This is a genomic window from Cyclobacterium sp. L-R (assembly GCF_056859355.1).
Window position 1 is genome coordinate 1 of the sequence record NZ_JBSXOH010000058.1, and the last position, 57,671, is coordinate 57,671.

37 protein-coding genes (1 of these 37 running past the window's edge) are annotated in these 57,671 nt (G+C 38.8%); 27 read left to right on the plus strand and 10 right to left on the minus strand.

The features are described 5' to 3' along the window. Positions 1-584: 584 nt before the first annotated feature. Both nhaC and AC13EX_RS07485 read left to right on the plus strand, forming a co-directional pair. On the plus strand, positions 585-2,075 hold the full coding sequence (gene nhaC, locus AC13EX_RS07480; protein WP_482892180.1) for a Na+/H+ antiporter NhaC: 1,491 nt from the start codon (positions 585-587) through the stop codon (positions 2,073-2,075). Further along, entirely contained in the window at positions 2,072-2,674 is a 603-nt protein-coding gene (locus AC13EX_RS07485; protein ID WP_048640389.1) for a 3'-5' exonuclease, read from the plus strand. Before nhaC ends, AC13EX_RS07485 begins: the two co-directional genes overlap by 4 nt. Here the strand turns inward: AC13EX_RS07485 and AC13EX_RS07490 are convergent. Further along, positions 2,671-3,264, minus strand: a complete 594-nt coding sequence (locus AC13EX_RS07490) for a YigZ family protein (protein ID WP_482892181.1) — start codon at positions 3,262-3,264, stop codon at positions 2,671-2,673. The two genes, AC13EX_RS07485 and AC13EX_RS07490, sit on opposite strands and share 4 nt — an antisense overlap. Before the next feature lie 88 nt (positions 3,265-3,352). Between AC13EX_RS07490 and AC13EX_RS07495 the strand changes: the two genes are divergently transcribed. Then, positions 3,353-4,324: a glycosyltransferase family 2 protein gene (locus AC13EX_RS07495; protein WP_482892182.1), complete on the plus strand. Its 972-nt coding sequence runs from the start codon at positions 3,353-3,355 to the stop codon at positions 4,322-4,324. A 10-nt stretch (positions 4,325-4,334) separates the two neighbouring features. On the opposite strand, the gene AC13EX_RS07500 is transcribed toward AC13EX_RS07495, so the two are convergent. The 5 genes from AC13EX_RS07500 to AC13EX_RS07520 are packed head-to-tail and all read right to left on the minus strand — an operon-like array spanning position 4,335 to position 11,418. After that, positions 4,335-5,612, minus strand: a complete 1,278-nt coding sequence (locus AC13EX_RS07500; protein ID WP_482892183.1) for a M16 family metallopeptidase — start codon at positions 5,610-5,612, stop codon at positions 4,335-4,337. Continuing rightward, entirely contained in the window at positions 5,609-6,823 is a 1,215-nt protein-coding gene (porV, locus tag AC13EX_RS07505; RefSeq protein ID WP_048640385.1) for a type IX secretion system outer membrane channel protein PorV, read from the minus strand. Before porV ends, AC13EX_RS07500 begins: the two co-directional genes overlap by 4 nt. Continuing rightward, the gene (gene porU / locus AC13EX_RS07510; protein ID WP_482892184.1) at positions 6,820-10,080 is read right to left on the minus strand and encodes a type IX secretion system sortase PorU; all 3,261 of its coding nucleotides are present in this window, start codon (positions 10,078-10,080) and stop codon (positions 6,820-6,822) included. The genes porV and porU overlap by 4 nt, the downstream gene beginning before the upstream one ends. Further along, entirely contained in the window at positions 10,064-10,768 is a 705-nt protein-coding gene (pssA, locus tag AC13EX_RS07515; protein WP_482892185.1) for a CDP-diacylglycerol--serine O-phosphatidyltransferase, read from the minus strand. The genes porU and pssA overlap by 17 nt, the downstream gene beginning before the upstream one ends. Then, positions 10,765-11,418 (minus strand): MBL fold metallo-hydrolase, encoded by a 654-nt coding sequence (locus AC13EX_RS07520; protein ID WP_339710828.1) that lies wholly within the window; start codon positions 11,416-11,418, stop codon positions 10,765-10,767. Before AC13EX_RS07520 ends, pssA begins: the two co-directional genes overlap by 4 nt. 56 nt (positions 11,419-11,474) lie before the next feature. Between AC13EX_RS07520 and AC13EX_RS07525 the strand changes: the two genes are divergently transcribed. The 3 genes from AC13EX_RS07525 to AC13EX_RS07535 are packed head-to-tail and all read left to right on the plus strand — an operon-like array spanning position 11,475 to position 16,894. Then, the gene (locus AC13EX_RS07525; RefSeq protein WP_482892186.1) at positions 11,475-12,530 is read left to right on the plus strand and encodes an NAD(P)/FAD-dependent oxidoreductase; all 1,056 of its coding nucleotides are present in this window, start codon (positions 11,475-11,477) and stop codon (positions 12,528-12,530) included. A gap of 30 nt (positions 12,531-12,560) precedes the next feature. Then, positions 12,561-15,998: a biopolymer transporter Tol gene (locus tag AC13EX_RS07530; protein WP_482892187.1), complete on the plus strand. Its 3,438-nt coding sequence runs from the start codon at positions 12,561-12,563 to the stop codon at positions 15,996-15,998. A gap of 17 nt (positions 15,999-16,015) precedes the next feature. After that, entirely contained in the window at positions 16,016-16,894 is an 879-nt protein-coding gene (locus AC13EX_RS07535; RefSeq protein ID WP_482892188.1) for a YicC/YloC family endoribonuclease, read from the plus strand. A 73-nt stretch (positions 16,895-16,967) separates the two neighbouring features. On the opposite strand, the gene AC13EX_RS07540 is transcribed toward AC13EX_RS07535, so the two are convergent. From AC13EX_RS07540 to AC13EX_RS07550, 3 genes are all read right to left on the minus strand, one after another. Next, positions 16,968-18,338 (minus strand): aldehyde dehydrogenase, encoded by a 1,371-nt coding sequence (locus tag AC13EX_RS07540; RefSeq protein WP_482892190.1) that lies wholly within the window; start codon positions 18,336-18,338, stop codon positions 16,968-16,970. Positions 18,339-18,443: 105 nt separating this feature from the next. Next, on the minus strand, positions 18,444-20,924 hold the full coding sequence (locus AC13EX_RS07545) for a DUF5686 and carboxypeptidase-like regulatory domain-containing protein (protein ID WP_482892191.1): 2,481 nt from the start codon (positions 20,922-20,924) through the stop codon (positions 18,444-18,446). Between the two features lie 611 nt (positions 20,925-21,535). Continuing rightward, positions 21,536-22,213 (minus strand): helix-turn-helix domain-containing protein, encoded by a 678-nt coding sequence (locus tag AC13EX_RS07550; RefSeq protein ID WP_482892192.1) that lies wholly within the window; start codon positions 22,211-22,213, stop codon positions 21,536-21,538. A 687-nt stretch (positions 22,214-22,900) separates the two neighbouring features. Between AC13EX_RS07550 and AC13EX_RS07555 the strand changes: the two genes are divergently transcribed. From AC13EX_RS07555 to AC13EX_RS07565, 3 genes are all read left to right on the plus strand, one after another. After that, positions 22,901-25,468: an NB-ARC domain-containing protein gene (locus AC13EX_RS07555; RefSeq protein WP_482892193.1), complete on the plus strand. Its 2,568-nt coding sequence runs from the start codon at positions 22,901-22,903 to the stop codon at positions 25,466-25,468. 659 nt (positions 25,469-26,127) lie between these two features. Then, positions 26,128-26,274 carry a hypothetical protein gene (locus AC13EX_RS07560; protein WP_482892194.1) on the plus strand — a complete coding sequence of 49 codons (147 nt, stop codon included), beginning with the start codon at positions 26,128-26,130 and terminating at the stop codon, positions 26,272-26,274. Between the two features lie 119 nt (positions 26,275-26,393). After that, a complete protein-coding gene (locus tag AC13EX_RS07565; protein ID WP_482892195.1) occupies positions 26,394-28,244 on the plus strand; it encodes an ATP-binding protein in 1,851 nt (616 codons plus the stop codon). Positions 28,245-28,366: 122 nt separating this feature from the next. Here the strand turns inward: AC13EX_RS07565 and AC13EX_RS07570 are convergent, their stop codons facing one another. Then, a complete protein-coding gene (locus AC13EX_RS07570) occupies positions 28,367-28,948 on the minus strand; it encodes a DUF6252 domain-containing protein (RefSeq protein WP_482892196.1) in 582 nt (193 codons plus the stop codon). 600 nt (positions 28,949-29,548) lie between these two features. Here AC13EX_RS07570 and AC13EX_RS07575 point away from each other — a divergent pair. The 18 genes from AC13EX_RS07575 to AC13EX_RS07660 form a co-directional block, all read left to right on the plus strand. Then, positions 29,549-29,707, plus strand: coding sequence for a hypothetical protein (locus tag AC13EX_RS07575; protein WP_482892197.1), 159 nt, complete (start codon positions 29,549-29,551; stop codon positions 29,705-29,707). A 12-nt stretch (positions 29,708-29,719) separates the two neighbouring features. After that, on the plus strand, positions 29,720-30,352 hold the full coding sequence (locus AC13EX_RS07580) for a response regulator (RefSeq protein ID WP_482892198.1): 633 nt from the start codon (positions 29,720-29,722) through the stop codon (positions 30,350-30,352). Positions 30,353-31,146: 794 nt separating this feature from the next. Next, positions 31,147-31,869 carry a hypothetical protein gene (locus AC13EX_RS07585; protein WP_482892199.1) on the plus strand — a complete coding sequence of 241 codons (723 nt, stop codon included), beginning with the start codon at positions 31,147-31,149 and terminating at the stop codon, positions 31,867-31,869. Positions 31,870-31,986: 117 nt separating this feature from the next. Beyond that, positions 31,987-33,612 carry a hypothetical protein gene (locus tag AC13EX_RS07590; protein WP_482892200.1) on the plus strand — a complete coding sequence of 542 codons (1,626 nt, stop codon included), beginning with the start codon at positions 31,987-31,989 and terminating at the stop codon, positions 33,610-33,612. A gap of 334 nt (positions 33,613-33,946) precedes the next feature. After that, positions 33,947-34,588 carry a GntR family transcriptional regulator gene (locus AC13EX_RS07595; RefSeq protein WP_482892201.1) on the plus strand — a complete coding sequence of 214 codons (642 nt, stop codon included), beginning with the start codon at positions 33,947-33,949 and terminating at the stop codon, positions 34,586-34,588. 616 nt (positions 34,589-35,204) lie between these two features. Further along, positions 35,205-38,393: a SusC/RagA family TonB-linked outer membrane protein gene (locus tag AC13EX_RS07600; RefSeq protein ID WP_482892202.1), complete on the plus strand. Its 3,189-nt coding sequence runs from the start codon at positions 35,205-35,207 to the stop codon at positions 38,391-38,393. 33 nt (positions 38,394-38,426) lie between these two features. Beyond that, positions 38,427-40,220 (plus strand): RagB/SusD family nutrient uptake outer membrane protein, encoded by a 1,794-nt coding sequence (locus AC13EX_RS07605; protein WP_482892203.1) that lies wholly within the window; start codon positions 38,427-38,429, stop codon positions 40,218-40,220. An 86-nt stretch (positions 40,221-40,306) separates the two neighbouring features. Continuing rightward, positions 40,307-41,533: a Gfo/Idh/MocA family protein gene (locus tag AC13EX_RS07610; RefSeq protein ID WP_482892204.1), complete on the plus strand. Its 1,227-nt coding sequence runs from the start codon at positions 40,307-40,309 to the stop codon at positions 41,531-41,533. 45 nt (positions 41,534-41,578) lie between these two features. Further along, complete coding sequence (locus tag AC13EX_RS07615; RefSeq protein WP_482892205.1) at positions 41,579-42,910, plus strand: aspartate aminotransferase family protein; 1,332 nt, start codon at positions 41,579-41,581, stop codon at positions 42,908-42,910. A gap of 66 nt (positions 42,911-42,976) precedes the next feature. Then, entirely contained in the window at positions 42,977-43,750 is a 774-nt protein-coding gene (locus tag AC13EX_RS07620) for an SDR family NAD(P)-dependent oxidoreductase (protein ID WP_482892206.1), read from the plus strand. 12 nt (positions 43,751-43,762) lie between these two features. After that, positions 43,763-45,145 carry a hypothetical protein gene (locus AC13EX_RS07625; RefSeq protein WP_482892207.1) on the plus strand — a complete coding sequence of 461 codons (1,383 nt, stop codon included), beginning with the start codon at positions 43,763-43,765 and terminating at the stop codon, positions 45,143-45,145. Between the two features lie 16 nt (positions 45,146-45,161). Beyond that, on the plus strand, positions 45,162-46,736 hold the full coding sequence (locus AC13EX_RS07630; protein WP_339710797.1) for an SLC5 family protein: 1,575 nt from the start codon (positions 45,162-45,164) through the stop codon (positions 46,734-46,736). Between the two features lie 537 nt (positions 46,737-47,273). Continuing rightward, complete coding sequence (locus tag AC13EX_RS07635) at positions 47,274-47,813, plus strand: RNA polymerase sigma factor (protein WP_482892216.1); 540 nt, start codon at positions 47,274-47,276, stop codon at positions 47,811-47,813. Positions 47,814-48,099: 286 nt separating this feature from the next. Further along, entirely contained in the window at positions 48,100-49,092 is a 993-nt protein-coding gene (locus AC13EX_RS07640; RefSeq protein WP_482892208.1) for a FecR family protein, read from the plus strand. A 149-nt stretch (positions 49,093-49,241) separates the two neighbouring features. After that, on the plus strand, positions 49,242-52,592 hold the full coding sequence (locus tag AC13EX_RS07645; protein WP_482892209.1) for a SusC/RagA family TonB-linked outer membrane protein: 3,351 nt from the start codon (positions 49,242-49,244) through the stop codon (positions 52,590-52,592). A gap of 62 nt (positions 52,593-52,654) precedes the next feature. Then, on the plus strand, positions 52,655-54,238 hold the full coding sequence (locus AC13EX_RS07650; protein ID WP_482892210.1) for a SusD/RagB family nutrient-binding outer membrane lipoprotein: 1,584 nt from the start codon (positions 52,655-52,657) through the stop codon (positions 54,236-54,238). Positions 54,239-54,255: 17 nt separating this feature from the next. Then, entirely contained in the window at positions 54,256-57,309 is a 3,054-nt protein-coding gene (locus AC13EX_RS07655; protein WP_482892211.1) for a PVC-type heme-binding CxxCH protein, read from the plus strand. Between the two features lie 47 nt (positions 57,310-57,356). After that, positions 57,357-57,671, plus strand: partial view of a hypothetical protein gene (locus tag AC13EX_RS07660; RefSeq protein WP_482892212.1) — the start only. 1,065 nt of this gene lie beyond the right edge of the window; 315 of the gene's 1,380 nt are visible here — the first part of the coding sequence; the start codon lies at positions 57,357-57,359; the stop codon falls past the right edge of the window.

Genomic DNA, 57,671 nt, shown 5'->3' on the forward strand with positions numbered 1-57,671 from the left:
AACCCGAAATATGTAATAGACATTCTATTACGTGCTGAAATCGCTTTAAAATCAGCCACTTCGTTGCTGTTTGAAGATTTTACCATAGCGGTGCTATGCTAAAATCTTCAAACAGCCTGATTTTCTTGCGATTGCAACACTCCCTGAGAAAGTTCAGGACAGGCATCACCCCTGACCATTGTCAGGGCGGAGAAATTCTATTACATAATCCGGGTTAAATTAGCTATTAATTTGTAAAGAGAACTTCACTTGCAAGCCAAAAACACATAAATTTTTATAACTTTAAACTGGATTAATGGCTATGATTAATTAAAAATCCCCAAAACAACCTTGGATTTTTGCCGTTGATTGGTAAATAGTAATAAAATCGAAGTAAAAATGCGTGGAATCGGGGATGAGATTAGAATTTCCCCAAGGAGTGCTTTAATTTTAAAATGATCCATTTTGCCGCTAGCAAAATCCAAGAAAGACTGTGGTAAGTCCGAATGGATTGCAGTCTATAGGCTTAAAATATTTTTAACAAGACATTGGTAAATCTGTGCGAAACTCAAGTAGGACTTTAATGTTGATAATAACGAAAACTCATGGTTAAAACTTCCAAAAGACCTTCTATTTCGGAAGCATTATTTCCAATTGTTTTCTTGATAGTTCTATTGGCGATCAATATAAAAGTATTTGGAACAGATGGTTTGTCTGGATCGAATCAATTGGTGCTTATTGTATCGGCAGCAGTGGCGGGCTTAATTGCTTCTATCCGCTTGAATGTAAAGTGGGAGAAGATTCAAGAGGGAATGATCAATAGCATTTCTTCTGCTATGTCCTCAATACTTATTTTATTGCTGATCGGAGCCCTTGCAGGAACATGGATGCTTAGTGGGATTGTTCCTGCCATGATATATTATGGATTGAAGGTTTTAAATCCTACTGTGTTTTTGGTCGCTGCATGTGTGGTTTGTGGGGTTGTTTCTATTGCTACAGGAAGCAGTTGGACCACAGTCGCTACCGTTGGGGTGGCCTTGCTTGGCATTGGGAAAGCATTGGGTTTTAGTGAAGGTTTAGTAGGTGGAGCGATCATTTCCGGAGCTTATTTTGGGGACAAAATGTCTCCACTTTCAGATACCACTAATCTTGCACCAGCTATGGCAGGGACGGATTTGTTTACCCATATCAAGCACATGATGAAAACCACTGTGCCTTCGATTATAATTACCCTAATTATCTTTGCAGCGATTGGGTTTATAGGTAACCGTGAAGGAACAGTCGGCCAAGTTGAAGAAATATCTAGGGTTATATCCAGTACCTTTTCCATCAATGGTTGGTTATTTCTTGTTCCGGTGATTGTTTTTATTTTGATTGTCAAAAAAGTACCTGCGATCCCGGTGCTTTTAGCAGGCGCTATTTTGGGAGCTATATTTGCAGTGCTTTTTCAGCAGGAAGTAATTCGCGATCTGGCAAGTATTTCAAGCATAGAGGGTAGCCTCTCACTTCAGTCTTTTAAAATAGTAATGAAGGCACTTTATGGAGATACAGCTATACTTACTTCCAATGAGATTGTGAATGAATTATTGGTAACAGGCGGGATGTCAGGAATGCTTTATACCGTATGGTTGATTATCTGCGCCATGGCTTTTGGAGGCATTATGGAGGTAAGTGGTATGTTGAAAGTAATCGCAGAAGCTGTTATTAGTAAAGTTAATTCTGTAGGATCGCTAATCGCTGCTACAGCAGGCACGGGTTTGTTTTTTAATATTACCACATCAGATCAATACCTGGCCATTTTGGTTCCTGGCAGAATGTATGCAGACATTTATCGTAAGCGTGGATTGAAAGGCGAAAACTTGAGTCGAACATTGGAAGACAGTGCAACTGTGACTTCGGTGTTGATACCTTGGAACACTTGCGGAGCAACTCAGGCTTCTGTTTTGGGAGTAGCGACACTGGCCTATGCTCCTTATTGTTTTTTTAATATTATAAGTCCATTTATGACCATATTGTTTGGTTATTTTAACTGGGGAATCAACTATTATTCAAAAAAAGAAATGAAAACCATCAACGAAGAAGAAATCGGGGCATGATACCATTAAAAATAAGTAAAGAAGAAGTTAATGCATTGGACTTGGGAGCTTTTCCAGGAAAGATAATATTGGTTGAAGATGAAGAGGGCCTTCGTGAAATGGAGAAGGATTTGAATGCCAGCCGGATCATAGGTTTTGATACAGAAACAAGACCGGCATTTAGAAAAGGGGTAAGTTATGAGGTGGCATTATTGCAGCTTTCCACCACCAAAAATGCTTACCTGATTCGGCTGAATAATACAGGTTTTCCACCTAGTGCCAAAGCAATTTTGGAAAACCCTCGCATTGTAAAAGTAGGTGCGGCAGTAAGGGATGATTTGAAAGCATTGAAAAAAATCTCTCCTAAATTTAATCCAGATTCATTTTTTGATTTGAATGAAGAATTAAAAAGAGTAGGATTCCTTAACGTAGGTGTTAGAAACCTTAGTGCGATGGTATTGGGGATCCGAATTTCAAAATCTGAACAGGTATCCAATTGGGAAGCGCCAGTGCTGACCAACAAGCAAATGCTGTATGCAGCCACAGATGCCTGGGCTTGTTTGGAGATTTTTCTGAAGCTACAAAAAGAAGGCTATTTGGATGAGATTTTTTCTACTTAAATAAGCTTTGAAGAAGGTATATCGGTTAATACTTCTACCACTTCATCCATTAATCCTTCTCGGCATTCCAGTTTTATAAGGCAGTTGTTGTCAAATTCCTGAGCGATTATTTTTAGGTCATACCTCTTAATGGTCCTCATTATTTCATCCATTGACAAATAATCAAAAGTAATGGAAAAGGGTACCATTACAGTCCTTATAATGGTGTTTGCGGAAGAAATAGCTTCAGCTGCGGCTGTTTTATAGGCACGTATGAGTCCACCAACGCCTAATTTGGTACCGCCAAAGTACCTAACGACCACAATCAATATATGGGACAACTCGTTGGATCTAATTTGGCCTAAAATGGGGTCTCCAGCGCTGTGGTTGGGTTCCCCGTCATCATTTGCTCTGTAGGTATCCATGTCCTTGCCCAGTACATAGGCATAGCAATGGTGCCGTGCGTCATAATACTGCTTTTTGAGTTGATGGATTAATTCCTGAATTTCCTCTTCGTTATCTACTGGATAAGCAAAGGATAAAAATTTACTTCCTTTCTCTTTATAAATACCTGTCGAAGGTTTGTCAATACTGCGATAAGTATCCTCCATTATTATTGGCTTTGTTTAATAATCTCCACTTTCATTTGCTAATTTAGTCATTTGAATTAAGCTGATGAAGTAATCAAGCAATAGGTCTGTGAAACTAAAAGAAGAAAAACACTTGGTGACAGTGATCTGCACATGTTATAACCAGGGGGATTATGTTGTCCAAGCACTGAATAGTGTCTTGGAGCAGACCCATAGACCTATTGAACTCTTTATTGTTGACAATGGCAGTACTGACCATTCAAGGCTTGAAATTAATTTGTGGTTGGATGCCAATGCTGAAAAGATCCCAACAAAATCCTTCTATCACGAAAAACCAATGAACTACTGTAAGGCATTTAATCAGGCCTTCGCTAAATCAAAGGGTTGTTTCTTGGTGGATTTAGCCGCGGATGATTTTTTAGATTCAAGGCATTTAGAATTGGCCTTAGCCCACCTACAACAAAGTAATGCCAAGGTGTATTTCAGTAATGCTTTGGAGCATTTTCCTAATGGAAAGGTGCAATATTTTTACCCCACAGATAAAGAGGGAAAGGCAAAAGTCCCAATTGTAGAAGGCGATGTTTTTGGAACGGTAATCAAGAGGTATGCCGTCAGTTCTCCCACCTTAGTGATGGAGGCAAATGCTTTTAGATCGGTTGGAGCTTATGATGAAAATTTAAGCTACGAAGATTTTGATATTCTAGTGAGAATGGCGGCTAAGTATTCTTTTGTTTATGGGGATTATCTAACTGTAAACAAAAGAATTATAAAGGATTCTTTGTCACAACAGCAGTACAAGTCTAGAAACTCTCAATTATTACCTTCTACTTTAATTGTTTGTGAAAAAATAGCAGGGATGGTCAAGAGCCGTAGGGAGAAGGAAGCCCTTCGGTTAAGGCTACTTCATGAAATAAAGCATGCAACAGTATCTGCTAATTTTGATATAGCCTTGAAGATGTTGAAACTTTATAAAGCCTTATATCCTATAAATTTATGGTTTTTGCTTTATTATTCTTGGTCCAAAATAAAGTGGGATCTTTCTGCTAGTTATGAAAAATGGAGGCAAAGATCCTTTGATTAGAGTAGGAGCTTTATCCGGCACCTACGACTACTTCAAGCATGTCTTCTTGATCAAAATACTTGTTGGCCATGGTCATGATATCCGCTCCATCAAAATGTTTGATGTATTCCAAATGGCGAGTAAAGTAATCAAAATTCATCCCCTGAAAATGTACCTGTTGGAAATGGCTCATTTGATCAAATGGGTTGCTGAAGTTTGACAATAAACTTCCTGCCAGGTAATTTTTGATGATTTCCAGTTCAGATGCTGGGACAGGTTCAGTTTTAAGACGTTCAATTTCTTTGTAGACCTCCTGAATTACGGCATCTCCATAGCCTCCTTTTACATCCGCTACGGTCATCCAATATTCATTTCCATTCAATTCACCAAGGAAGCTATTGATACCATAAGTGTAGCCTTTTTCTTCTCTGATGTTTTTAATAAGCCTACTTCCGAAGTACCCACCAAGTAGGGTGTTGAGAACCGATAATGCTGGATAATCCGGATGTGATTTTGGAACCATCCATTTGGCGATTCTTATGCTGGATTGTAAAGCTTCTGATTTGTTTTCAGTTTGTCTTCTAGGCTGAATTTGACCAGTTTCCTGAAAAACAGTTTTTACATTTGATATAGGTAAATCGCTGAAAGTAGCCTCAATTGCCTTCATCTCTTCATCGGACAATTGTCCTGTTAAAAAAATCTGAGGAGCGATTAAAAAACTATTGTTGTAATAGTTTTGAAGGTCACTGTGATTGATGTCGTCTACATCCTGCTCAATGATTTGATGGCCGAATGGATGGCCTTTTTCAAAGAGGCTTCCCCGTATCAGTTGATTGGCACGAGCAGAGGTTTGTTCTTTTTTAATACTGATACTTAATTTTTTCTGCGATTTTCTCTTTTTAAGTTCTTTCTCAGGAAAAGTTGCATCAGTGAAAAGGGACCTGAATACAGGCAAAACTTCCAATAAGTGTTGCTTGGTACTCAGTAGGCTTAATCCTTGTCTTTCATAGCCGGAAATGATATCGACTTCCGAGGCGTTAAAATCAAAAAAATCATCCAGTTTTTCCGAGCTAAGCATTTTCGTGCCTTCCAGTATCATGTGTAAGGTGAAGAAAGGTAGTAAAGGTTTATACGGATTACTTTCGGTATTTTTAAGCGGAAAAATGACCTCAATTTTTACCGCATCAATATTCGGAAAAGGAATATAATACAAGGGTATTCCATTGGCTAAAAACCTTAGTTCAGGAGGATTGAGATGAATCTTTTCAGGGATACTATATGGAGGTGCAAGACTTCGGTCTATACTCATTTCTGAACGTTGTATTGCAGACTGAATCTAAGTGTTTCTGCCAAAGGATGGTTTTGAACCTGTGGTACAAGGTAGGAGAAATCAAACCCAAGTCTATTGTATTTGAAACCTACTCCCATCGTGAAGTATCTTCGTCCGCCCTTATCAGCATTTTCGTGGAAATAACCAGCTCTAAGCGCAAATTTGTCATCATAGGAATATTCTGTACCAAAAGAAATCATCACCTCTTGAAGTTCCTCGCTGAAGCCATCCGGGGCATCAGTAAAAGATCCGAACATGCCACTTATTAAAGCTCTTGAAGGATCTTTTCCAGATTCAATTTCTTTATTACCTGTATTGGGATCAATGACAAACTGCCCATTTTCATCAACCTTATAAACTGGTGGACTTGGTACCATTAATTTGTTTAGATCAAGCGCAAAGGTGATTTTATTCCGCTCATCCATAGGAATGGTTAATGCTGTTCCAATTCTAAAATTCGTGGGTAGATAATCTAGGTCATCTGCACTGTTATAAGTGATTTTAGGGCCTATATTGGAAAGGCTAATTCCCCAGGATAGTACACCTACTTTGTCAGACATTAGTATTTCTGAGGTATGATAGATTCCAACATCGGTACCTACTGAAACACCCGGGCGACTCTCGTTGCCTCCTGAAGAACTGATATTTCCGGACAAATTGGAATGTATAAATCTGGCACTAATACCTAAAGACAAATTGTCTGAAAGTTTTCTGGAATAAGTACCACCAATGGCGATGTCTCTAGGACTAAAATCTCCTAAGGAATTACCCCGGCCATCCGTTAAAACAATATCCCCCATATTGAAATACCTAAGGTCAATACCAAAAGCCGATACATCATCAATTTTCTTGTATCCTGTTAGGTAGTTTAGGGACATGTCTGGAACCAGTCTTCCTAGCCATGGCGAATAAGAAAGGGAAAAGCCCATGTCGTCCTCAATGAAAGCAAGTTTCCCTGCATTCCAATGAGCTGAGTTGGCATCGGCTGAAGTAGCCACTCCAGCATCACCCATTGCAGAATGTCGACTGTCAGGGGCGAAGTTTAGAAAGGGAACTGCTGTAATGATTACCCTTCTGGTCCCATCTTGCCTGGTAAGTTCTAAAGAGTTTTGGGCTTTAGTTTCAACCTGAAAGGAGCTAAAGACCAATAAAAAAATAAAAATTGGGCAAATGTTTTTAATTGCTTTCATTGAATAATGATTTTACCTGCTATTATATCTGAAGTTGCATCCTCCTCAGAATATAGATTTAAATTGTAAAGATAAGTTCCTTTTATTAGATTTTGGGAATTACTGTTTAAAAATATCCACTGGATGTCTATTATTGACCGCTCAGCTTTTGGAAAACGTCCCTTGTAAGAAAATATTTCAGTTCCTTGTAAAGAAAATAAATTTAAACTTAAATTAATGGTTTCACCTTGGCGATTGTGTACTATTTTAAAATTAACTTCATCTGTGGCCGGATTGGGGTAAACCAAAATGTTTTCTATTTTTAGCTGATTACTTCCCCTTACTTCCACAATTTCAGTATGTTGGGTGCTATTTCCCAATTGATCATAAATGGTGAAGGAAAGTTCGTTTATTCCTTCTATTAAATCGTTTGCCCACACTTTGATTTTTCCAGATTTATAACTTCCGTTTAGGGCATAGTATTCGTTGGTTAAGGATAGGGCTGGATTTTCATTTACCTGAAGAGTGATACCTGAAGGTTCATCTATTTTTATGCCCGATTCATCTGCAAGGTGGAGCCAAACGGGAGTATTTCTAAAAGAAATCTGAGACTTACTTTGTAAGCTGTCGGCGATCCATACGTCTATGGTCGGACTGTTTGTTTCTGGGTTAATGTCAGGTTCTTTTGGGTTGATTGTAATTTTATTAGCCCCATATGCTTCTCTATTTAAATCGTTATGGATCGCAAATAAACTTACTTGAATTTCATCATTGGAATAGCCCTCTAATTTAGGGAGTAAAATTTCTCCTGTAAAACTTCCTTTCTCTACTTTCCCTGTCCCCCTATACAAGGTTTGGGAATAATCGGTGTAATAGGTTTTTGAACTTTCATCTCCTAGGGTTTCTATTTGACTTGGAGGTGCATTAATCGTTATTTCATAGTTGCCGTCAAAATGAGTGACACTTGCTCCAGTCAAGGGGTCTTCTACCTTACCTTTGTATTCCAAACGATTGAGTCCGCTTAGTTGATCTGTAGTTATTTGCGTGTCTATTTCCATCCATTCTTCGACTTCGGCTTGGTATATGGGCAGGTCAAGTCTTAAGGAAGGATCCCCAAGCAGGGAGAAATTTCTATTCAGAGGGCCATTGAGGCTATTGTTTTTTGTGTCTCTAAATATTTCCCCCAAGGTCAATGCTTCACCTTGTTTAAAAGCCGCTTCTATAAACGCTTTGTTTAGGGAATAATTAATGCTGCTAAAAACAGGTCGACCAGTAGTAAGAATAGCGATAGCTCCTTTTTGTTCGGCCAGTAGAAGTTCTTCGGCCCCAGATCTAATAAAAGGACTGTCATGCCTTCCAAATTCACATGTTGCTGTCACAATTACCGGATAACGGTTGGTGACGGGCCAATCTTGAATATCGCTTACACTAAACAGTCCTTCAGCGGTCAGGTTTAGCTCATTGCCGTGACCAATATAGTTGAGTAATAATAGGCCTTCTTTAATGTTCTTAATTAAGGCTTCCCTGGCTTTTATAGCAGTTTGTAGGTTATCAGTCATCTCCTGAGGGAAATTGTCCAGGTATAGTTTTTTTAGCTCAAACTCGGGAGAATATTCGTGTAAGTAAGCTGTATGCTTCTCAGAATCATTAAGGTGAATATTATTGTCCCCATCATCAGCCACAAATAAAAGTTTCTTTTTCCATTTTCCTAGATTACCAGTTTGGTAAGTGATTATTTTGTCTACCGCAATCTTTGCTTCTCTGGAGTTGATGGCTGGGATTCTTCCTATGCCGATGGATAGATGATGATCTCCTTCCGGAGATTCCAACCATTCACCTTCTCCCATGTTTAAAAAGCCAAAATAATCGTCCGACCCATAAGTGGTCAACGGATTTAGACTTACTCTGGAACTATAAGTTGGCACTAAGTTCGGCCTGCCACCTAACTTATGTTTGTAATCAAAACTGCCTTTACCAAAGAACAAAACATTTTTTAGTCGGCCAGTTGTTTGCCAATACGCAGCTAAAAAATTTCTAATACTACTGATGTCAGGATTGCCATAGCCGTAGCTATTATAAATATCTTCTACTAAAACCACTTCAGTAGGCAATCCCATTGAATTTTTAAAATCTGAAAGTCGTTTTGCTTGGCTGAATAGAGAGGCAGAAGTAATGATAATGAATTCCGGCTGTCCGTTTAGAATTTCATTTCTTCCTATTACTTGCTCAAGGTTTTTAATTTCAGAGGAACTTTCTGGGTCAAAAACTACAATCTTTTTCGCCTTGCTTGTTGGAAGGTTGTCGGTTTTTATATCCTTTACCTGATAAAAATCACTGACATCCCAAATGCCTTGATGTGAAGTTTCAATAGAATAAGTACTGTTGTCAGGAGAATAATAGACCCCTTCTGGGAGTTGGGAGGATAAAAAGGGATACCCCAAAAGCATGTTCTTCAAATAACCAGTGCCATTTGGATTGAGAGTGGAAAAAGTAAGAACGATGTTTTGTGGCTTATTGCCCTCAGGTTTAGGGAAATTGGAGGCAAAGCTTGTTTCTCGCCCCTTAATCGCATACCTACTGTTAGGGATAGAAGGAATGCTAACCTGACCTATGACTTGGTTGTTTGCGGCTAAGGTAAATTTGCTTTCTTCAAAAGACTGGGCCATAAATTGAGCCCAAATAGCAACAGGACCAACTGAGTTGGGAGCGGCCTGGTCAATTGTGATGATCTGGCTGCCACCATTAAAAGTTCTATAGCCGTACCATTCCCTTCCTGAGCTTAAAAGATTTTCTTCTTCCAGTTTATGAATAGAAAGCTGAAAAAGATTTTTAGGTGGAGCAAGACTGTTTTCTGTTTCGTTATGTTCCTCTGTTTTTGTGATTTTACTTCTTGGTATGCTTCCTGTTTGGAGTAAATAAAAAAGGGTGTCTGTATAATGATGCTTATTTAGATGGGCTATTCCATCTTCAAGAAGAGCTTGGTCAGCTCCTTCCAGAAAAAAATAGAGTTTGTCTCCAATAATTTTTTGTGGGATCTCTTTTTGTAAAAAAATGCTGCTATCAATTTTTTGGTCCAACTTCCCGGGTTGTCCAAAAATTGAGATTTGGTCCAGGTCTCCTAGTCCCCAAGCAGTGGCCTGATTTTGGCTTAAGTGGTAGACGCCTTCTTTGGAAACCGGGAATTTATAGGTTTGCTGGGCTGAGACTGGAAGAATATAGTAAAGACTACCAATTATCCCAATCAAGCATTTGAAAGCAAATTTACCCCTTATCTCCATGACCGTCCATCCAGTTATTGACCAATGACAGACAAATATAAGAAAGTACAGCGATAGGAATTCCTGCAAAGCCCAGAATTAGTAGGCTAAGCCCTGAGATTATAAGTACCAGGTAACGCCATTGGTTTCCACTCCAATTAAAGTTTTTAAATTTTAATGCCAATATGGGAAGTTCTGCCGTTAGCAAGAAGGAGAAGACCAAGGTTAACCCGCTAAGTATCCAAGGGTTATCAAGTCCGTTTCCAATCCATAGTACAGCAGCTCCCAATAAGGGTAATGTAGAAAAAAACAGTGCGTTTGCTGGCGTAGGCACACCTATAAAGCTGTCTTCCTGGCGTTCATCTATATTGAACTTGGCCAATCTAAGGGCTGATTGTATACCTATCAAAAAACCGATATACGGAATCCAGTCATTGGTACTTACAGCATCCAAAAGCAAGAAAACGATAAATGATGGCAAAACCCCAAAAGTGACAAGGTCGGCCAATGAATCCAATTCTTTGCCAATGGGACTTTGAACTTTTAGCATCCGTGCAGCAAACCCATCAAAAAAATCAAAAATGGCTGCTGCAATAATAAAATAGAATCCATAAAAAGGGCCATTAACCATGACATAATGAATTCCAACCATACCTGAGAGTAAATTCAAGCTGGTAATGGCATTTGGGATGTGTTTTTTTATGGTCAATTTACTGCGTTTTTACCCACGAATGGATTGTTCAACTTTTCATAACCAATTGTAGTGCTAGGTCCATGCCCAGGATAGATCACCACATCATCGGGAAGGGTAAACAATTTTTCTTTGATGGCATTCAGTAAGGTGGCATGGTCTCCACCAGGTAGATCAGTTCTCCCTATACTTCCTTGAAATAAGGTGTCCCCAGCGATGCATTGTTTAGATTGTTTATGGAACAATACCAGGTGACCAGGGGAATGACCAGGTACCCAGATCGGTATTAACTCTGTATTACCAAATTTTATTATTTCTCCTTCTTTTAGGAAGTGGTCTACATTGGTTTCCTGATATTGAGCAAAGCCATAATTGGGGGCATAAGTGCTCACCGCTTTTAAAATAGCTTCTTCTTCAGCATGAAACCAAAGTGGGATTTTGTAGGTTTTTTTTACAAAGGCATTACCTAGGACATGGTCTATATGACAATGGGTATTTATGATTTTTACCGGTGTTAGCTCTTCTTTGGCAATAAAATCATACAATACACCCTTTTCCTGTTTTTCATAACAACCAGGATCAATGATCAGGGCTTCTTTGGTTTCATCATATAAGATATAGGTATTTTCCGAGAAAGGGTTGAATGTAAATGATTTAATCTGCAGCATTTTAAAATGATTTGAATTCCTGCATCAAAATAACAAAGAATGATTTAATTTTAGGCATGGAAGTGGATTTTTTACTAATTGGTCAGGGATTGGCAGGAACTGTTTTGTCTCATCGTCTTATCCAAGATGGTCATAGTGTTCACCTTATTGATGATGGAGACCCCAACAGTAGCTCGAAAATAGCAGCTGGATTGTATAATCCTGTAACAGGGAGGAATTTGGTGAAAACTTGGCTAGCGGATATTCTTTTTGAAGAGATAGAACGGTTTTATCATGAGATGGAGCGCTTACTTGATAAGGACTTAGTACATTCTTTAGGGATCTACAGACCTTTTGTTTCTTATGAAGAACAAAATGAGTGGGTAGCTAAAAGTGCTGACCCTCAGTTCAATGCTTTTATAAAACAGGTTTTTACCCAATCACGTAATAAGGGAGTAAAAGATCCATTTGGTGGAGTATTACTTAAATCTACCGGATATATAAATACGCTAGAATTGGTTAATGGCTATAGCGAATGGTTAAGAGAACGCAATCTGCTTACTAAGGCTGTGCTGTCTGAAAAGGATTTGGTACAAACCAAGGATGGGAATTGGCAGTTTAAAGAAATTTTGGCCAAGAAAATCGTATTTACAAATGGAATTCAAGCGAGAAATAATACTTTTTTCAATTGGATTCCCTTTATTCCTGTAAAAGGTGAGATACTTACTGTGAAACAGGACTATTATTCTTCTGAAATTATAAATAGAGGTGTGTTTAGGATAGACATGGGTGAGGGCATAGGGAAAGTCGGCTCCACCTATAATAATTCAGAAGTCAATTTGTGTCCTACCGATGCAGGTAAAAAGGAAATTCTTGATAAATTAGAACAATTAATTGAGAAAGAAGTGATAGCGATTAAGGACCATCAGGTAGGAATAAGGCCGGGAATTAGAGATAGAAAACCCGTACTTGGAAAACATCCGAGCAAAGATAACGTTTACTTGTTTGGAGGTTTCGGAGCCAAGGGGGTGTCATTGGTGCCTTATTTTAGTAAACAGATGGTAAAACTTATGGTTTGTGGTGAGGAACCTGACAAAGAAGTGAACATAAATAGATTTTTTAAGTATATTTAAAACATTGGCTAATAATTCTAAGGCACATAAATGAGACTTAAATATTTATTAATTATAGGTATACTTATATCTTGCTTCACTAGTGGTGAACTATTGGCGCAGTTCAATAAGGAGAAATTTGGGAAAAATAGGATCCAGCATAAAGATAAAGAATGGTATTTTTTCACCTCCAATAACTTTGAGGTATATTATTATGATGGAGGTCGAACAAATGCCAGGATGGCAATTGATTTTTTAGAAAGTGAATTTGATAATTTGACCCAATCTATAGGTTATGTGGCCTATACCAAACCCAAGATTTTTATCTACAATTCCAAACAGGAACTATTAGAAAGTAATTTAAACCTTAACACCAATAATTTTACGGTTGACGGGCAAACATTTTTCAGTAAACTCCTAGCTGAGGCTGCTTATTTAGGGTCATGGGAGTCCTTTAAGAAGGAATTGCTGTATAAAACCTCAAAAATAATCATCGAAGAGATGTTGTATGGGGCTAGTATTTCTGATGCTTTCCAGTCCAACCTTGTGAATAATTTTCCAGATTGGTTTATTGATGGAGCAGCGAAATACCTGGCTTATGGTTGGAGTAGAGAAATGGATGATTTTGTCCGTCACTACCTTAGGGACAATGAAAACCCTAAATTATTTAAGCTTCAGGATGAGGAGGCCGGTTTGGTAGGGCAGTCCATTTGGAATTATGTCGTTGAAAAATATGGCAGAAGGTACCTATCAAGTATACTCAACCTAAGTCGAATAAATAGAAATGAAGGTACAAGTATAGCAAATACCTTAGGCCGTCGTTTCAAAGATTTCACCGGAGAATGGATGAAATTTTATACGGATATTAATAAAGGTGTTTTTGAAAACTTCAAAGACATCAATGAGGATAACGTGATCAATGTTACCCCAAAAAATCGATTTGGTAAGATTACAGACATTAGTTTCAGCCCTGATGGTAAAAACCTTGCCTATGTGGAGAATGTTGAGGGGAAATTTAAAGTAAAAGTAAGGGAGGTCTCTTCAGGAAAAGAGAGTGTGATTTTTAAAGGGGGATATGTGTCTTTTGAACAGGAAGCGGATTACAGTACTCCTACTATAGCGTGGAGGGATACCCTTAATTTGGTAATTGGTACTTTTAAAAGAGGTGTTACCACTTTAAGAATGAGAGCCATTGACGGAAGTAGTCAAGATAAAATTTTTCTTAGAAACATAACCCAGATTTTGGATCTTGATTTTTCACCAGATGGCCGGACCATGGTATTGTCTGCGATAAACAATGGTAAAACAGAAATCTACACCTTAAATATGAAAGGACAGGGAAGGAGGATTACCAATGATGTATTCGACAATAGAACGCCAATATACCTGAATGATTCCACCATTATTTACGCCTCTAATAAGGTTGACCTTCCTGACAGCCTATTGACTGGAGTTATTGATGTTCATAATTTCCCTAATTATTATAATTTATTTCAATTAAACCTGGGAGATACGGTGTCCGAAACCAGGCTTACCAATTTGAACCATATCAATCTGTATCCGGCAAAATTAAACAATGCAACTATATTGTTTCTAAGTGAGCAGAGTGGGATTACAAATTTGATGCGCCTAGGACTAGGAAATAGTGTTTCAAGCCAAGTCTCAGCATTCAATCAAAGTTTGGAATCTTTCGATTATGACCTGCAAAACAACAAATGGGCTTATGCAGTGAAAGATGGTACTCAGACCAAGCTAGTGTTGGAAAACTTCCCGAATTTGGATCAGTTTACTCCAAGTACTCCAAGGGTGCAGTTGGAACAAGCCAAGCTTGTGAATGAAAGGATTTCCAATAGAAGAATACAAAGGCAGGTTGAAGAAATAACTTCAGAAGAGGACAATGAAGTTCCAGAAGCAATCGCTGAAGTTGAAAATCAGGATGTCTTATTAACTCCAGCAGATACCAGTCTTGCCGGGGTTGATCTTGAAGAGATATTGTCTGGTGGAGATAGCAAAATACTTGCTGAGACAAACTTGCCAAATAAGGTTGATGCTTTAGAAGACAGTATTCCTTCTACTACTAAGCCTATGACAGCTGCCATAAATGTTGACAGGTTAAGGTTTGAAACAGAAGGAGGCCTTGACACAGACAATTACACCTTTGATACCATACCCAAACTTTATGGACAAGAATCTTCCAAACCATTAGAGGATCCATCAGGACTTGCAGACAGACGAAGTAATATTTTGGATGCCTTCAGGCAACAAAACATGGTGAAAAGGGTGCAAGGTCCAAGAGATTATGTGCCCCAATTTATCACAAGTAGCCTCAATACCTCCTTCGTTGTTGATCCATTGAGGGGATTTGGATTAAATATAAGTGGTCAAATGACTGACTTGCTGGACAATCACTCCATAAAAGGCGGAGTGTTGACAGCACTAGATTTCCGCTCTGGCAGTGACCTTTATTTTGAGTACGAATACAGAAAATACAAATTGGATATAAACGGACGCTTTGATCGCCGTTCTATTTTGAGAAATGAAGGAGATCTTACTTTTCAGAAATATGTGCTTAGCAAAACTGAGGTAGGTGTTTCTTATCCTTTTTCAACAGGAGCAAGAGTGAGTTTGTCACCCTTTATTGCCAAAACACAATATTTTAATCTTAATCCAGATTCAATTATTAGAGGGGGGGATGGGCCGCAAAATCGTTTAGATGTCAATTATGCCGGCGGTAGAGCGGAGCTAGTAATAGACAAGACCAGGCTGTTGGGCTTGTACATGGAGCAAGGTTTTAAAGGTAAAATAGGTTTGGTTCATTATCAGGGGCTCAATCTAAGTGAAAGGTCCTTTAGTAATGTTTACCTTGATTTAAGAAATTACCAGAAAATCCATAAAAATATCACCCTTGCTACAAAGTTATATGCCGGAGGGTATTTTGGACGTAATCCTCAAAAATATTTGGTTGGAGGTATGCAGAATTGGTTATTTAATAAATTTTACCAACCGCCAACTAACAGACCTGAAGTTTCTCCTATCAGAAACGAAGCTGGTGTAGAGAACTCTAACCTGCTTTTTGCCGAGTTCGTTGATTTGCGTGGATTTGATTATGACGAAATAAGAGGGAACAATGTAATCACATTTAGCACTGAATTGAGAATTCCATTATTCTCATATCTGTCTCGAGGTAATATTACTTCTAATTTTATTCGAAACTTTCAATTGGTAGGGTTTTATGACACGGGTTCTTCCTGGTCTAATTCCGCACCTTGGGAGCGCGTAAATGATCAAAACACCGAGGTGATCAATACTGAGGGTTCACCATTTGTAATTACGCTTAACAATTTCAACAATCCTTGGCTGCAAAGTTATGGGGCAGGACTTAGGACTGTATTGCTCAATTATTATGTGAAGTTTGATGCTGCCAGGCCGATAAGAAATTATACGATTGAGAAAACGAGATTTTATGTAACTTTGGGTTATAATTTTTAGATACAAAATCTTTTGAAATGATAAAATCCATGACAGGCTTTGGCCTGGCAGTATATGAGGACGATAATTATACCGTTCAAATAGAAGTTAAAACCCTTAATTCTAAGTTTTTAGACCTTAATTTTAGGGCTCCAAAACAATTTTCTGAAAAGGAAACAGAGGTTAAAAATATAGTTTCAGGCATTCTTGAAAGAGGGAAGGTCAACGTTTCTATTGATTTCAGCTCTAAAAAAGAAGATGACCTTCCAATAGTGATTCAAGAAGAGCTGTTCCAAAGGTATTATGAAAAATATGCGGACATGGCCGGAATGGTTAAAGGTTCGACTACAGATATTTTTAAATTGGCACTTCAGTCTCCTGGCGTTACTACGGTTAATGTAGAGAAGTCTGATTATAATGAAGCCTGGAAAATTATTTTACCAATTATAAGTGAAGCCTTGAATGATTGCGATTCATTTAGAATCAATGAAGGGGCTGTGTTGATGGATAAATTTCAGGAAAGCTTGTCTATTATTACTGAAAACCTGAATAGCATTAAGGCCTTGGTTCCGGTTCGTAAAAGCAGACTTATTGAAAAAATAAGAGATAATTTTTCCGAATGGGTAAAAGACCAGGATTTTGATAAAAACAGATTTGAGCAAGAGCTCATTTATTATTTTGAGAAGTTAGACATTACCGAAGAAGTTGTCAGGCTAGAAGCCCACCTAAACTTGTTTGCAGAGGTCTTGCAATCAAATAAGTCTGAAGGTAAGAAGATGGGTTTTGTAAGTCAGGAAATGGGCAGAGAGATCAATACTATTGGATCTAAAGCAAATGATTCTTCTATTCAGCACCATGTCATCAATATGAAAGATGAATTGGAAAAGATTAAAGAGCAGGCGCTGAATATTATCTAAATCAGATAATTCAATAGATTTATTAGCCTTCCTTAGGAAGTAATTTCATGAGTTAATTAAAAGCATTGTTGTGCTATTCATAAGCCCACTTAATGATTGCTTTTTTTAGCTTTGTGTATGGAGCATATTTGATATTCCCTTCAAACCAAAAGGGTTTATCTAATATGCTTTTGTAATGGGTGAAGGTGTCAAATCCTGCTTTCCCATGATAACTCCCCATTCCACTTGAACCTACGCCTCCAAATGGAAGGTTGGTGTTAGACAGGTGCATTACACTGTCATTTACTGCTCCTCCTCCGAATGAGAGCTCATTCAATAGTTTATTGATTGTGTTTCTGTTTTTCGAGTAGATATAACAAGAAAGCGGTTTTGGTCTTTCCTTTACTGTCTGTATTGCCTCTTCAAGGTTGGTAAAAGATAAAATAGGGAGAATTGGTCCGAAAATTTCCTCTTTCATAACTTCGTCCTCGAAAGAAACATTTTGAAGAATTGTTGGTTCTATAAACCTTTTGTCTCTATTTAAATTACCTCCAAAATAAACCTGACCTGTCCCGATCAAATTACTAAGTCGGTCAAAATTTTTGTTGTCTATTATTCTTAAATAATTTTCCTCAATATCAGCCTTGTTTTTATAGTTGCATTCAATTTCATTTTTTAATGCTTCTAGAAATGGCACCTCTATGGATTGATCTACTAAAATATAGTCAGGAGCAATACAGGTCTGGCCTGCATTTAGGAACTTTGCCCAAACAATTCGTTTTGCAGTCATATTAATATCCGTATCAGCAAGGACGAATGTTGGACTCTTGCCCCCAAGTTCTAGTGTGACAGGTGTTAGATGTTTTGCTGCGGCTTGATAAATGATTTTGCCAACTGGAATGCTACCAGTGAAAAATATTTTGTTAAAGGGATGTTCTAATAGCTCTGTAGTTTCTTTTACCCCCCCTTCTACTACATGGAAATAGTTGCTTTGAAAATTGTCATTGATAATTTGCGCCATTACTTGAGAGGTTCTGGCAGGTAGTTCACTAGGTTTTAGGATAACGGTGTTCCCTGCTGCTAGTGATGTAATGGCGGGCACAAGAGAGAGCTGATAGGGGTAATTCCAAGCACCTATCACCAAGGTAACGCCCAAAGGTTCTGGGATAATGTAACTCTTTGCCGGAAAATTGGCCACTCCAGTGGCTACCTTTTTTCGTTTACTCCACTTTTTTACGTTTTTTATTAAACCATTGATCTCGTGGTATAGCAAAGCCAATTCAGACACGTAAGTTTCAAATTCAGACTTTCCAAAATCTTCATAAATGGCATCATAAAGTAAACCTTCATTTTCTTTTAGAAGGTTTTTAAGAGTTTTTAATTGTTCTATTCTAAAACTTACACTTTTGGTTTTGTTTGAATTGAAAAAGTCGTTTTGTTGAGCAAAAAGGTCTCCTATTTCCATTTTTGTGTGATTTATTTGTATTAGAAATTCACCTTAGCAGCTTTCATTTTCTTGAATTCTTGCCAAATTAAGTATTGAACCCACCATAGCATCTTTACTTACTTTTTAGAAGATTATTTGTGCGCTGACTTTTACAGCGAATGGTTCGGTGTCCGGATCATCAAGGTAAGTCATTCGGTGAAAGAAATCTACCCTAAAAAACTTAAAAATATTCTCCACCCCATAACCTAGCTCCAGATAGGGCATGTTTGAGTCTAAGCCTTGGAATGGTTGTAAAGGAAAACCTTCAGGATCCATCACAGGAGCATGAGACTTGTTGGCCTCGCTGACCGAACCAAATAGCACATTGGCATTTGCTACAGCCCTCCATTTTAATTTTTTAATTAAAGGGATTTTATTCAATAAGAAACCTTCAAAAAAGTGTCTGTAGCGAATACTGAAATATTGGTCAGAGGCAAATTCGTTAAAATTCATGGTGTTAAATGCTGCTGTTGTATAAAACAGGGTTTCATTTCCCAGGTGGTTTTCCAAAACAGGGTAGGGTACTTCACCGAATACTTTACCGGCTTCTGCCTCGTATTTGGAAATGCCTAACATGCCCATATTTAGTTTTTGGGAAATAACTAGGTTCATTTTTGAGTAATTGTATTCACCTTTAAGCCATTTAAAACCTTGAGAATAATTCACCGCGAAAATTGGCCATCGGGATGGTCCTAAGGAAATTCGCTCATTGTCATTGATAATAAAGGTTTCATCTCTACCATACCGAACACCTATTTTGGCTTCGGTTGTATTGAATTCTGATTTCAACTCAGAACCCACTTCGTCTCTATGATAAAAATTGTACAAAGGGTCAAAGTGATTCAATTTAAGACCACCTGATAAAATAAATCCTTTGAATAATTCCCTTCTAAGCTCCAATTTATGGTTGGTGGATATAAAAGGTTTTCGGAGTGTCCCAAATCTACTCGCGGCAAGGAATACACTGTTTCCGGCTAGGTTCTCCATTTCTAGTCCAACCTGATCGATCTCTTTCTGCGTGGAAATTTTAATGGTGGTCCATCTGTTTCTGTCTAAAATTCGAGTCACTCCTCCATGGTATTTTAACCTTTGGTCTAAAAAGCCATAGGCTGCATAGCCTTCAAGAGCCCACTTATTACTGAACTTCATATTTGTCCGAAATCCTGCGCCTACTCTTACTCCTTCTACATTGTTATAATTGAAAAAGCCTGGCCATGGGCCAAGGTCAAATTTACCTATGGGCAAATAGCTGGTAGCAAGAAATTTTAAACCTTCTGAATAAAATCGAATAACAGGGATTTTATTAAGGGTGTCTACCATTTGAAGAACAGCGAGTTCTTCTGTACTAAGTGGATCTTTTCTATTTTGATTCCAAAATTCCGCTCCTTCAGAATCAAAATCAGGTTGGAGAACGACTGCCTGATTAAAAAAGGAGGTAGGTTTAGGGTCTCCTGTACGAATACTGTCAATCGTTGTGTAAAATTTCGCCAACAAGCCTGCAGTTTTTGGCGTTATCTGACCAATTTTTACCTGTACACGTGTTTTTGAAGGAATTAATGCCCCCTGCTGTGTTGGCGTTAATTCCTGTTGAATTTTTATTCTTTCGATAAAGTTCAGGTTGGCTTCTCTTGGTATGGTAAGATCTACTTGTTTGAGGGCGTAGGTTTCTTTATTTATCCAAATGGTTCCTGTAAATGCCAGGTCCTGTTCTCTCAAGGGATAAACTTGCAAAGCATAAACGGAGTCTTCTCCAATTTTGATAGAATCCAGCAAGTCGTAATCATAAAAGCCCCGCCAACCATCTGCAATTGGGGAAACAAATTCTTTTTCGAGGATATTTAGCCAGTTTTTATAGAAGTTGTATTCTTGAAATGCTGAACCAGTGATCTGGGAGGCAGTTGAACCATCTGTAATCCCTACACCCGTAACCTTGGATTTTTCCACTACTTCTTTTTTAAGTTCAGGGTTATTCCTGAAATAAAAGGAAGAAAGAGTTTCCGAGAAGAAGACAGGCAAAATCTTTTCTCCCTCATCGTTGGTCAGTTGTTTGATGGAGTCTAAAACGGCCGTTACTTTCTGAACCGCTTTTCTTTTTGTAAAAGCTTCTGAAACATGGTCTATATCAATTTCAATCTTTGTATAGTTTTTTGTTTCGTATGCATTTAGATTCCGCTTGTCAAACTGTTTTTTCTTTTCCACAGCCTTCCGTATAATATCATAGGCAGGATTCTCTCCTGCTACAAATACAAAAGCCTCCAATTGGATATCAGAGGGCCTAAGTTGGAAATTAATTGTGTGCTCATTACCGCTTTCTATGGCTTTTGCCTGTGGTAGATATCCTATATAGGTCACCAAGAGGCTGTCTGCCCTACTGCTACTTGTGATAAGGAAATTCCCTTCAAAATCTGTAGAGTTCCCTACACTGGTACCCTGTAGCAATACTGAGGCGAAAGGGATAGGATCACCTGTTTCAGCATCAGTAACTTTTCCTTTTATAACCACCTGTCCATAGGTAGATAATGACAATAGGGTTAAAAGAAGTAAAAATATAAGTTTTGTTTTCAATTTTCAGTTGTTAATTATATTCTTTGGCTAAAAATGATTTGCCATAGGTTGTTAATCGAAATTAGTTGGCAAAAGTTCTATTTGAAAGAATTTAATTGTTAAGCAATTATATTAATTTAATCAATAATGAAGCTATTCTTTGGTTAAACTAAAAGATTCCCATGGGTTTTTATTCTTTTGGAGCAGGTTATGGAGGGAAATTTCCCTAAAAATGGAAATGATTCTGAGGTGATTTCTTTTTAGGGCATTTTCAGATGTTTTAATAATAATGTAATCTTGAGTTAAAATCAGTTTAAAGTAGAATGAACTCTCAAATGCTAAACTTTTAAAAAGTTTATTTGGGCTGAAAAATAGTGAGCTTGGATAAAAAAATCAGCGTGTATTTCAGCGGGGAGGATAATAACAAGTTTTGCCTGTTCATTAGGGTCGTGTAGTTTACCGAGTTTAATTTTGCATGGATTGTTACCTTTTAATTATAATTCAGGAAATACGAACTCCAAAAGTTTTTTTATTAGCAATTAAATTTTAGACTAATGCTGAGGCATATAATTATCTTATATAAAATTAAATTCTATAAATGATGGTTTGTCCGAAACATGTTCCGAGTAAAGTTATACCAAGTCAAAAGCGAAGCCATATTGGACCAAATCCCAGGTTTCGTTGGTATCCAATAGTTCTTTGATTCTCTTTTTATGGGAGTTTACTGTATTTACACCAATGTTCAATTCCTCACCGATTTCTTCGGCCTTCTGACAACGTCCCATTAGTGAAAGGACCTGTTTGTTTCTGTCGGTTAGCTGCGAAAATTTCTCTTTGTTTTTCTTGCAGAAGGCGATCTCCTCAGCGATCCGTTTTGTCTTGGGAGCAGCCCATGACTGGAAACTTAGCGGAATGATCTGAATAAAGAAATAACGCGCAATTCCAAGGCTATCTGGCAGAAGGTGATGGACAATAATCAGTTCCATTTCTTGCTCTTCATTAAGCGGATCTTGTCGGATAAAAAATTCCTTCGTTGGTGGAATGTTTTCATCAGCCTCTCTGCCTCCTATCAGACAGGTATGGGTCGCTTTCGGGTCAAAAATTAGCTTTTTGAATTCATGGCAGGGAAGGTGTCGAAAAAAGTTTTCTGTGAGTTTATATTTTTCAAGTCCCCTGGTACATATGAATAGATTTTCAGAAGGATTTCTTCTTTGGATGATTTTGATTCCTGGAATCCAGTCTGCAGCTAGTCGAAAGGCTTCCATTTTTGCTTCGATCAATTTATGTTCAATCGTTTTATTAGGTCCCATTGTAACTTGACTTTATCATTTTTCCACTAGTTTTGGTAGTCAATAAAAACAAGAATGCGAAAGAACAGAAATGAAATTCACGAAGGTAGGCAATCATGGGATGAACGTTCCTTTTCCTGGAATGAGTTTTGGATCAATGCCATTACTTTTCCCCAAATCTTTTAGGCAAAAACTACCTAGGTACCCAAATACTTGTGGTTAATGTTTTCGAAGCCTTCTATTCTCTACATAAAATAAATCGAGTCTTTGTTAGCAATATCAATTATTATGAAGAGATAACATCAGCGGATTAGGTCTCAAAAGTGACAGGTTCGGAGGGCTGAAACAACACAATCCATAGGCGTAATTAAAGCTGCTGGGGGGTAAAAAATCAATTTATATGCCTAAGGGATATTAGGGTAGAGCTTTTTCCTCCAGCAATAGTATATGGAGGATTTGCAATGAAATGCATTTTTTAGTACCCTCTAAATTCCGCAGCATATTTCTTTAATCAAATGGTTCTTATAGAGATAAAACCTTCCAGGTTTCACTCGCCTAATTTTAACATCAGGCTGATTATCAAAAAAACCTGGAAGGTTTCCGGATTTAAGGTATCCGATAAACAAAAAAAATGATAGAAAGCCAGCCCTTGCTTTAGAATGGAGGGACTATTTTGGTATCTTGAGTTTCCTTAAAAATGTAGATTTTATGGCACCACGATCCAGGACAGGTGAACTAATTTCCCAAAACAAAAAATTAGCTTCTCTTCCTATGCCCTTTTCACAATATTACCCTTACTATAGGATAGGTGTTCGGTTTGGGGAATCTTTTCGGGAGTTTTTGAAAAATGAAAGAGCTTACGTAGCGACAATGTACCCCGGTAAGCCTGAGTTGTCACTAGATGCGTCGGCTTTTTTGTCACCTTACGATAGGGAAGAAGTAGATTTAAATACCTGTAAGTATTTAAATGAATTCCTGAACATACTTATGGGGAAAGGTAAACATACTCCGGACAGGAGTAAAATTAAAACCTTTGATTTCGAAAAAATCGATGGTATTATGGAATCCAGCGGGTTTAAATATAAGCCGTCAACCTTGAGGAGGATTCAAGATTTTTGGCTTTTCACCAAACGCTGTACCTATCAAAAGGAAGATACAAAACACATGAATCCCGGGTTTCTGGACCTGTTATCTACATTCTGTGGCTTCTCTAATTTTAAGGAATATTTGGAGAGAGAATTCGGGGATAATTATCAAGCTGACAAAGATCCTATATATCAGGCCCTCCTTACGGGTTCGGCTGTTACACTTAGTAGAGAAAAAATAGGACCACGTAAAAAGCTAAGCCAAAAGCCTCGCGAATTGGTTCCCAATGCCGTTTCTGAACCCAAGACCGAGTACTTTATAGGTAGGGAAGAGGATCTGAATAATATTACCGAACAGCTTCACAAACTCGGAACCTTAGTCATCCATGGGGAGGGTGGAATGGGTAAATCCACCACCGCAGCTGCCTATTATCACAGGTCAATAAGTAAGATGGCCTATAAAACTGTGGCCTGGTTGTTTTGTGAACAGGGAACGTTAAAGGCAATTTTTGAACTATCCCATTTCCTGGGATTGAATTTTCAGGGAGTAGATGAAAAGGACCGGCTGCTAATGATACAGCACCAACTGAAAGGGATGGAGGAAGATTTTCTACTCGTGCTGGACAACGTGGAAGGTGATATTACCGATTTTATAACGGCATTCCAGGGCTTTAAGTGGGATGTACTGGTTACTAGCAGAGGAAGAATGGATTGGGAGGGGATTCAGGAGTTCGAACTGCCGGCCCTCTCGAAACCGGCAGCCAAGGCGCTTTTTAAAATCCATTACCGGAGCCGGTCCGGGAAATCACTGGAATCCGGAGAGGAATTTGAGTTTTTGCTGGACAAACTAATTTTGGCCATCGGGTACAATACTCTCTTAATCGAAATCTTTGCCAAGCAACTCCGGGAAGAGTTTTGGGAAATGGAGGAAGGTAGGTTTGGACTAAAGGAATTTTTGGATCGATTAGAAACGCATGGATTGTATTTGGAAGAAAGCCAGGAAGCGGTGAAGACAAACTATGCCTTCTATCGAAGAAAAAATGATGTAGCAACCGCTACAGACATCCTGAATATTTTACATGACTTTTCCAAATTAGACAAAAACCTCAATTCTTTGTTGATTAATCTGGCCTTGCTGCCATCAGGTAATCACACCGTGCCTTTTTTAGTTGAGCTTTTTCAACCTGAGGAAAATCGTCTGTTACGCAATAATTTAAAGAAGCTGTACGCCAAAGGCTGGATTGGTGGCGATGGCTTAACCCAGTTTCGTATAAGTCCCGTCATCCAGGACCTGACCATAAAGAAGCATCAGGAAGTCCTCTGGGAAGAAGGAAAAGGATTGGTGAAACGGGTCAAGTCCTTGATTCGAGAGGAACCTGACCAGGATAATATGCATACCAAGTTCAAATGGCAGCCGATCGCCGCAAAGCTTGCCAATCACTTAACAGGTTGTGAAGAAACGGAATATAGTGCATTTTTGAATGATTTTGCTGTACTTTTGCTATTTGTAGGAGGCCGTGAGAACCTGGATCGTGCAGCGAAAGAGCAGGAGAAGGCGCTGGCTTCTGACCTGAAAAACTTTGGCGAAGACGCCCCGGCGATAGCGCGCTGTCGCTCCAACCTTGGGTTAGTGCTTAAGGATCTCGGAGGCCGTGAGCACCTGGATCGTGCAGTGGAAGAGCTGGAGAAGGCGCTGGTTTCTTACCTAAAAAACTTTGGTGAAGATGCACCGACAGTAGCGACCAGTCGCTCCAACCTTGGGTTAGTGCTACAGGATCTCGGAGGCCGTGAGCACCTGGATCGTGCAGCGGAAGAGCTGGAGAAGGCGCTTGTTTCTGACCTAAAAAACTTTGGCGAGGACGCACCGACAGTAGCGACCCGTCGCTCCAACCTTGCTTTAGTGCTTAAGGATCTCGGAGGCCGGGAGCACCTGGATCGTGCAGCGGAAGAGCTGGAGAAGGCGCTGGCTTCTGACCTGAAAAACTTTGGTAAAGATTCTCCTCAAACCGTTATCCTTCGCGTAAACCTGGCTTCTGTATTGTATTACATAGAAGGAAAAGAAAACCTGCTTAGGGCCCAAAGCTTGTTAATTAAGGCCCTTGCGCTGCACCATTTTGGAGAAGAACATCAAATAACGCAGGTCGCAAAAAGTTGGCTGGAAGCAGTTGAGGATGCTCTTAATAGAGGGTAAGTCTTTTTTCAGGTTGTAAGGGACTGGGTTTAATTCCTTAAGGAATAGATTTTTTTGAACCTTCTTTCAGATGTTGGATTTTTATCCCTCTTAAATGACCCCTACTCCGGTTTACTTTTTTACCCAACATCGTGCAAAAAAAAACCGGGTGAAATTCCGGTAACTTTACCTTTCGTGTATTCCGGTTAGGCATCAGTTTTATTCCAATCATGGCAGTATTTAGCTCCTTACCTTCCGGCAGGGAGGATGGCAGAACCTTGTTTTCGGTTTATTAGAAATTGCGAAATGGTACGATAGCGAATCCGAAACGCGCGTTTATGGATTAGAACTACTCAGGGTATTTGTTTTTTTTACCCGTCCATATCCACTTCCTAAAGATTTTTTTAAACCGATTTGATCGGCGATGGATAGACGATATCGCCGATGGATCGCCGATATGTTTTTTAGCTAGTTCCTCCTCACCTTTATTGAAACAAGGCCACAAGCTGATCCAGGGCTATCCTGAGACGTCCGGATAGCCTTAATGCTAGTAGGAAAAGCCGTGGTCCTGGCAGTGCTGTAAATACCGGAGTGATTCAGGCCAGTCTGACGGGGGGTAGTCCCCTGCGTCACTCCAAAGCCCCCCTTTAAAGTTTTCTCAAACCTTAAAGGACAAAACAATGAACAAGCTAAAATTGGCAGTTGCCATCGTATTGATGGCACTGACCCTCGGCGGCTGCGGTCTGTTGCCTGATAAAACAGACATGGAACCATTCTCTTCACGATCATTCAAAGTTCCAGATCCACCAGATCCGGGAGATGGTTAATCAAAAAGTAAAATAGACATATCATTCAACATAAATTAAAAATAATGAGGCTTCGGAATTTTTCCGGAGCTTTTTTTTATATTTAACCGCGGGTATTTCAACCTATGAATTTATTTCTAATGAATCTGATTAAGTATTTTTTATTGACCTGCGTTTTGTCGGTTTTATCAACCCACCTTTTACCTGCACAGGGAGAACTGGCCTTATTCGATTCCCTTTATGAGCTTGCCGGAAACTATAAAAAGGAAAGTCGCTTTTTGGATGCCGCAGCAGTTTATAGCCAGATTGAACAATATCCAACCTGGATACGAAACCCCGAAAGTGCCAGAAAGCTGTTTAATAGCAAGGGATATGTGTATTACAAGGCCCAACTATACGACTCTAGTGCCTACTACTATCAAAAATCCAATGAAATGGCCATTCGGCTTCAAGACACATCCCGGATTGTGGTTTCTTATAAGTCGCTGGCATTGGTATACCGGGTTTTAGGGCGCTATTCAAAGGCGCTGGAAAATAACCAACTGGCACTGACATTGGCGAGGCAAATAAATGCCAAAGAAAATATCGTTGATTTAGCCAACTCCACTGGATTGATCTATTATAATTTGAAACAGATAGACAAAGCACTTGATGCCCATAGGGAGGCTTTATTATTTTCGAAAGCGTTAAATGATTCCACAAGAATGGCTTCCATGTATAATAATATTGCCATGAGCCAATTTGATTTGGGGTATTATGACAGCAGCTTATTTTATAATTTAAAGTCTTTGGAGTTGAAGCAAAAGCTGAAAATACCCAGAACTGATCAGTTTTCCACGATCAACAATATAGGGGAGGATTATTTGGCGATGGATAGTTTGGATTTGGCGGAACAATACTTATCCGAAGCAAATCGACTTTGTTTGGAATCCGATAATGACCAGGGGGTAATCGCTTGTTCTTCCAATCTGGCCAAATTGGCTTTGAAAAAAGGGGAATTCGGTCTTGCGGAATCTTATTTGACACTCGTTTCAAAGCTGTTGGCGGAAGTCTATATAAGAGACCTTCATTTGGACTTTCTTGTTTTGAAAACATCCCTGCTAGAAAAACAGGGAAAATACAATGCCGCATTAAAGTCACATAAAGAATTGTCAGCACTTCGGGAAGATATTTTCCAGTCCGAGCAGCTTGATGTGCAGCAGTTGGAGGCAAGCTATGCCCTCAGGGAAAAGGATCTAGAAGCGCAAAACCTGACCCAGGAAGCGGAATTGGCCAGGGCCGAGTCAAGAAAAAATGCCCAGATGATCCTGTTTTTGTTGGCGGGGCTTATTGTTGCAGGGCTGGTCACTTTTTTCTTTATCCGGCTAAACCGAAGGCTAAAAGAAAAAAATACGCTTATCGCACTTCAGAAGCTTGAAATAAAACACAGCTCATTCAACATATTGATGCGTATGCAGTCCCTTCTTCGCATAACTTCAAATTCACTTGAGGATCCCGCTACACGGGAAAAACTGCAGCAAGTCGAAGCTTCCATCATTTCTGCAGCTTCCTTGCAACAGTTTACTTATGGAATTGAAAATGAGGAAGAGGTGTCGCTGGGCGAATTTCTGAAAGGGCTTGTCGAAAGGTTGAAAGAAGCCTTTTCGAATCCAGCCCATCCGGATATTGCGTACTCAGTGGAAATAGAAACCGATGCAGTTCTGCCGGTGAAGACGGTTTTAAACTGCGGATTAATGGTTGCCGAAATCATAAGCAATTCGATTAAGCATGCTACCAACGATGTTACAAATCCCAGCATTAGTGTTTGTTTGTCAAGGTCAGACGCCCAATTTCTCCTTCAGGTGGGAGACAATGGAAGGGGGATTTCCGTTTCGGCTCAAAACCAGGGAGTAGGCACAGGCTTGATCTACCGCCTGGCCAAATATATCAAGGCGGAGTTGACGGTGAAAAACGAAGGCGGGACCTGGTATACGATTAGATTAAATTCCTAAATAATCCGAATCCATTTTTGTTGAAACCTTGCGGCCTTAGCCAAGGTGCCACAAGGTTTTCTAGTTTCCCATTTTTTTGACAATGCATAAGTATAACAACAATTTTCAGATGCATATTTACTTTATTCCTCCCAGCTTATATTTTTAAATTCTCCTCCAGTTACCACCACCGTCCGGTTCTCATCCGGATCGACTGCCGTAAATTCAAAGGTCCCCGAAATTCGTTTCGCTTCATGGTCTATTGCAGTTACTACTATTTCTATCTCTCCAAAGTCATCGGTTACCGCAGAATAGGCAACTTCTTCATCAAGCAAGACCATACTTGAGTTTCCTGCCGAAGAATAGGTGCCGAAGCTGGGTTCGGTATCCGTACCCCTGTTCTCAAAAACAGTTCCAGCCTTCAAGGAGGCAAAGTCCGGCCCAGATAATACAAGACCAATATCCACGGCAGCTGCATTTTCCCAGGTCAAGTCCAACCCTGCGAAAAACAATACAAATCCTCTCTGATTTGAAAAAATCACCAAGCTGGTTTGAATGTGCTCAAAATCCGATGAATTTTCCGGTGTTTTGATTGCTTTAAAGGCCTTTCCGTCTATGTTGGCAGTTATTTCCTGATTAATGGGGAGAATAGGGGTTTTTTCTTTCGGTTCAAAACAGCCTGTGAAGATCAAAATTATCGATAAGTAACTAAGAAATTGTTTCATACAATTTAGAATTTAAGTGTATCCAGTTTTATTTATTTTTCCGGCAAACTATATGCAGACAATACAAAAATAGAAGGTCGGTATCTAAATGATCTCACCAATAGTGGTGATATTGAAGTAAAAATCAGCTTCATGAAATTACCGTTAGTAGGGGTAGAGGATAAACCTGGTAATCTGAAGATCTTTCTGCGAAGAAACGCGGTTTTTCACAAGCCTGGTTTTTCCAATAATTTTCTTTTCTTATATTATCAGCCATATCAACAAATCAAAAAGGAGCGGTGTCGGGAGCATCTATTCTGAAACCTTTTTGAACGGTTACCACCAATAGATTCGTCAGGTTTTGAAGAGGAAAATTTCGTATGTTTAAAGGAAAGCAATGGAACCGGAACAAAAAATGAGAAAGATCGATGAGGAAAGAGATCTCTGTTACAATTAGAAACTGAAAACAATTTTTTCATCGGTTTTTGATTTTAACCTACCTGTAAATGGTAAGGATTGAATTTGTTTTCCATGCTTTTTATTCTTAAAATTAAAATTCAATGTTTTTTATTTCGAGCAATTTGATTGGTCGAAAATTCTGAACCCTTAAACTGAAAGCAAGTGCTAAACCAAACAAAGGTATTGGTCGTGGAAGACGATCCCTTAGTGGGAGATTTAGTAGTATCTGATTTGGCATCTTTGTTTCCGCATGGAGAAATAGCTGTCTCCGGCCCTGCGGAAACTTATCTTGAAGCTATCGAACTTCTTCAAACGGTATAACCGGATATTGCATTGCTGGACATTGATTTAAATGGTGATGTACAGGCCGGCATTCGACTCGCGCAGCATATCAATCAAACCAGACCTATACCAATTATCTTTCTTTCCGGTTTGCCTAGGCAATCGGGAGGATTTGATACGGCCAAGCTCACCGCACCGGTTGGCTACTATCAGAAACCTTATCAACGACAACAGTTGGCAGATCAACTCGAATTGTTGGTAATCAGGAAATCCCAGGGGAATTTGTCAGGCACAAGGAATTCAGAACCTTCCTCTTCCAAATCTCTAAAACCTACTCCTATTTTAGTCTCTACTGCCCATGGGGAGCATACCGCACTACCTTTGGAAAAGCTGGTTTTACTTGAGGTGGATGGAAAAATCATTCGTGCTTTCCTTGACGGGCTGGAATTTCCCGTGGTTTTTACTTCGAAAGGCCTGAAAAACTTTTTTAGAGAAAATAAAGAACGACTTGAAGCGGATTTTTTTCAGCTTAGCCGAAAGCATGTAATTTGCTTAAGCAAAATAGAACAGATAAAGCACAACCATATTCGATTGACCCAAAACTTCCTAACCGCAGAAAAAAAATCATTTCCATCCCCATACCACAAAACGGGGATAGTCGGGCGAGGCTTTATGAGAAATTAGGAAAAAGTAAATGATGCAGTTTTGCTTCTATCCGACTACTTTAATTTTTTTTTGATCTTTTGCGCAAACAAAATGGATTTTCACGCGCTACAATATTTCTCCCGGTAATGTAGAACAAGAAAAAAGCTATTCCAACCCTCCCTATTTTTTTTCGAACCGAACTTTTATTGTAAAACCACCAAAAGTGGTGACAATAACCAAAATACCTAAAGTTACTTTTGTTTTAAAGGATTGAAGTTTTCCTTTTTAACAAGATAATTAAATTCCGTTTAAAAAATGAATAATCTCTTATTTAACATGGGTAACTTAAAATTTAGAAATCATGTTTGATAAAATTAAATTTCATTGCCACCCTCCTTATAAATGTCACGATGATGTTCGGATACGCATTAATCATGCCAGTAAATGCAACAGATAATCCTGTCTGTCAAAAAGTTGGAACTGCAAAGACTACCTTGCCGGAGCTGTAAAATCAGGAAATAAACATTGTGGTTTTTCAATATGGAAACAGAATTTTATTCCGACCTAAAGCTAAAACTAGTCTGGTGTTCAAAAACTTGGGGACAAATGATAAGGATCAATTGGATGGTAATGAGTGCTTCAAAGCCTCAGTTTATGGCTATTCTAACTAAATAATACAATGACCAGAAGCTTTCAATCTGCTATCCTTTAATTGTTAAAAAAATAATCTCTTGACAAATTATGCACAAGTTTACAGTGGCGAATTTAAGCATATCAACTGGTAAAGAGGGTTGTATAAATTACAAATTCAGTTTAACAAAAATTAATAGGTTATGAAAAATTTACTTGTTTATATATTGGTTCTCTTTCTTTGTTCCTGCGGTACCATGACTGAAGAAGAGGTTGATCCTGCTATAGAAGATGATGATCCTATATCTGAGGAGTTGACTGAAAATCTCAATGAGACAAAAGATAAGGCTTCGGAAGAGGAGGAGTTTGACGGTGATTTAGAGAATCATGGTTTAATAGGAAGTATTAAATATAAATTGAAAGATGAGACAATTCATGTAGATAATTCAGATGAAACTGACATTGAAAATTTTGTGATTGGCCAAATAAATGGAGAGTTAAATTCGGACGATATTTACCAAATAATCATTCTTTCTCTATTGACAACCAATTCTCAAAGCGTGGCCTTGTCACTGACAGTAACTGATTTGAAACTAAAAAACCTTAGTGTTGGAGATACGGTGAGGCAGGTACAATTTGAAATTGGTAATAATGGTTTGGTAATTTACGGAGCGATGGGTGACATTGTAAAGGAAACCTATGTACTATCTAATGACGGTTTGAAACAAAACAAGGTCGTTCATTTTAGCGCTGGAACGTATAGGGATGGAGAATCCTATACAGACGATTTGATCATTGTTTTCACTAAAATTGACCATAGTAAAAAGCTTATTTCAGGTGTCTTTTCTTTCACTGCATATGATAATAAAAGAGATGAATATATAAGAGTATCTGAGGGAGAATTTACTGATCTTTCCTGGAGATAGAAAAATTTAACGCCAACCACCACTTGTGGTGGTTGGCCATGTGGATTGATTTTTCATCTCAGCTTGCTCAATGAGCAATTCTTGCAAATATAATCCTTAAAAGTAACTTCCATCAATATGAAAAAGTTAATGATAAGTTTCCTGATGGCCCTCAGTTTTTCTTCAATTTTTTCCTGCGTCAGCAAAATGCCTACCGTAGTAGAAAAGTTTGATACAAAGGGAGGAGCCATCTTAGTCGAACCTCAATGGAAGGTGAAAAATAATAGCGTATGGCTTATAGCCCCAATATTGGGTGTTGCAGCAGGCGGTGCGTATGGGTATTATTCTGATGTGTTTATAGGGCTGGAAAGTCAAGAACAAAATGCGGCAGCCTATGGAGGGACCGGTTTATTAGGGGGCCTTTTAATAGCCGCTACTGTCAGTAAGAGTACACTGAAAAGTAAAAATGTTCTCGTGAAAAATAGAGATCAGGGCCAATGGGTAAGGAAATACAACCGCGAAGTCAGTGGAAGCTACCATTTGTTAAATGCTAGAGATGATGGGAGGCTACTATTGACTCCAAAAAATTTGACGAAGGAATTAAAGGATTTAAAAAAGGATTATGAATTCAAGGTTTTAAGATTGGAATCGAATGAATTAATAGCATGGAATGAACTGCGTACTTTTCGGAGCTTTATGAGGAATGACTACTTCTATTTTTATCCGGAAGAAAAAAAACCATTTAATGACCTTTTGGTAAGTAAAGAACAAAATGTAGCCTATGTCATGCTAAATGATAAAATGCTTCAAATCGTAGGCCAGCCCCACAATAAATTGCATGTTGACCAAATAGCAGCTTTCCCCAATAATCACAGGGAATTATTTGTTAAAATTTCATCCGGACAAAAAGTAAAACTAAAGGAGATGGGAGATACCTATGTATCCACCTACTATGCTTCGGCTTTTCAAGATATTAGAGAGAAGGAGCTTAAAAGGATAGATATGAACGAATTCTCTTCCTTAGTGCGTTTAGAGCGAATTTATCAAAATGTTGTTGATGATGTGGACGCGTTTATCAATCTCCCTGTAGTATCGGGTATGCTAGCTGACCTGAAGCGATTAAAAGCTGAAATAATAACAAAGAATGAGAAGAAGATAGAGAAGTATTTCAGAAGTCTTCCAAACAAAGGCGAATTGGCAAAAGCTAGAAACAAAATCTTAAATAATGTGGGCCAAAACCCTTCAGTTCAAAGATTAGAGAGACTAATTGATTCATTGGAAAGGCAATATATAGCTGAAGAAAGAAGAAGGGAAATTGAAATGGCACGGCTTGTCAGACAGCAAGCACAAAAGAAGATCGATGACATGATGCGAGAAACTACTGCTTCCGGGGAGCCTACAGAGGCTCAAATGAGGTATGCAATTCAAAGTCAGGTTGATTTGAAAAACAAAAAAATAAAACAAATAGGAAATACGAAATTGGACAAGCAGAATCCCATGAACCTTCCCCTGGTTTTTGGGGGTATGTTCCTAAAGGGTACCGAGGTTGTTCTGGAATATTTCCAGAAGATTGCTTGTGAAAAATCTGCCAGCCGGGGAGGATTTGTATGTGACTATTCAATCAAACAAAATATTAAAGGAGGAGTATCAGGGGGAATGATGGATTCCATGATGGGAGAAATTGGTGCCGGAATGGCTAATATCGAGACAGGGCGCTTCGTTAAAACCAATGAAGGATGGATGTTGGTAGAAATTATAGAATAAATCACCGGATAAGATGATATTCTAAAATAGTCACCATTTCACCTAATATATAATTTTCTTTTCGAACCAGTACCTATTCGTTATTTTAGACAAATTTATCAATAATTTCGGGAATTATTTTACCTAATTAATTAAAAAAAATCGTAGCCATTTGTATATTTTGAAGTGATTTTGATGCACTCGTTCTGACATTTTATGTATATTTAAAATAGCTGATTTTCTTGCCAGAATTCATTAATTATGTTTACAAAATTAATGATTGTGATAAAAATCCTATTTTTATGATCTTTTTTGTGTTATTTTGAGGTCGTATTGTGAACTTAACACCCCAATAATGAAAAATGAATCCCTTTCCGTTAAGGTTTATTCAGAACTAAGAAGGAAGATATTGTCCAATCACCTGGTATCCGGTGTTCGCTTAAAAGAAGATTATTGGGCGACTCATCTTAATGTAAATAGAATGGCGGTGAGAGAGGCATTGAATCGTTTGTTGGGGGAGAACTTGGTGGTATTTGGGAAGAAGGGTGGTTATTTTGTCAAAAGCCTAAGCCCTGAAGATGTTAAGGAGATCCGTGAGGTAAGAGAAATTATCGAGTTGGGCGCATTGCGATTGATTTTTCAAAAACAGGATCAGAAAGACATTGCCATCCTTGAGGAAATATGCGATGATTTTACGACAATGTTTAAGCGTGAGTATTTTGAAGGGGCCTGTGAAGCAGATGTGAGGTTTCATGAGAAAATGATTGAACTGTCTGGTAATGCGAGACTAAAGCAGATTTACCAAATGAGCAACATCCCACTTTTTCACCAGAAATTGGGGCAAACTCAGGTTCATATGAGTGATTATGAACATACTGATGAAGAGCACAGAGAGATAGTGGCTGCTCTTAAAAATAAAGACTTGGCTAAAGCTGAAGAAATGCTTAAAAAACATCTCTTAAGGGGTGAAATGGCTTCTTTTAATCTTGAGTTGTAAAGGTGCTACTAATTTAATATCCCTTGTTTTGAGTTGTTTAAAGCTCTACCTTAAATACTGGAATGGAGAAGAAAATCCTTAAGATTTTTTGAGGAAATGTAGCTAAATGAATACTGTTTTTTTCCTCAGTCCCACTGGCTTGTACCATAGTTTTTTCCCTTCAGCTGTTTTGGGATTGCTGGAATCCAAATTTATGTTTTACCAATCTACTTGACAAATCTTAGTATTGAAATGAATTATTTCAAATAGATTTATAAAAGTTTCACCTTAGCCTGATAATACAAAAGTTACTTATGCATAAGTCGTGGTTAATGAAAAGGTAGGTGTTTAGAGGTACAGATCTTATTTTTTTGTAAACATAAAATTGAATTATACATAATAAAATCCAAGTCTTTCAGGGAGGCCAATTGATAAATCAATTTATTTTACAGGCAAAAAACTGTATTTTAAGTAGGTATAAAATTATCTTTCGAAATGGTGTGTAATAAAGTTAGATGAAAATTTTATGTTATTTTTTTTATTTTGATTTTAAATGTAAACAAAAAATTATATGTTTGGTAAACAATAATTTAATTATCAATGAGGAAACCTACTTGAGACACTTTACTTAACCCTAATGAAAAACTTATTTCAACCACTTATCAATTATTGCAAGCTTTTGCTATATCTGGCTATTTTAGCGACAGGTATAGCACCGGGCTTGGTGAATGCCCAAAGCAGTTTTACGGTTAAGGGCACGGTACATTCTGCATCAGATGCTCAGCCAATTCCTGGCGTAACAATTCTTTTGAAAAACACCTCTATTGGTACGATTACGGATGTTAATGGTGAGTACAGCCTACAAGTTTCTGGTGAAGGCAGTTTGGTATTTTCCTTTATTGGATATGAGCCTGTAGAAGAGCTTATCAGCGGTCGATCAATTATTAATGTTAGCCTCCAAGATGGTGCTACTTCGCTTGATGAAGTTGTGGTCACAGGATACACGACCCAACAAAAGAAAGATATCATTGGAGCCGTATCTGTGGTGGATACAGATGCCTTGAAGTCGATTCCTTCTGGATCGGCTGCTCAGGCCTTGCAAGGTCAGGCTTCGGGGGTGAATGTAATTAGTTCAGGGTCACCCGGGTCCATAAGCAATATTTTTATCAGGGGAGTGAGTTCATTTGGTGATTCTCAACCTTTGGTAATTGTAGATGGGGTTCAGGCAGATTTAAATAATGTAAGTTCAAATGATGTGGAGTCTATTCAGGTGTTGAAAGATGCAGGCGCAGCAGCCATTTATGGTGTACGGGGCTCCAATGGAGTAATAATCGTAACAACGAAAAAAGGTAAATCTGGAGCACCCCAGTTTTCCTTTGATACTTTTTACAGCATGCAAATGCCTTTGAGTGGAAACCCTTTCAATATTGTGCGCAACCCAGAGGAATTTGCTGAAATGGCTTTAATTGCAGACCCAAACAATGCCCTTTATCGAGACGGAATACCAGATTACATGTATGCTGGACCTAGTGGTTCGGGAATTGCTATGTCTGGTGATCCAGCTGTAGATCCTTCAAAATACAATTTTGATCCCTTGAATCCTGGGAACAATTACCTGATTCAAAAAGTGAACAAAACGGGTACCGACTGGTTTCATGAGCTTTTTAAACCAGCCCCTACGGCTGAGCAAAACCTAAGTGTTAGTGGAGGTACAGACAAAAGCAAATACATGGTTTCTCTTGGATATCTTAACCAGCAAGGCACCGTAGTTGAAACCTATTTAAAAAGGTATTCTGCCAGGATCAATACTTCTTTTAATTTCGGTGAGAATTTTACCATAGGGCAAAACCTAAATCTTTTCTATAGAGAAAATCCAAGCTTTAATACACAAAGTCAATTTGGGGGCATTTCCAATTTGTACAAAATGATGCCAATTGTACCAACCCATGATATCCAGGGGAATTATGGAGGTACGAGAGCTGGGATAAATTTAGGGAGTAATTCAAATCCAGTGGCCAATAGAGAAAGGGCTGCGGATAACCAAGACAGGTCCTGGAATATTGTAGGAAATGTCTTTGCTGAATTGAGGTTCCTGAAAGATTTTTCTGCCAGGACCAGTCTTGCTACAGTGGTGAACAATAGTTACAATAATTCCTTTTCATTTGCCCAGTATGAAAATGTGGAGGGTTTTCTTAATCCCAATTCATTTAGTGAAAGCTCCTCTTTTTCCAATCGATTGATGTGGACCAATACGGTGAATTATGCCAAGGATTTTAAAGGTCATACATTCAACGTGTTGCTTGGTACGGAATCAATTACCAACACCGGCAGGTCTGTTGGAGGATCACGGCAAAATTACTATTCTACCGATGTAGACTATAGAACACTAAGTACCGGTACTTCCAATATCTTAAACTACAGTAGCTTTTATAAAGACGCCTTGTTTTCCCTGTTTAGTAGATTAGATTATTCCTATGATGACAAATATCTATTTGGCGTTACCGTAAGAAGGGACGGTTCATCCAGGTTTGGATCCCAAAGCAGGTATGGTGTTTTTCCTTCCTTTTCATTGGGATGGAGAATCTCTGAGGAGTCTTTTATGCAAGATATCACTTGGCTTAATGACTTGAAATTCAGAGGAAGCTATGGTATCCTGGGGTCTCAAAATAATATCAATCCTGAAAACCAATTTGACCTTTTTGGGGGCTCTATTAGTAATGCTTATTACGATATAAGGGGGACAAGTAACAGTGCAGTTCAAGGTTTTTTCCAAACGAGAAGTGGCAATACCAGAACCAGTTGGGAAAGGAATATTGTAACCAATGCTGGGTTTGATGCTTCTATTCTAAATTATAAAGTTGATTTATCTGTCGAATACTATAAAAAGTCAATTGATGGATTATTGTTTGTGCAGCCTACCCTTGCAACAGCAGGTGGAGCTACACCCCCTACAGTAAATATTGGTGACATTCAAAATTCAGGGGTTGATTTTTCCATTACCTATAAAGGTAATTTCATAAATGAGCTGGAATATTCCCTTGGAGGTAATATTACGGCCTACGACAATAAGATCGTGAATATACCAGAACCTGGATATTTTAATACGGCTTCCCATCAGCAATTGGGTAGCATGGTAAGGAATCAGGAAGGTCAACCAGTTAGTTCTTTTTTCGGTTATGACGTGATAGGGTTATTTAACTCCGAAGAGGAGGTCAACAATGCACCTGCACAAAGTGGTGCTGAACCGGGAAGGTTTAGGTACAGGGATGTGAACAAGGATGGTGAAATTACACCTGATGACAGGACATTTATCGGTAACCCAAACCCCGACTTTACTTATGGGATTAATTTATCTTTGTCTTATAAAGGGTTTGATTTTTCCACGATTCTTTATGGATCACAGGGGAATGAAGCAGTAAATACTGTTCCTGCTTACACGCATTTCTTTGGTACCTATGTTGGGGTCAAAAGCAATGTGCTGAAGGATGCATGGACTCCGGAGAATACCAATACAACGGTTCCTAAAATTGAAACTCAAAATAGCTTTAGTACAGCGGGTGTATTTAATTCCTATTTTGTTGAGGATGCTTCTTACTTGAGGATGCGAACCCTTACGTTGGGATATACTTTTTCTCCATCACTTTTGGAAAGACTCAAGCTTACCAGACTGAGGGTGTATACCCAGGCGTTGAATTTATTTACCATAACTAGATATACAGGTTTAGATCCTGAGTTAGCGGGAAGTAGTTCCAGTTTCGGAATAGATTTGGCCAACTATCCCAATAATCAAAGGAGCTTTCTCCTTGGGTTGAACCTTTCCTTTTAATAATAATAAACACCTGATTAAACTTTCATAATCATGAAACATTTAATAAAATCAAAAAATATCATTGTAATGATGATTTTACTTACAGGGAGTTTTGGTTGTAACGATGAATTTCTGGATGTTAAACCCAAAGGGACACTTTCATCTTCCAATTTGGCCACTGAGGCAGGGGTAAATGGCGTATTGATTGGTGCGTATTCACTGTTGAACAATGGTGGAACATCAGGAGGAAGTTGGCCCTCAGGGAGATGGATTTTTGGAGGGGTGACCTCTGATGATGCGCATACAGGAACCGAGGCAGGAGCACTGCAACCGGTTCCCCAATACGAAAGTTATACCGCTACGGCAGCTACTCCAGGGTTCAATGATCGCTGGAAAGTATTGTATTCAAGTGTGCAACGTTCCAATGACGTATTGCGGCTTTTAGAACTAGTAATGGATAATGGTGGAATGTCTCAAGACAAAGCCTTACAAGTAGAGGCTGAAGCAAGATTCCTAAGGGGGCTTTATCATCTTGAAGCTTCTCTGATGTGGAGAAATATTCCATTTATTGACGAGAGTGTTAGTTTTTCAAATGCGAATTTTAATTTACCTAATTCTGGGCCGGTATGGCCTTTAATTGAAGCAGATTTTCAGTTTGCTGCAGAAAACCTAGACGAAGTCAAAAGTGATGTTGGGAGGGCCAACAAATGGGCTGCCAAAGCTTTTCTGGTTAAGGCACATATGTTTCAGCACAAGTACACAGAGGCAAAGCCAATATTGGATGATATTATAGCCAATGGTGTGACTTCAAATGGATTGAAGTACGATTTGAATAAGCATTATTTCGATAATTTTAAACCTTCAACCAAACATGGGCCTGAGCAGGTTTTTGCTATTATGCATTCCGTTAATGATGGTGGAAATGGTGCGAATGGAAATACCGCTGGAGGGGAAGGGCATTCCGGGCCTTATGGTGGTCCATTCCCTAGCTATGGTTTTTATCAACCTTCATTTTCGCTAGTGAATTCTTATAAGACCGATCCTGAAACTGGTTTACCGTTGATAGATAGTTTCAATGATTTCGATATCAATAATGACCTGGGTATACCTTCTTCAGAACCATTTTCTCCTTATGAAGGTACCTTAGATGCACGGCTGGATTGGATTGTAGGACGCCGGGGAATCCCTTTTCTTGATTGGGGAGTTAATCCAGGCATGTCCTGGGTAAGGCAGCAAAGTGTAGGTGGGCCTTATTTGCATATGAAAAATGCTAACCCCCAGGCTGAACCAGAAGCACGACAAGGGAATAGTAGTGCAAATACCTATAACTTGATTCGGTTTGCAGATGTGCTTTTATGGGCAGCAGAGGTGGAAGTGGAAGTTGGAAATCTTGAGTTAGCAGAAGCGTATGTCAATAGGGTAAGGGCAAGAGCTGCGGATCCTGAAAGTTGGGTGAAAAAATACAAAGACAATAATGCCCCTATGGCAGGAACCACAGATGAGCCTGCGGCCAATTATAAAGTAGGACTGTACAATGGGCAATTTTCTACCAATGGAAAAGATTTCGCCAGAGAAGCGGTGAGGTTTGAAAGAAAGCTAGAAATGGCCATGGAACACCATCGATTCTTTGATCTCCAGAGATATGACAATGGTACTGGTTATATGGCCGAAAAGTTGAACGCCTATATTCGACATGAAACCAATATTCCTGATTATAATTTTTATTACATGCAGGGAGCTACTTTCACAAAAGGTAAAAATGAAATATATCCCATCCCGCAGGCACAAATTGACCTTAGTGAAACCAATGATGGGCCTGTATTAATTCAAAACCCGAATTATTAATCTGGGTTTGTAGCTATCAAGCCCTATTCAATGGTCTATTTAGGTATTATTAATTGAAAAAACTCAAAACTTAATTTAATATAATTATGAAACCAGAATCATTATCAGGAAAGCATCGAAGGGATTTTTTGAAAACAGCAGGAATACTGGGAGCATCTTTAGTGGTGAGCCCTAGGTTTGCCTTTGCAGGCCCACCCAAAAGTGATAGAAAATTAAGAATGGCCGTTGTGGGAGGTAGATTTGGCGCTAGCTTTTTCTTTCATGAGCATCCCAATTGCGTGGTAGAGGCGGTTAGTGATTTACGAAAAGACCGGAGAGAAAAATTGATGGAAGTGTATAACTGTTCCAAAAGTTATGAATCTCTGGAGCAATTAATTAAAGATCCAAAAGTAGAAGCGGTATTCGTGGCTACTCCAGTACCTGATCATGCTGAGCATGTACTTGCTTGTTTGAATGCGGGCAAGCATGTGCTATGTGCAGTGCCGGCTGCGATGAGTCTAGAAGATTGTGAAAGACTTAGGAATGCTGTTAATAAAACAGGTCTGACTTATATGATGGCTGAAACAAGTGCTTACCATCAAGTGGTCATTTCAGCACGGAAATATTATAATGATGGGAAGTTTGGCAATATATTCAGGGTAGAAGCGGATTATCATCACCCAGGTCTTGAGGTGCTTTTTTATGAGGATGGAAAGCCTACATGGAGACATGGTATGGCCCCAATGATGTATCCTACTCACTGTACGGCTTACCATATTTCTGTTACAGGAGAGCGATTTACTGACGTAAGTTGTCTTGGTTGGGGAGATGATAGTGAAGCTTTGAAAGGTAACCCTTATAACAATCCATTCTGGAATGAAACTGCGCTCTTCAAAACCAATAAAGGCAATGCCAGCAGGATGTCTGTATGTTGGAGAGGGGCTTTGATGGGGACTGAAAGAGGTGAATGGCATGGGGATAGGATGAGTTTGTATGCAAGAGATCCACATGGATTAGATGAAGTGAAGATCAATGCTTCTGAAGAATTGGGAAGAGATGATGCAGGATTTTTGTTTAAGAGAGCAGAGAAAGAGGATTATCAACAGCAAGATTGGTGGGATTCGGATGCTTTGCCTAAGTTAATGAGGCACAATAGTGGACATGATGGTTCACATACCTTTATTACCCACGAATTTGTGGACTCAGTAATTAACGAGAGACAGCCATTGGTAAACATTCATGAAGCATTGGCTTATACTGCCCCTGGGATAGTTGCCCATCAGTCGGCATTAAGGGGAGGGGAGAACATGAAGATCCCAACATTTGACATATAATTGACACCTTCAGTGGGTGTACTTAATATAATTCAATTTAGTATTATGAATAATTGGCCAAAATCAAAAGCATTACTTAATAAAAACGAGAAATGGATCCCTGGTGGTGTTGTTTCTTTAAATCGTAAATCAGATCCAAATATTGCTTTTACCAAAGGCAAGGGAAGTAGAATTTGGGATATTGATGGGAATGAATACATCGATTATCAAGCAGGCTTCGCTTCGGCTTTTTTGGGCCACAATGATCCGGATATCAATGGAGCAGTAATAAAATCCATGAATAACCATGAGGTGTTGATGGGAGCTGGGCCTACTACCCACGAAGGGGAGTTGGCGGCCTTGTTTTGCGCATGTGTGCCTACTGTTGAGAGTATTCAAGTGACCTGTACTGGTTCAGAAGCTACTTATCATGCCATTCGAATTTCAAGAGCAGTCACTGAAAAAGATCATGTTATTGTCATTCAGGGAGGTTACAATGGCTGGCACAACGATGTCTCGGCAAATGTAATGAGTAGTCTGGAAGATATAGGGCCTAGGGTTTCACCGGGAGAGTATCCTTATGATTCTTTGTCAGCAGGGATTCCACAAGGCCATAAAGACCTGATTCACGTAGTCAATTTCAATGATCTGGAATCAATAGCTTATGTGGTTGAAAAATATCCGGTAGCCTGTATAATTCTTGAACCGATTTTACAAAATATTGGAATTGTAAAACCAAATGAGAATTACCTCAAGGGGCTTCGTGAAATGGCAGATGAGAAAGGGTTTCTTTTGATTTTTGATGAAGTGAAAACAGGTTTTCGTCATGCTTTAGGTGGTTATCAAAGCATTTGTGGAATAACCCCAGATTTAAGTTCCTTTGGAAAGGCCGTGGCCAATGGTTACCCAATAGGTGTGATTGGAGGAAAGAAGAAGTACATGGATTACTTTAACCACCCTGAGAAAGGAAAAAGAGTATTGATCGCTGGGACTTTTAATGCCCATCCCTTTACAGATGCTGCTGCTATTGCTACTTTGAAAAAATTGTCTTCACAGGAATTTGCGGTTTATGACCATCTGGAAAACATGGGTGGGTTATTGGAAAAAGGCTTGATTGATATCTTTAATCGTTATGACAAGCCTTTTAAAGTGGCACGCATTAAATCGGCTTATTGTGTTTACTTTATGGACCATGCTCCAGTAGATTTCCATGACATTGTGTTGAATCATGATTTTGAGTGGGATAAAGCTTATAGAAATGAACTCATTCATGAAGGTGTCTATAATTTCCCTTTGCCTATCAAACAAGGTAGCATTTCCTTTGCTCACACCGAAAAAGACATCACTGAAACGCTGGATAAAACTGAGAAAGTAGTGAAAAAACTTATGAATAAATAGGTCTGAATTCCGACCTATTTATTCATGTGTACTAAGGAATGGTTTTTCAATAAAATATAAAATAATATGCCTGGTTCATTTAAAAACCATTGTGTGATCATTAGCGGCGCCCTTGGGGATATTGGTAGGTCCATAGTCAAAGCTTTTGTTCTGAAGGGAGCGAATGTGGCTTTGGGAGATGTGAAAGAAAACGATGAAGCACAAGCGTTTTTGGCTAGCCTAAATCTTTTAAATCCTGAAGTGAAGGTTTTTTATGACCGTGTAGATGTACGAGACCCTGACCAAGTGAAGCAATGGGTTGAACGGGCAACTGAAGAGCTAGGGGCTCTGGATATAATTATCCCAAATGCTGCCACAGTAACCATAAAAGGAATCATGGATATTAGTCCCACGGAGTGGTCTAATGAATTGAAAGTGAATCTTGATGGGGCATTTTACCTTTCAAGATTTGCCAGTGAAAAGTTGCTCCAAGGCAAAGTGTCAGGAAGGTTGGTTTTCGTGGGAAGTTGGGCTGCAGAAACTGTACACCAAAACCTTCCCACTTATAGTGTGTCAAAAGCAGCATTAAGGATGTTGTCCAAATCCCTGGCACTAGAACTTGCTCCTAACGATATTCTGGTAAATGAAATTGCTCCCGGCTATGTGGATGCAGGTTTGAGTAAACAGGTATTAGACGGCAATGAATCAGCAAAGCTAAAAGCGATAGAAAAAGTACCTGTCAAAAGAATTATGCACCCAGATGAAGTTGCCAGTAGTGTACTCTGGTTATGTGATTTTGACAATAAACACATGACTGGAAGTACCCTGCTTATGGATGGTGGATTGTCTTTATTGTCCTAAACTATTTCCAATATGAGTTCTGCTAATACTAAGAAAAAGCAATTTATTAGACCTTTTGAGGGAGAATTTGGAATAGGACAAAGTGATATTACTCCCCCTATTGGGATCAATAATAAAAACTGGGGAGCTTCTTCCCAGGCAACGGCCACAGGTATTCATCAGCCATTATTGGTTACCTGTATCAGTATTGAGACTAAAAGTAATCCTTTACCCATGGTCTTTTTGTCAGCAGATCTTGGCTGGTGGAAAAACATGGAGGATGAAGCCTATGTTAGGAATTTTATCCTTGAAAAAACAGGACTGGAGGAGGCCTCACTTTTGTTTTGTTTTTCCCATACCCACGCTGGACCCAACCTAAATAGAGCCGATAAAGACAAGCCCGGAGGAGAACTGATAGCTCCTTACTTGGATACCTTGAGGGAAACATGTACAAAGTTAATCAAGGAATGCCTACGGAATAAAGTTTCGGGAATACTGACTTGGGAATATGGCACCTGTAATCTGGCTAAAAACCGAGATTATTATGAGCCAGAAAGTAATCAGTATTTTGTTGGTTACAATTCCAGCAAACCTGCCGATGATACCTTACTTGTAGGGAGAATTACGGATACTGCTGGAGGGATAATGGGTACAATTGTGAATTATGCTTGCCACCCGACCACCTTAGCTTGGGACAACCTTAAAATTTCTCCAGACTTCCCGGGTACTTTCAAAAAGGTAATGAATGAAAATACCGGAGCTCCAAGTTTGTTCATTCAAGGAGCTTCTGGAGACCTTGCTCCAGCAGAGCAATATTCAGGCAATGTCGCGCTTGCAGAAAAGCACGGTAGGCAATTGGCATTTTCTGCCTTGGCTGTGCTCGAAAGTATGTCGCCTGCAGGTAAAGCACTTATTTTCAAGGAAACAGTTGCCTCTGGGGCCCCGCTGGCCATCTGGGAGCAGGAGTCTGTAGCTGCTAATAGTAATGTATCGGCTAAAATTATCACTATTGAATTGCCATTGAAGCCTTGGCCATCCATCAAGGAGCTTAAGCAGTCCATCAATGAATGTGAGGATCCAGTACTAAAAGAAAGACTTATTCGCAAACTGGGAGTGAGGAGTTCCATTGGGGATGGGATTAAAGTCACTGTAAAGGTATGGTATTGGCAATTGGGAGATTGTCTGATCGTAGTGCAGCCCAATGAAGCCTATACTGTTTTTCAACAAACCCTTCGGGAGAAATTCTCTTCTACACCTGTGGTGGTGGGAAATATTGTGAATGGGCATATAGGGTACCTACCGCCAAAGGAACTTTATGACAAAGACATGTATACCGTGTGGCAAACGCCGTTTGACGCCGGAGCATATGAAGTTTTGGTTCAAGAGGTGTTAAATAAAATGAACAGTAAACCCTGATTAGCTTTAAAACAATATGGAATCCAATTTTACTAATTTAGACTTAGGGATATTTATCATCTACATTGTAGGAATAATAGGTCTAGGGCTATATGCCTCCAGGAAAAGTACCGGTGAAAGTAAACGTGATTATTTTCTAGCTGGTGACAAACTTCCATGGTGGATGATAGGAGGAAGTATTATTGCTGCCAATATCAGTAGTCATCACCTGGTAGGAGTAATGGGAGTGGCCTACGAAAGAGGATTTGTGGCCATTGTAATTGAGTGGGGGGCAATATTGGTAGGTTTTAATGTCTTGTTATGGGTGTTTTTACCTTTTTACATAAGGAATGGTTTTTATACCATGCCGGAATTTTTACAAAAGAGGTTTGGTGGAGGAGCCAGGACAACCTATTCGATTTTGGTGCTTTTGACGTATATTTTTGTAGAAATAAGTGCCGTTCTTTATCTAGGAGCCATTTCCCTGCAATCCTTGTTGGGAATACCAATGTTGGCGAGTATTCTGTTTTTGGCAGTATTTACAGGGGTCTATACTGTTTTAGGAGGCTTAAGAGCGGTTGTTTGGACCGAAATGCTACAACTTGCTGTATTGGTGCTCGGTATGGTTGCTTTGTCCTACTATACCATAGATGCATCTGGTGGATTTGAGGCCATTGTAGAATCCTCAAAGGATTGGGAACTGATGTTGCCAGCCAACGACCCAGATTTTCCTTGGACCATGTATCTGGGAGGACTACTTTGTATTAGTATCTTTTACAATGCAACCAATCAGTTTATTGTTCAAAGAACCCTTGCGGCAAAAAATGAATGGCATGCACGCATGGGGGTGATTTTCGCCGATTATCTTAAGTTTTTAATTCCCCTATTGATCATTATACCTGCCATCGTGGCGCCAAAAATATTCCCTGACCTTGAAAAGCCAGACTTGCTCTTTTCCATGCTGGTTGAGCACTTGCTTCCTACAGGTTTGGTAGGGCTGGTGATGGCAGGACTAATAGCGGCGATCATGTCGCACTTATCAGGAGCCATTAACTCTTGTACAACCATCTTGACAATTGATGTTTATCTGCCTTATTTTCGACCAAATGCTTCTGAGGCATCTTCTGTACGATTTGGAAGAATTACAGGGGTTTTGGTAATTCTAATTGGAATATTATGTACCGGTATTCTTGTGTATTATTCCGAAAAACCCATATTTATTTACCTTTTAAATGCCTACGGCCTGTTTACCCCTGGGATCGCGACCATGTTCTTGATGGGGATATTCTGGAAAGGAACTACCCATGCAGGGGCATTAACGGCAGGCCTTCTTACCATTCCTTTGTCATTATTGGTAGAGTTTTTCTTTCCGGAGATGCCATTTTTTAATAGAACAGGAATTGTTTTCTGGACCTGTATGCTACTGTGCGTCCTCGTCAGTTTGGTCACCCAAAGAAAAAGTGAAGCAGAATTGGAAGGTTTGATCTGGACCAAAGAAAGCCTTTCTCTACCGAAAAGTGAAAGAGAGCAGCAGAAAGGCTGGAGAAACCCATTTATCTGGTGGGCCATTGTAATGGCTATGGTTTTGTATTTCTACATCAAATATGCTTAGTGCTGTAATAGGTTTGGGCTTAGAATACCTCTGCTGCTACCATAAATGCTTGCAACTGGAGCTTTCAAATAAGAATAACCACTGCTGTAAATCTTTGGTAAGTAACTCAGGAAGATTAATTCGTAATGGGGGAATAATTGTTCGCCACTTATCAAACATTAATATGGAGATTAGGAAATAATGATTGAATAGAACTGTTGGTAGTCAGTTCCAACACTTGACAGTATTTCTGGTAGCTGGTAAAAGGAATTATTATGAAAAGATTACTTTACTTTAATCATTTAAGGTGCATATCCAGTATATTGATTCGAAAGCAAGAGAGAGGGAGTATATAAACCGTAGCTAATTGTTGATTGCTTGTGATATTGCAGCTGTAGATTTTGTAAGCCAACGTTTTTTTAAAATTTCTATTAATATAAATCTATTTTGGAAATAATAAATTCTTTGATAAATTTATCAAAATCTGCAAATCACCATTTTATTTAAATTATTATCATCAAAAATCAAGTCAACCATACAGATGAAGATTTAATTGTCCTGTTAAAAAAAGGAGACAGGGATGCATTTAATTGTATTTATGAAAAGTATTGGAAGGAATTGTTTCTGTGCGCCATCAGAAAATTAGGCGAAAAGGAAGAGGCTGAAGACATTATTCAGGATTTATTTGTATCAATCTGGATGAAAAGGAATGATTTTGAAATTAAATCTTCCTTGAAGGCATACTTGTTTACGGCTTTGAAATATAAAATAATAAATCATTTCGAATTTAAAACGGTGAGAAGAAAGCATCTCGAGTCCCTAAAAGTGGAACTTGAAGCATTTGAAGATACAACTTCAAATGCCTTGGTTACGGAAGAAGTAGAGAAAATTATGGAGGTTGGCATTAATAAACTGTCCCCAAAAGTGAAGCTCGTTTATCAATTGAGTAGAGAGGAAAATCTATCTTTAGATGAGATTGCGGAAAAGCTAGCCGTTTCTAAACAAACCGTTAAAAATCAAATATCAAAAGCATTAAAAATACTCAAAGCACATTTGAACCATGGTTATTTTTGGTTTTTCATCTGGATGATCTCTTAAGTATTGTCCTTTTATTTTTTTTCTTAATTAATATTTTTTTCTTTAATTTATTCAGAATAATTACCTGTTTTTGTTGAAGAAATCCCAATCAACAGTATGTTTTGTGTGGGATCATGTTTGATTTCAAATTATATTTTTCCTTTTTTAATCTTAAGGGCTGAGCTTCTTGTATATTTTGCTATGGTGACCATTTTTATTTTGAATGTAGGATGGTACGATTGTAGGGTGAGGCTGACTTTAATACAGTAGTTGATAAGTATTTATGAATTTATAGATCTCTCTGGAATTGCGAATAAATAGAATTAAAGAAATATTAAGGAATTATCGATTTGGTCGTTCGTCTCCGAGGGAAAACCAAATTATAAACCGATGGTATGCTTCGTTAGATAATCAGCACCAAGAGGTAAGTAAGGAAGAACTTGAAAAATTAGGTCGAAACATTTTAAAGGAGATCAATAAAAAAATAGAGATAAATGAGCAGAACTTTTCCACTTCTTCGGAAAAGAAGAAGGTAGTACAATTTGATTTCAGGTACCTACTTAAAATTTCTGCAGTTTTTGTCCTGGGGATAATCATAGTTTCAATGTTGGTCTTCAATAGGTCCTCCATAAACGGTGCGCGATACTCTAGGGTAGAAGTAAAAGTTAATGAGATCCATTTGTCTGATGGGAGTATTGTCTGGTTAAAGAGTGACAGTAAATTAACCTATCCTGATGAATTTGCTCAAAATAGTAGAGAAGTACATCTTGAAGGAGAGGCATTTTTTGATGTTTTCCGAGACGAGAATAGGCCTTTTATCATTCATACCCAAGATTTGATTACCAAAGTTTTAGGGACAAGTTTTAATGTAAAAGATTACAAGAAAGGGACCGATAAAGCTGTAGAAGTATTGACAGGAAGTGTTCAGGTTTCTTTAAATCGAAAGAGTGGAAGTCAGGAAAGTGTAGTGTTAAAATCTCGGGAGAAGATTAATTTAAATAAAGCAAAATCTTCTGGTGCGGAGGTTTTAAAGAAAGATATTCAAGTGGTTTTGCCTGAATCTACAAAGGAGCTAAAATTTGAAGAAGCTTCTGTTAACGAAATAATTGAAAAATTGAATCTTGTCCATGGAGTGAAGATTCGTGTAAAAAATCAAAAGTTAAATATATGCCGGCTTACGGCTGATTTATCCTTTGAAAAATTAGATGTATGCCTTGAGATTATATCTAGGGCTTTGAATGCTAAATATTACCAAATAGAGAATCAAATCTATATTGATGGAAAAGGATGTTTAAATTAAAAAGTATATGAGAATGAAATAAATAAAAGAAAAAAAGGCCAAAAGTGTTGAAGCCACTTTTGACCTAATTATTCCCCCTCTGCAAAGGCATAAAGCCTAAAGGGACGTTTTTGCCTAAAATTATTGTGTAACAAAAACTTTACAAATGTATGAAAATTCAAATACACCACACTGCATTATTTATAAAAATAATGAGAATATCATTGGTTCAACTTATTATTTTTCTGATAGTTACCGGGGCTTCTGTGGCAGGCCCCTCTCACGCCCAGAATGTGTTGAAAATCAATCTATCCATAGAGATTGATGAACAACCTATAAAGGATGTTTTGGGACAAATCGAAAATTTGGCAGATGTGAAATTTGCCTATTCGGTAGGTTTGGTTAGGCCAAAAGAAACAATTTCATTAAAAATCGTGAATGAAGAATTGGGTTCTGTTTTAGATAAAATCTTTTCCTCAAGAAATGTAAAATATTTTGTACTGGGAAAGCAAATAATTTTGAACCAATCCACTAATTTCAAAATGAATAATAACCTTATTTCTATTAAGTTAAATGAGTTGATCATTTCGGGAAAGGTTAGCAATAAAGATGGAGAATCTTTACCTGGGGTAACCATAAGAGTAAAAGGCACTACCATAGGAACGGTTACAGATATTGATGGAGATTACAAATTGGAAATTCCGGGTAGTAATGGTGTCATATTGGTAATTTCATCAATAGGGTTTAAAGACCAAGAGGTAAGTATTGATGGTAGATCTGTCATCAACTTAGTTTTAGAGGAAGATGTACAAAGTTTGAATGAAGTAGTGGTAACTGCATTGGGTGTTGAAAAAGACCCTAAAAGTATAACCTATAGTACTCAGAAAGTATCTCCAGCTGAAGCAAGTAAGGTTAAAGACCCCAATTTCATGAACAGTTTGGCAGGGAAGGTTGCTGGTGCAGTGATCACCAAGGGTAATTTTGGACCCGGAAGTGCACCTAGGATATTATTACGTGGTAATAAATCTCTAACAGGAAATAGTGAACCTCTATTTGTTTTGAATGGTGTGCCAATGATAGGTGGCTCAGACATTCTATCTAACTATAACCCTGAAGACATCGAAAGTATACAAGTGTTAAAAGGAGCATCTGCGGCCGCACTTTATGGTAGTGAAGCTGCTAATGGAGTTATTTTGGTTAATACCAAGAAAGGTCAGCATGGCGTTTCTAAAGTAGAATTTTCGTCAACTTTTACTGTCGAAAATGCTGTCGATTTACCCAAATTACAAACATCTTATGGACAGACCGATCCAATTTATAATGATAGTTGGGGAGAGAAAATTAGCAACGGTAGTGACAGTCATTTAAAAGAATTCTTTGAAACTGGAAAAACCAGAATCAATTCAGTTTCTTTTTCAAATGGTAGTGATATAGGGCAACTTTATATGTCTTTTTCTAACACCTCTGCTAGTGGGATTCTACCTAAAAATAAGCTAGAACAAAATAATTTTACGGTAAGATTGACATCTCAGTTTTTTAACGACAAATTATCAATTGATGGTTCTATCAACTATACCAATCAGGAAATTTTTAATCAAAATTCCGCAGGAGGTTACAGTGCCTTGCCTGGAATTTATTCTTTTCCTGTAGGAGATGATTTTTCAAAATACGACAAGGATAATTTTGAAATTTGGGATCCAGTTAGGGCCATGTATGTTCAAAATTGGCCATACATCCGGAATGAAACTTTTCCAAACCAAAACCCTTACTGGGTACAGAATAGAAATCAGCGCGACTTCCAAAGAGACCATACAATTTCTGCTTTTATAGCAAAACTTGAGCTTTACAGCTGGTTGGACTTACAGGGAAGGATCACCTATGATAAAATATATGACAAATCAGAATTTAGAAACTATGCCTCTACTCAAGGGACAGTAGCAGGTCCTAATGGTGGATATGGATTAGGTCAATCGTCAATTGACAATATTTACTCGGATTTACTATTGATAGGGAATAAAAACATCACTAGGGATTACAATCTAGCTGGTACCCTTGGTTTTAGTAATCGTGAAACAACCAGTGCAGGGTTGAATTTATCTTCTACAGTTCCAACTTCTCTAGTTTTCCCAAATTACTTTTCTGTTTATGCGTTAAATGGGCAATACAATAAAGGAGAAAGCCTTAGGAAAACAATGACACAAGCGGCTTTCGGGAATGCAACATTAGGGTATAGAGAAAAAATTTACCTAGACATAACCGCTAGAAATGAATGGAGTTCCACTGTTGCTCAATCCTTTTTCTATCCGTCAGTTGGGCTTTCTTATATTTTGAAAGATGGTTCAAACGACCGCAATAGTGCATCTAATGTTTTGTCCTTTGCTAAGTTTACAGGATCCTATGCTGAGGTGGGTAATAGTTTGCCTTTTGGTATTAACAACCGAGCGCCAGCCATGTCTTTGGACAATAGTGGTAATCTTAATCCGAGAGGAACACTTCCCTTTTTTAATGGTACGGATACTTTAAGTTTAAATCCTGAACGTACTAAGTCTTACGAATTTGGCGCTGATCTTAGGTTCATTAACGACAAATTAAGCCTTAACCTAAACTATTACAATGCCACTACCTCAGATCAAATCTTGCAAATTCAAGCACCTGCAGGGGCAGGTGCTTCAAATTTTTGGATCAACGGAGGGATTATTCGAAATAAAGGTATTGAAGGAATAATCAACTATAATTCCTCGATCGGCGGAATCCAATGGGTTTCTTCGCTAAATTTCTCTCACAACAAAAATCAGATTAGGGAATTGAGTGACAAGCTTGATGCGGAAAGATTTGTATTAACTAGTTTTAATCAAAGCAGACTAGTATCGATCTATCTAACCAGACCGGTAGATGGGGAATACGGTTCTTTTGGAGATATGTATGGTAGGGTTTATGAAAAAAATGAAAATGGAACCCTTATAACCGATGAAGATGGTCTTCCTCAAGTATCTGCAAATCCAGATCAATTTATTGGCAATGCAAACCCTAATTTCTTGGCTGGTTTGAATAACTCTTTTGCCTATAAGAATTTTTCTTTGTCTTTTCTGATTGACAGCAGATTTGGTGGAGGAGTAATCAATAGGACTGAGGTCTGGTTGGATTATAAAGGACTTTCAGAAAGATCAGGAGAGGCCAGAGACAATGGAGGTGTGATGGTAAATGGGCAGATGGTAGACGCTAAAGAATTTTACCTGAATCAAACAGGTGCAGGTGCCACCGCAATTGCATCTGAATATTTTTTCGATGCCACCAATATTCGATTGCGAGAATTTCAAATAGGTTATAATTTACCGCTAACCAATGAATTTATTAAGGAATTAAATTTATCCTTCGTTGGACGTAACTTGTTTTTCTTTTATAAAAAGGCCCCTTTTGACCCTGAGATTAGTGTAAATACATCTCCTACTTCAGAAGGTATTTCTTCTTTTAGTCAACCTCAAACTAGGTCATTTGGCATAAGTCTAAGAGCTATATTTTAATTCGTCGGAAACTTTCGTTTCAAATGAATTTTTCCTGATTTTGTCAACTAAAATATAAAAAAATGAAAAATTACACCCCAAATATAAAATCTATAAATGCCATAATTATGGCATGCTTCCTGTTTTTCTCAGTGTCCTGTGTGGAATATATGCAAGATATTAATCAGGACCAAAAACTTATTACTGATGAATTATTAAGACATGATGCAAATGAAGGTGGGGTATCTCTGCCTGGTATGCAGCTAAGTATAATGGACGTACTAACAACTTGGCGCATAGAAATGCAACAAAACCTTAACGCCGATAATTATGGAGGATATATGAGTTTACCTGCACCATTTTTCGACAATAGAAACAATGGTACTTATGCTATGGTAGATAGCTGGAACAATCAGATCTGGTTGGTTCCTTCCCAAAAAGTTTTGGATCAATGGTTGATGATGAAAAAAAGAGGTTTTGACCAAGACTATCCAGATCTTTATGCTTTAGGTATTATTTTTAAAACCTTTGCAGGGCACAGATTGGCAGATATTTTTGGCCCAATTCCTTATTCAAAATATGGAGAATCTAGTGATGTTAGCTTTGATTCAGTAGAAGAGGCTTATGATGTTTTTTTTAAAGAATTAAAGGAGGCAGTAGATGTTTTGCGGGAGGCAGAATCGGCAAACCCGGAAGCAGATAAGGTGAGGTATGCAAAATTTGATAAGTCCAATTATGCAGGTGACTATGCAATATGGGTAAGGGTTGCCAATACACTAAGATTAAGGTTAGCGATAAGGATTTCAAAAGTAGCTCCTGAAAGAGCAAAGCTTGAAGCAGAAAGTGCGATAGCTGACGGAGGAGTTTTGACTGCTGCTGATGGATCATTTGAAATGTCTACTGGAAGTATACATCCCTTAGAAACCATAACTTCTGCGTGGCAAGAAACCAGAATTAATGCGATGGTAGAAACTATTTTAGGAGGATATAATGATCCTAGATTACCTAAGTATGCAGTGCCCGCTTCTGACCCTTCCTTAAACGGGGAGATTAAAGGTGTTCGATCTGGGGCTATATTCGGCGAGAAAAATTACCTTGGTTTTTCTCAGGTAAACTTTTTTGGAAACCCTTATGTGAAGGTTATGGATGTTGCTGAAAGTTATTTTCTATGTGCAGAAGGGGCACTTAGGGGTTGGAATATGGGGGGGACGGCCAAAGATTTCTATGAAGAAGGAGTTAAGGTTTCCTTTTCAGCAAATGGTGTTGGCGGTGTAGATGAGTACTTGGAAAACAATACAGGTACCCAATTGCCATATGTAGATCCAAATAATTCTCAAAATAATATTCAACCGTTGTCAGATATAACTATAAAATGGGCTGAGAATGATATATTTGAAAGAAAGCTTGAAAGGATCCTTACTCAGAAATGGATAGCGATGTACCCTGATGGTCAAGAAGCCTGGTCCGAATTTAGAAGAACTGGATATCCAAAGTTATACCCAATTGCAGTAAACTACAGTGATTTTACTGGTGGTGACTATATAAAAAGAATTACATATCCCACTTCCATTACCAATAGTAGCCAATCCTCTGTTGATGAAGCGGTGGGCTTGTATCTCAATGGAGATGATAATATTTTCACCCCTTTATGGTGGGATGTAGATTGAATAAATTAAAATTTAACATGCGAACAAAGAATTTAAGTTTTCCGGTGATTAAAGGCTTTTATAACCATCAACGTATCATCGTATTTGTATTAGGCTTTGCCCTATTGCTTTACGCTTGCCAGCCAAAGTCCACCAATGAGGATAGATCTCTGGAAAATGCTTTGTCTACTTTTGTCCTAGAAGATGATTTTCAGATAGAGCTTATTGCAGGGGAGCCTTTAGTAGCTGACCCAGTAGACATGGTAATAGATGAGCAGGGTAGAATGTTCGTGGTTGAAATGCATGGTTATCCATTGGACCTCAGTGGGTCTGGGAAAGTGAAACGCTTGTCAGATACTGATGGTGACGGGATAATGGATGAAAGTGTCATTTTTGCAGATAACCTGGTGGTGCCTACTGGGATCATGCGCTGGAAACAAGGCATTATCGTAACAGATCCACCCAACGTTTATTACCTGGAAGACAGCAATGGAGATGGTAAAGCAGATATCAAGCAAACCCTTTTAACAGGGTTTGCGCTTTCTAATCCTCAGCACAATGTTAACAGTCCCAAATTGGCATTGGATAACTGGATCTATTTGGGGCATGAGCCTGCGGTTACTACGACCATTTATGAAGACTTACTTGGGGATAAAGGTACCGATGTATATTATCCAGAAAAACCAGAACTCAACAGATTGCCGCAAAATGCCGGAGGCAGAAGTATCCGATTCAAACCTGACACCTATGACTTAGAGTTGCTAAGTAGTAGGACCCAATTTGGGCACACTGCCGATGCATATGGGCACAGGTTTTTATTGAACAATAGCAATCATATTATTCAGGAAGTGCTTTCTGCTGAATACCTGGATAGGAATCCCCATGTGGTGATTACGGGAGTCACTCAGTCATCCTCAGATCATGGCAGTGGTGCTGAAGTTTTCCCGATTACCATCAATCCCCAACATCAGTTATTGACTGACCTAGGTGTAATGACTTCTGCTTGCGGATTGACTGCCTACTTGGGAGGAGCTTTTCCTGAGCGGTACAATCAGTCAACCTTTGTGTCAGAGCCGGTAAGCAATTTGGTACATGTGGATTTCGTCAAGGAGGATGGGACAGGTTTTATTGCCTCTCGAGAGCATCCTGACAAAGAATTTTTAGCTTCTACAGATGCTTGGTTTCGACCTGTTAATGCTTATGTTGGCCCTGATGGAGCTTTGTATATCCTGGATTATTACCGTCAGATCATAGAACATCCTGAATGGATGGCTGAAGAGGTGGTTCAGTCTGGAGCTTTGTACAATGGAACAGACCAAGGGAGGATTTACCGTATTACGCCTAAGGGTACTTCCCCAATAGATTGGTCAAATAAATTGACTATGGATAAAGCTTCACCTGAAGAATTACTTAGTAAGTTGTCTCATAAAAATGCTTGGTGGAGGATGAATGCCCAAAGGCTAATCGTGGATCAGCGTCCTGAGAGCCTGATTCCTCAATTAAAGGATTTGGCGATTTCTGGAGAAAGCCCAATGGGGCGACTTCATGCTTTATGGACTTTGCAGGGGATCGGAGCATTGGATCAAGAAACTGTAGCAAGTTCTTTAAAAGACCCAGTAGCAGGTATTCGGGAAAATGCTGTGAAATTGGCTGAGCTTTTCTTGGCTCAATCCCCTGAGTTTGCTGAAAATTTGCTGGCCTTAGAAAATGATCCTGATCCAAAAGTTCGGTTTCAGTTGATGCAAACCCTAGGGTACATTGAAAGTGAAAGTGCTTTTCAGGTGCGAAAAGCACTTTTATTCAAAGATATCGAGGACAAATGGGTGCAATTGGCAGCACTTTCAGCACCTTTTTCAGAGAGTAGTAAACTTATCAATCCAGTATTGGACCAGTACACCGCTACACCTGCCTTCAATGGTCTGGTACAAAGCATGGCTTCAATGGTTGGTGCCAGCATGGATGAGCAAGTCATTTATACCATGGTACAAAGAGCCACGAGAAAAAATACCCAAAATAAATACGACTGGCAGCCAGCTCTTTTGCGTGGCTTGGCACAGGGAATCAAAAATAAAAAACGAGCTGGTTCACATGGGGCAAGCGCTGGTTTATTGGCAACAACAGTTTTTGAACATTCCTCAATAGAAGTAAAAGGAGCTGCAATTCAGGTTTTAGAGGGGATAGGTTTGGACAATGTAAAGGGTAAAGCCCTAGCCCTATCAAAAGCGAAAGAAATAGCATTGAACAAAACATTGACTGGAGAAGAAAGAAGCATGGGGATTCGGTTTTTGGCTTTGGGCAATAATGCGGAGTACGAAGACATGCTTGTAGGCTTGGTGGATGTTGTTGAGCCTTTACCTGTACAATTGGCAGCTTTTAGAACATTAAGCAAATCGCAAGGCAATTCATTTTCTCAATTGGTACTTGATCGTTGGGATAGTTTTACGCCTGAATTAAGAGATGCAGCCATTAGCGCGATGATGATGAATGGGGAAAGGATTGCAGTTTTGTTGGGAGCACTTGAAGATGGAGTTATACAAAAAGCAACCATTGGCTGGAGAAGAAGTGTAGGTTTAATGGCGAACAAAGATGAAAAGCTTCGATTAAGAGCTAGGGCCATTTTGACCCGGCCTGAAGGCGAAAGTGAAAAAATCATTGCCACCTATCAACCTGCTTTGGAGCTAAGTGGTACAATTCAATCTGGAGCTACAGTTTTTCAGAAAAACTGTGCCATCTGCCATCAAATGGGAGAGGATCAGGGAATTGCTTTTGGTCCTGACTTGTCTTCTTTGAAAAACAGACGTGCAGCCAGTATCATGAGTGATATCTTGAACCCTAATTTGTCCATAGCAGATGGCTATGATCTTTGGGAGGTGGAGTTGCAAAATGGGGAACTTCACCAAGGGCTTATTTCCTCCGAAACACCTACTGCTATTAACCTTCGCAATGCAGGTGGAATTGACAAGAGCATTTCCAGAGCCAATATTAAAACATTGAAATTAGTCGAAATGTCTGCCATGCCGACTGGTCTTGAACAGAGTATTTCCCTTCAGGAGATGGCTGATTTATTGGCCTATATCCGAAAGTCAGAATAAAAAAATACAAGAAAACTTCTTTAAAATATATCAATTAACCCAAGAAAATGAAACGATTAATAGTTAAACCATTAATGCTGTTTATGTTGGCTATTGCAGGCTTTCAGCTCAATGGTTTTGGGGCTGCTCCAAAACCATTGAATGTAGGGTTGGCGAAGGTGGTAATTACTCCTGAAATCCCCGTTCGACTTACGGGCTATTCCAGTAGGGATTTCCCTTTTGAGGGAGTTCAGCATGAATTATGGGCCAAAGCAATGGCATTTGGAGATGCGAAAAAAGGATACCGTATTATTATAACCGTAGATTTATTGGGTATACCCCATAAGGTCACAGAGCAGGTGCGGGATGCCCTAGCGAAAGAA

What these genes read in the sequence shown, in the direction of transcription:
- AC13EX_RS07590 (WP_482892200.1), top strand. Translation starts at nt 31,987, where the DNA reads ATGAAAAAGTTAATGATAAGTTTCCTGATGGCCCTCAGTTTTTCTTCA.
- AC13EX_RS07490 (WP_482892181.1), bottom strand. Translation starts at nt 3,264, where the DNA reads ATGGAGGATACTTATCGCAGTATTGACAAACCTTCGACAGGTATTTAT.
- AC13EX_RS07595 (WP_482892201.1), top strand. Translation starts at nt 33,947, where the DNA reads ATGAAAAATGAATCCCTTTCCGTTAAGGTTTATTCAGAACTAAGAAGG.
- porU (WP_482892184.1), bottom strand. Translation starts at nt 10,080, where the DNA reads ATGGAGATAAGGGGTAAATTTGCTTTCAAATGCTTGATTGGGATAATT.
- nhaC (WP_482892180.1), top strand. Translation starts at nt 585, where the DNA reads ATGGTTAAAACTTCCAAAAGACCTTCTATTTCGGAAGCATTATTTCCA.
- AC13EX_RS07485 (WP_048640389.1), top strand. Translation starts at nt 2,072, where the DNA reads ATGATACCATTAAAAATAAGTAAAGAAGAAGTTAATGCATTGGACTTG.
- AC13EX_RS07605 (WP_482892203.1), top strand. Translation starts at nt 38,427, where the DNA reads ATGAAACATTTAATAAAATCAAAAAATATCATTGTAATGATGATTTTA.
- AC13EX_RS07620 (WP_482892206.1), top strand. Translation starts at nt 42,977, where the DNA reads ATGCCTGGTTCATTTAAAAACCATTGTGTGATCATTAGCGGCGCCCTT.
- AC13EX_RS07550 (WP_482892192.1), bottom strand. Translation starts at nt 22,213, where the DNA reads ATGGGACCTAATAAAACGATTGAACATAAATTGATCGAAGCAAAAATG.
- AC13EX_RS07645 (WP_482892209.1), top strand. Translation starts at nt 49,242, where the DNA reads ATGAAAATTCAAATACACCACACTGCATTATTTATAAAAATAATGAGA.
- AC13EX_RS07535 (WP_482892188.1), top strand. Translation starts at nt 16,016, where the DNA reads ATGATAAAATCCATGACAGGCTTTGGCCTGGCAGTATATGAGGACGAT.
- AC13EX_RS07655 (WP_482892211.1), top strand. Translation starts at nt 54,256, where the DNA reads ATGCGAACAAAGAATTTAAGTTTTCCGGTGATTAAAGGCTTTTATAAC.
- AC13EX_RS07625 (WP_482892207.1), top strand. Translation starts at nt 43,763, where the DNA reads ATGAGTTCTGCTAATACTAAGAAAAAGCAATTTATTAGACCTTTTGAG.
- AC13EX_RS07615 (WP_482892205.1), top strand. Translation starts at nt 41,579, where the DNA reads ATGAATAATTGGCCAAAATCAAAAGCATTACTTAATAAAAACGAGAAA.
- porV (WP_048640385.1), bottom strand. Translation starts at nt 6,823, where the DNA reads ATGAAAGCAATTAAAAACATTTGCCCAATTTTTATTTTTTTATTGGTC.
- AC13EX_RS07530 (WP_482892187.1), top strand. Translation starts at nt 12,561, where the DNA reads ATGAGACTTAAATATTTATTAATTATAGGTATACTTATATCTTGCTTC.
- AC13EX_RS07555 (WP_482892193.1), top strand. Translation starts at nt 22,901, where the DNA reads ATGGCACCACGATCCAGGACAGGTGAACTAATTTCCCAAAACAAAAAA.
- AC13EX_RS07585 (WP_482892199.1), top strand. Translation starts at nt 31,147, where the DNA reads ATGAAAAATTTACTTGTTTATATATTGGTTCTCTTTCTTTGTTCCTGC.
- AC13EX_RS07560 (WP_482892194.1), top strand. Translation starts at nt 26,128, where the DNA reads ATGAACAAGCTAAAATTGGCAGTTGCCATCGTATTGATGGCACTGACC.
- AC13EX_RS07570 (WP_482892196.1), bottom strand. Translation starts at nt 28,948, where the DNA reads ATGAAACAATTTCTTAGTTACTTATCGATAATTTTGATCTTCACAGGC.
- AC13EX_RS07630 (WP_339710797.1), top strand. Translation starts at nt 45,162, where the DNA reads ATGGAATCCAATTTTACTAATTTAGACTTAGGGATATTTATCATCTAC.
- AC13EX_RS07610 (WP_482892204.1), top strand. Translation starts at nt 40,307, where the DNA reads ATGAAACCAGAATCATTATCAGGAAAGCATCGAAGGGATTTTTTGAAA.
- AC13EX_RS07520 (WP_339710828.1), bottom strand. Translation starts at nt 11,418, where the DNA reads ATGCTGCAGATTAAATCATTTACATTCAACCCTTTCTCGGAAAATACC.
- AC13EX_RS07525 (WP_482892186.1), top strand. Translation starts at nt 11,475, where the DNA reads ATGGAAGTGGATTTTTTACTAATTGGTCAGGGATTGGCAGGAACTGTT.
- AC13EX_RS07540 (WP_482892190.1), bottom strand. Translation starts at nt 18,338, where the DNA reads ATGGAAATAGGAGACCTTTTTGCTCAACAAAACGACTTTTTCAATTCA.
- AC13EX_RS07600 (WP_482892202.1), top strand. Translation starts at nt 35,205, where the DNA reads ATGAAAAACTTATTTCAACCACTTATCAATTATTGCAAGCTTTTGCTA.
- AC13EX_RS07565 (WP_482892195.1), top strand. Translation starts at nt 26,394, where the DNA reads ATGAATCTGATTAAGTATTTTTTATTGACCTGCGTTTTGTCGGTTTTA.
- AC13EX_RS07650 (WP_482892210.1), top strand. Translation starts at nt 52,655, where the DNA reads ATGAAAAATTACACCCCAAATATAAAATCTATAAATGCCATAATTATG.
- AC13EX_RS07500 (WP_482892183.1), bottom strand. Translation starts at nt 5,612, where the DNA reads ATGAGTATAGACCGAAGTCTTGCACCTCCATATAGTATCCCTGAAAAG.